Raw genomic sequence first — 57671 nt, forward strand, 5'->3', positions numbered from 1 at the left:
AAGAGTCTTAATCAGTATTTTGATTTATTCAAATCAAAACCTGAAAAACATAATCTAAAATTCATTTTGTGGGGAGAGCAGGATTCGAACCTGCGAAGTTCACACAGCAGATTTACAGTCTGCCCTCGTTGGCCGCTTGAGTATCTCCCCGGACAATATTAGATTTTTTGATGTAAGTTTTTAGAAGAATCTAAAACCAAATCAGAAAATCCAAATTTGTTTATTCCATAATTTTAAAGAACCTGTTTCAAATCGCATTTGAAACCTTTTTCTGAGCCGGCGGAGGGACTCGAACCCACGACCTGCTGATTACAAATCAGCTGCTCTAGCCAACTGAGCTACGCTGGCAATAACATTAAAAAAGTCCGCTATTTCTAACGGACTGCAAATGTAGCTATTTTATCTTTGAATCAAAACATTTTTTGAAAAAAATTTTAATTATATGTGTGTTCTTATTTTTTCTTTCCTTTTTACCAGTAAACGTTCTAAAGATTCTGCCGAAAGTTCTACCGCTTCTTCAAAAGTTTTACACTGCTTTTTTACCAAAAAATCATCCCCAGGAACATTAATCTTTATCTCCACTGCTTTATTCTCCTTATCACTAGTTCTTTCCACTTTTAAAAAAACATCTGCCGAAACCACACGATCGTAGTATTTTTCCAATTTATCCATTCTTTCCTGAATAAAATCTACCAACTTTCTGTCAACAGTAAAGTTAACTGCATGAACATCTACCTTCATAATATAAATTTTAGGGTTAAACATTAAGAATTACTACTTATTCCTTGGATGGGCCTTAACGTATACTTTTTTAAGTTCTGCCAAACTATTATGAGTATAAACCTGTGTTGAAGCCAGGCTGGAATGTCCTAATAATTCTTTAACTGAATTTAAATCTGCTCCGTTATTCAGTAAATGAGTCGCAAAAGTATGCCTGAGGACATGGGGACTTTTTTTTACCTTTTCAGAGACTTTACTAAAGTAAGAATTAATTAATCGATACACAAAAGATTCACTTAATTTTAATCCTTTTTTCGAAATAAAAAAATAATCTTCATCGACGATTTTCGCAACAGAAACTCTTTCACTTAGATACAATTTAAACTGCGCCACAATAACCGGAAGAATCGGAATTATACGCTCCTTATTCCTCTTCCCTAAAACCTTAATTACATTCGACGATAAATCAACATTATACATCATTAAATGTATCAGCTCCGCTCTTCGCATTCCTGTTGTGTAAAACAAATCAACAATCAGCTTATCGCGTATTTCTTCAAAACCTACCGGATCACTTACCTCCTCTATCAAATCCGTAAGTTCTTTTTCAGAAAACGGAATCTGAATAATCTTAGGCGTTTTTAAAGCCTTATGCTTTAGCATTGGATTTATTTCGATTTGCCTGATTTTTAAAAGAAATTTGTAATACGCTTTCAAAGAAGCCATTTTCCTGTTTACGGAAACATTAGAAATATCCTGATCCACTAAAGAGACAATCCAGCTCCTAATCTGACTGTAATTAACCTGATCTATATTTTCCTGTTCAAAATGAGTTTTATTGAACAATTCAAAAAACAAAATATCATTTAAGTAAGCATTAACCGTATGAGGAGAATATTTTTTCTCCAACTGAAGATAATCCCGAAACGCTTCTTTATTTGTCTTCATAAGAATTTTATACTTATATATAATGCAAACACCTATTTACCAAATACGGCCTTCAAAACACTAAAATCACAAAAACGTAAAAAATTGAGCGCAAAAAAAACCGTTAGCATCAAAGTTAAAACTTTTTGATGACTAACGGTAATTATTTTTAAAAGGCTAATACTAACTTTCTAAACCATCTCTCATGTTTTGAATGTAAGCCGCTTTTTGAATTTGAGCTCTTTTGATAACAGAAGGCTTAATAAAAGCAGTACGTGCTCTTAGTTGACGAACAGTTCCTGTTTTATCAAATTTTCTTTTATAGCGCTTTAATGCTCTATCGATATTTTCTCCGTCTTTAATTGGTATAATTAACATAATATAGACACCTCCTCTCGTTAAGGGTGCAAAAGTATATATTAATTTTGAATTATGAGTTATGAATTATGAATTATTTTTAAGAAAAAAGAATATCGAATAAAGAGTATAGATTTCATCCTAAATTTTTTACTCTATATTCTATATTATACTCTTGATTCTCTACTCTTTATTCTATCTTCTTTTTTCTATATTCCATATTCTTTACTCTTTACTCTTTCAGTAAATTCCTGGATATAACTAATTTCTGAATTTCTGTCGTTCCCTCCCCTATGGTACATAATTTGGAATCACGGTAAAATTTCTCCACAGGAAAGTCTTTTGTATATCCGTAGCCGCCATGAATCTGTACTGCCTCGTTGGCTACTTTTACACAAACTTCTGATGCGTACATTTTAGCCATAGCCCCTAACGTAGTAACAGGTCTATGTTCTTGTTTCAGGAAGGCCGCTTTATGCAATAACAATTCCGAAGCCTCAATTTCTGTTGCCATGTCTGCCAGTTTAAAAGATATCCCCTGAAAACTGCTAATAGGCTGCCCAAACTGATACCTTTCCTTTGAATATTTTAATGCGGCTTCATAAGCTCCTTTTGCAATCCCTAATGACAAGGCACCAATAGAAATTCGCCCTCCATCTAATATCTTCATAGCCTGAACAAAGCCCTGCCCTACTTCTCCTAACCTGTTGGCATCGGGAACACGACAATTGTCAAAAACCAATTCGGCTGTTTCACTGGCCCGCATTCCTAATTTATTTTCTTTTTTGCCTGATGTAAATCCGGGCATTCCTTTTTCAAAAACGAAGGCTGTCATTCCTTTCGAGTCTCCTTTTTCTCCCGTTCGTACAATGACAACTGCAACATCACCTGAAATAGCATGTGTGATAAAATTCTTAGCTCCATTTACTACCCAAAAATCACCATCCTTTACAGCAGTTGTATTCATTCCGCCGGCATCAGAACCTGTATTATGTTCTGTCAAACCCCAGGCACCAATAAATTCTGCAGTTGCCAGTTTTGGCAACCATTTTTTCTTTTGTTCTGCATTTCCAAAAGTCAGGATATGATTTGTACATAATGAATTATGTGCTGCAACTGATAACCCGATAGAAGGATCCACTTTCGAAATTTCTTCAACCACTGTTATGTATTCGTGATATCCTAGGCCACTTCCTCCATATTCTTCCGGTACCAACACTCCCATATATCCCATTTCTCCTAATTTTTTAAATAAGGGAACCGGAAAGGTCTGCGCTTCGTCCCATTCCATTATATTGGGTCTGATATTTTTTTCTGCAAATTCCTTTATCGATTGTGCAATCATCGACTGTGTTTCGTTATAATCAAAATTCATTGTAGTCAGTTTTTTTTAGAACTCCAAATATAAACTAATTATTTTTGCTTTATCAACAGGAAAACCTTTAATTTTTGCTAAATCCTCAATATTTTTAAAATCTCCGTTCATACTTCGATATGTAATGATTTGTTTTGCCAGTCCGTATTTAAAATAACTAAACTGGGATAATTCTTTTAAAGACGCCTCGTTTATTGGTATTTTTTTAAAATCAGGAAGGGAGTAAATCCTGAAATTGGCATTTAATTCATACAGGACTTCCGGAGAAAGTCCCCAAACGTCATTCAGCTGTTCCATTGAGACAAAACCTCCTAAAATTTCTTTTTGTTTTAAAATCCGTAATGACAGGGCTTCACCAACGCCAAATATTTTAACTAAATCCTCCTGAGTGGCCAGATTTATATCTTTTAAAACTTTTTTCTCCTTTCTGGCGAAAGGTTCGCTTTTGTGCTTTTCATATCCTTTATAATCCTTTTTATCGTATACTATCGCTTTTTTATTGTTTACCCATTCCGGAAATTTAAAAAGAGGTGAAATAGCTTTTAATAATGAATCTGAAATTTTTGTAACCTGCTGAAATTCTTCTGCCGAACTTATATATTTGTTTTCTTTTCGAAAGGCAATCAACCTGTCAATTTCTGCAACCGACATTCCGAGTTTATACCCTTTATAATCTGATATAAAATTCGGATTGAATAGATAGACTTGCGGTTTGTTTTTATATTTTTCTTTTTTCAGAGAATCGATTTCGCTCTGAACCGCCATCCATTTTTCTTTTTCAGGAGAATATTTTTCGGCTGCCTTAAAATTGCAAAAAAAATAGATCGCCTGCAACACTATAATTATTGCAAAAAGCATAAAAATTCCAATTCGTTGTTGTTTTGTAAACTTAAAATATAGCTGTATCGATTTAAAACTCATTTCTAAATATTTTTGACCGTTCGAAATTCTAAATTAAGTCAAAAAAATACAAATTTATTAAGAAAAATAACATAAATTTATTTTTAACACTTTTTGAGCTTTGCTGTTATTTCAAAAAGTGATTCCCGAATTCTAGTAATAGCTGTTAGTTTTTCCTTATTAAATATAAATCTTAAACATTTTATAACTTAAAATTATATAATTGTTTTTATTTTTTATAAAAAACAATACATTTGGAACTTAATAACAATAAACCACTATTATAGTATGTCAATTATGCGAGTTAAACCAATATCTGCTTTTGAAGCGGATATGAAAAAAAGTGATTTAAAAAGGGTTCTGGGAAAATGGAGCCTAACTGCCATTGGAGTTGGTGCCATTATTGGTGGAGGAATTTTTGTTCTTACAGGTACCGGAGCTTATTATCATGCTGGTCCTGCGTTAGCACTTTCTTTCATTATTGCAGGTATTGCCTGTGTTTTTGCAGCTCTTTGTTATTCTGAGTTTGCCTCTATTTTACCTGTTGAAGGCTCTGCGTATGCATATGCTTATGGTACAATTGGAGAAATTTTTGCATGGATTATTGGTTGGGGACTTATTCTTGAGTACGCAATGGGATCCATGACAGTAGCGGTCTCCTGGTCCGGATACTTTAATAAGCTGCTCAAAATGTTTCATATTCATCTCCCTGAATGGCTGACAACTGACCCTGCAAGTTACTCCGGAGAAGGTTTTTCTATGAACCTGCCGGCTTTTTGTATCGTTATTTTAGTTATTTCATTACTTATCAGAGGAACAAAAAGTGCAGCGAAAGCAAACAACATGATTGTTATTCTTAAAGTTTCTGCCGTAATATTTGTAATTATTGCAGGTCTTTTCTTTATTGATACTGCTAACTGGCACCCATTTATTCCGGCTGCTACTCAGATTATTGAAAAAGAAACTACACACAATGCTTACGGAATAGGCGGAGTTGTATCAGGAGCTGCAGCAATTTTCTTTGCTTATGTAGGTTTTGATGCTGTTTCTACACAAGCCGGAGAAGCTATTAATCCTAAAAAGGATGTTCCTTTTGCTATTATTGCTTCTTTATTAATTTGTACTACACTATACATTCTTGTTTCATTAGTATTAACAGGAATGATGAACTATAAAGATTTTAACCCACTGGGGCAATACCCTGAAGCGATTAAAGCTCCTGTTGCATATGCTTTTGATATTGCCGGACAAGGCTGGGCAGGTTTTATAATCACAATTGCTGCAACTATTGGTCTTGTATCGGTATTGATGGTAATGATTATGGGACAGTCAAGAATTTTTCTTGGAATGTCTAAAGACGGATTAATTCCTGCTGTATTCTCAAAGGTAAATCCACTTTCAGGAACTCCAAAAACGAACCTAATGATTTTAGGTGGTATTATCGCTGTAGTTGCTGCTTTTACACCAATTAATAAATTAGCCGATATGACTAGTTTCGGTACTTTATTTGCCTTTACAATGGTTTGTATTGCGGTTTGGATCCTAAGAGTAAAACAACCTCAATTAACCCGAACTTTTAAAGTTCCTGCTTTACCTATAATTGCTGTTTGTGGTATTTCGATCAATACTTATCTAATGATTAACTTAAGCTTAGATGCTCAGTTACTTTCACTTGGATGGCTCGCGATTGGTATCCTTGTTTATTTTGGATACAGCAAAAAAAGATCAAAACTGAATCTTAAAGATACTGAGTAATCATTTTTTATTACCGCATAAAAAACTCCAAATTTTCATATTTGGAGTTTTTTTTTTTATAAATCAAAAACAGAAGTTCGCTTGGCCCTGATTAAATCCTTTAACCGAATCCAAAAAGCTAAGGTTAAATAAACTCCAAACCCTAAACCTACGGTTACAAATGAAATATAAATAAAAAACAATCTTACACTTGTTACACGCATACCCAGTTTATCTGCTAACCTGGAGGATACATGAAAACCGTATTTTTCAAAAAAGAATTTTAGTTTTATAATTGCAGACATAATGGAAGTTAGATGTTGGATGTTGGATATTAAATACCTGTTTTGAATCTCAGATTTAAAGCAAAAGTACTAAATTATCTAATTTTCTAATGATCAAATTTCCTAATTAACTATTTGTTCTTTAACAATTCTATTCCAACGGCGCATTTCAGACAGGCTTTTTGATTGCAATATTCGTTTTTGAGCTGTAATAAAACTTGTGTGTCAAAAGCGCTTTTCGAAGTCAATCCGAAAGAGGCAAATTTATCGATGATTGAGTTTTTCTCCGGGGCTGCTTCTTTCATAAAATCAATTAAATTTTCAAAAATAAGTTCTCCTCTTTTTTGAGCATAAGCAAACTGAAGCGGAATAACAGTGTTGAGAATTATTAAATCTATAAATGCCTTTGATAATACTTTTGGCTTTTTACGGCTTTCCTTGTCAAACTGATAATGGTTCTGCCAGTATGGCCCAGCTGAAACCGTCAGCAATTCATAGACTTTTCCAACCGATTTTAATTCGATTATCTTAGAAAATAAATTTTGGTGTTTATGGTATAAAGCTGCTAATTGAGCAAGTCTGATCGTTGGAAAATTATCCGGCCGGTGTTTAAAAAACTCCAGCGGATCTGTGTAAGTTTTTATTAACTGATATTTATTTGAAAGATAAAAATACCTGATTTTCAAATCCATAAAATAAACATCTTCTTTTTCCGGATCTAATAAACCGGAACTGCCAAAAAGTAAAGCTTCCAGATTTTCTTTTTCAAAACTTTCTTTTCTGATGATTGAAAATGGGATTGATCGGGCTATTTGTAAAAAGGTATTTCCATTTGTATTTAAACCAAAATTCTTCGCCAATAAACAAAACAAAACAGCTTCCCAATCCTGACTTGTTTCCTGCAGTACATCTAAAATAAATTTGGATTTGCGTTCTAATCGTTCAAAAAATAATCGTTCCTGCCAGTTTTTAAAAACAAATTCATCTATACCAGCTATCTGCTTTTCACAAGATATCCATGATTTTGGTGCGACTAACGAATTATAGTTATTTATTATTTCGGCCGAAATGTAATCCCTCAAAACCAAAACCGGGATTTCAGTATTATTTCCTCTAAAAATCTCCGTATCATGTTCCCACACTACATGCAAAATCACATTTTCATATGCCACATCCCTTTCATGGCCATGAATGTACCAATCGGATGATTTTAAATGAATTTCGACATTTCCTGCCCACTTCTGATTTCCGATTATAATTTGAGCATTAAAAAAATCAGGTCCTGAAGATTCTAAATAGTCCCCCGTTCTGATAATGGTGACCGGCTCGTTTTGCGTCGTCTTCAGGTGCAGCGTCTCAAACTTTTTAAACTTCCACAGATAATGGAGAAAGTCTTCTTTCATCTTTAAACTTTTATATTAATTTCTAAAAGTTTAAAAATAAATAAAATAATATTAATCCTACAAATTTATTTGTTTAAATTATTGCAGCAGATATAATTTGGCACAGGCGCGGGCATCAGAAAGCGCTTCGTGGTGGTTCAGCACAATGTTCATTTCACGACAGCAATCACTCAGCTTGGTAGGTTTTAATCCCTTTGCTTTGTAAATTTTGACTGTACATTCCCATTTTGAGGCAATATTCAAATCTTCATATTGCAGCCCATGAAGCGCCATTGATTTGATTAAGACATTACGATCAAAGCTTTCATTATGCGCTACAACAACTTTGTTTCTTAATCTTTTTTCTATCTCCGGATAAACCTGTAAAAATGACTTTGCATTTACCGTATCACGCGGATAGATTCCATGCACGCGAATCGTGAAGGGATTGTATTCGTTATTGGGTGGTTTTATTAAGGTAACAAATTCATCTGTAATGATTCCGTTTTCTACGGTAACAATTCCGACAGAACAGGGATGGTAGGCTGTTGCCGTTTCAAAATCTATGGCTGTAAAATTCATGTCTTTTTTATCTTTAAGCTAAAAAATCCATAAATCTAATTTGCAGGATTAGATTTATGGATTACTCCTTTATTAATTGTATCTTATTTTATCGATCCAATGATATCATATTTAGTTATAATATGGTGATTGCCGTTTTCCAATTCGATCAGGACAGCATCATTTTCTTTGGTGAATAATTTGGAAACCTCCTCAATTGGTGTTCCCATCTTCACAATAGGAAAAGGTTTGCCCATTACTTCCTTAATCGGTTTTTCGGCTACATTTTTATCCGCCACATAACTTCTGAACAAATCTGTCTCATCAACAGAACCTACAAATCCGGTAATATCTACCACAGGAATTTGCGAGATTTTATACTTACGCATACGCTCAATGGCATGCGAAACCAATTCTTCGGTACGTACGACAATTAATTCCTTATCGATATGGTCTTTGATGACGTCTTCTGCTTTTGTTATGTTTTCTTCCAAAAAGCCACGTTCACGCATCCAGTCATCATTGAACATTTTACCTACATAGCGGCTTCCTGAATCGTGGAAAAGAACCACAACCACATCCTCAGGCTTAAAGTGTTCTTTAAGCTGTAACAATCCTTTTATGCAGGCTCCGGCAGAATTCCCCACAAAAATAGCTTCTTCCAGTGCAATTTTTCTGGTATAAACTGCTGCATCCTTATCGGTTACTTTTGTAAATCCGTCGATTAAAGAAAAGTCAACATTTTTAGGTAAAATATCTTCCCCGATTCCTTCGGTGATATACGAGTAGATTTCGTTTTCATCAAAAATTCCGGTTTCGTGGTATTTTTTAAAAACGGAACCATACGTATCTATTCCCCATATTTTAATGTTTGGGTTTTTCTCTTTTAAGTATTTTCCAACTCCCGAAATTGTTCCTCCTGTTCCGACACCTACTACGAAATGAGTGATTTTTCCGTCTGTCTGTTTCCAGATTTCAGGTCCTGTCTGCTCATAATGCGCCAAAGAATTGGACATATTATCGTATTGGTTTACATACCATGAATTTGGTGTTTCCAAAGCCAGGCGCTTTGAAACCGAGTAATAAGAACGCGGATCAGTTGGCTCAACATCTGTAGGGCAAACTACCACTTTTGCGCCAACAGCACGAAGAATATCCATTTTTTCTTTCGACTGCTTATCTGATATTACACAAATCAATTTATATCCTTTGATGATGGCTACAAGCGCCAATCCCATTCCTGTATTTCCGGAAGTACCTTCAATAATAGTTCCTCCCGGCTGTAAACGGCCATCTGCTTCAGCATCTTCAATCATCTTTACGGCCATTCTGTCTTTTACAGAATTTCCGGGATTAAAAGTTTCGACTTTTGCCAATACCAACGCATCAATTTCAGCAACAATCTTGTTGAGTTTTACTAATGGCGTATTACCAATTGTTTCTAAAATATTTTTTGAAAAGTCCATTTTATTTGAATTTAAAATTTGGTTTAAAATTGAAACAGGTCCTGTTTTTTATTGGAAGAAATTCCAAACTAAACCAAATCGGATCGTAAAATCGCGATATGGATTATCAGGAGCTGAGTAATAATTATTTTGTGCAAAAGCAGCATTAAAGTGTTCTGCTTTTAAATAAAATCTGGTCTGGCGAATTCTGGCGTTAACAAAGAAATCAAAGTTGGCATAATTCCCTATTTTCTTGTCATCCTGAACAAAAAATTCCCCAACAACCGGATTATAGGAGTTACCATAATATTCAGTGAAATAATTGAATGTAATTCCGGTCTGAATGTATAGTGCTTTCTTGAAAAAATAACTGGAGTAATAAAATGTATTTCTGGTTACAAAATCAGGAACATTTAAAATTAAATCCGACTGATCTACTTTTTGATACAATAGCGTGTTATCTAATGCAAAAGGCCCAAATTTGAACTCACGGCTGGCTTTTAAAGACAAATAATTGATGGCATTACCATACTGGGCGGGATTTACAATTTGTGTCTGAGCCGCAATTTCTGCGGGATTGGAAACATCTTCAAAATACAAATGATCTTTTAAAACCGAATATTGAACTTCAGCATTTAACCAGGGAGTAAAAACATTGGCACTAATTGAATTTATTTTTTCATTTTTGAAGTTATTCGACCAGTTGTATTTTATAAAACTACTTTGGTATAAATTGTAATTATTATTAGGCAGTTTATTAATGTTCTGGTATCTGAAGTCAAATTTGATTTTATCATTCAAAGTATACCTTAATTTCGCATCTAAATCAGACAGTGACTGATTGGTGATGGATCTGGAATATAAAAATCGGCCATTCCATTTGTTTTTCTGGTATTCATACTGTCCTCCAACATTATTGATCTGCCTGTAAAGATTATTCGGGATGGCAACAAGTCCGTTTGCATCAAGTATGACCCTGTTGTATTCGTAGTTCGATCTGTAATCGTCAATAAAGAAATTGAATTTCCCTAAAAGTGAATTCCCATAGGCAAGACCGGCTTTGTTGTACAATTTTTCGAAATGCGTCTGATCGTTTATTCCATTAGTTACATACGAATTTCCGAATCGGTTTACAGACTGGTTATCCACAGTAGAAGTTACAGTGGCCTGATTGTATTCATAAAATTTGTTTTCATAATTGAACTGATGTGTCACGTACAAATTATTGTTTCCTTCTTTTGGGTTAATCCTGAAAGCATGGTCAAAGAACAAACGTCTTCCTTTTAAAAAGGATTTAGCATCTGTTAAATAAACCTGTAATCGCTGGCGATTGTTAAAATCCTTATTGCCGCTTTCGAAATCTTCGGGTGTTGTAATCCCGCCATTTTCTTCATTTAAAATATCCTGATAGGTATAATGTGCTTTTAAAACATATCTCATATCAGTCGTAAAATAGCTTGTGGTAAATCTGAAATTCCCTGTACTTGCCAACTGATTGATGTAATCTCCCTCTGAACGCAACCCTCTGTAGGCCATCGAGAAATTAAGGTTTTTGGAAGTATTTAGCGTAATAAACGAATCTACGTTTTGCCCTTTATTGATTGTTGTATTAAAAAACAGTTCTGTAAAAGGAGTTGCCGCAGAATAATATGGAATCTGATTTGCTTCCAGAAAATTGAAATGTTTCCCTTTAAAACCTAATTCGGGATAAGGTGAAAAATCGGTTAAACTGTATTGTAACGTATTATAGGTCTGCCCGATATTCGAAAAAGGCAAAAGTCCGAAATTATCCTTTCTGAGGTAATTTTGCTTGTAAGCACTTTTTAAGGTTAATGAGGTATCGGCATAAGTGGTATCATGCTCCAGGGTAATAGTCTGATATTGGTCGATGGTCGCAATTTTGGCTTTTTTCTTTTTAAGGGTATCGGTAATACTTGAATATTTTGTATTCATATCCAAATTGCTTTTAGGAGTATTTTTTTCCTGAGAAAACAATACGGCAGGCACTACTAATAGATATAAAAAAAAGAATATTCTCATGTGATCACTTTATATATAATTATTTCGGCAAAAATTTACTGAGCAAAGGTAAAAGATAAAAACGTATAAAAAAACATATTATACCTTTGCAGCGTAAAGAAAGCAGAGAAAAACAGACACTTATAAAGCAAACGACAGACACTGTTGAAATATTTTAAAATATTCCCAAACAATTTTTCAAAAAACAATCTGAATGAGCTGGGGTAACTCCAAAAAAAAACCGGGCTTGAAGTACATCAAGCCCGGCTTTTAAAAAAAATTATGTTATTATTTATCTGTTTGCATTTACAGCATCCTCAATAAATGGGTTAGAATCAATTTCAGCCTGAGGAATTTTTAAGAAAAATTTCTTGTCATCTGCTGTTAAATTAGCAGCAGCTCCAACTCTGTGATTACCTGTTCTGGTAATCCCTCTTCTTAGACGTTTTGCATCAAACCACTCTACACCATTTTCAGCATAAAGTTCTTTTCTTCTTTCTACTAAGATTTCTTCTATAAGTGCAGCTCCTGTATTTGTAGATCTAACAGCATTTACATCTCTGTCTTGTTGTAAAGCAAAAAGTAAATCATGCGCTCCGGTAAAATCATTTAATCTTGCTTTTGCTTCCGCTTCAATCAAGATCATTTCAGGAGTTCTGAAAATAGCATTATCTCCTTCAAAGGTAAAAGTAAATTTACGAGTAATCCAATATCTGTAATCGTTAAGATTTGTGATAGAGGCACTTTTTTTCTGGAAATAAGCTCTAACATCAGTTGCAGAAAACAAAGCAACAAAATCTCTGTTGATATAAGTAGCAGAATATGACGTAGTCAGGTGATCTGTCATAGAAGCCGGTGCATTATAGTAGTAGTTAGACTGATCTGATCTTTGTGCACTACCCCAAATCCATTCCACATTCTCAACATCATCAAATCCGGAACGGTAGCTTGCTGCATCTAATACTGCTTCAGGATCACCTCCATAAGCCGCGTTAGCTGCTGCTTGTGCACCAGTCCAGTTGCCCATTACCTGATACACCTGAGCTAACATTGCGTTTGCAACTGCTTTATTGATGTACGATTTACCCAAACGGTCTTCTGTTAACCCGGCCACAGCTTTTGTCAAATCATCTACAATTAATTTATAAACTTCTCCAACCGTAGACATTGGCTGTCCTTCTTTAGAACTAACTGTATAAATAGGCGGTGCAGAGAAATTTACATCTGCAGAATATGTTGGAGCAAATTCCATCACTAACTGGTGGTAGAAAAAAGCTCTTAACGCGTAACCGTTAGCAGCTAATTCTATTTTATCGGCTGGAGCCAGCGCAGTACTTTTCTCAACACCAGCAATTAAAACATTTGCCTGATTGATCATATAGAAACAATAGTTCCAGGTGAACGTTGTTCTTCTATAGGTTGGCTCACGGTTATCATTGGCATAGTCAAAGTTAAACCAGGTATTCTCCTGAATTAAATCATTTCCTTTCACACTACGTGCAAAAAAGATAGAGTTAAGACCAGCAGCATCTGTGCTTGTAAACTGACCTCTAAATTGTCTGGTAATTCCCGAGATAAAAGACTCAACACCTTCTCTTGAGCCAAAAACCACTTCCTCACTAACACCCGATGTTGGTTTGGGTTCCTCAAGAAATTCCTGACTACAACCTACCATTATAAACAATGCCATGATGGCAATGAAAATTTTTGAAATTAAATTTTTCATATATATATCTTTTAAAATTCTAAATTAAGACCGAAAGAAATTACTCTCAAATTATAAGATCTGCTATCTGTAGCTCCATTAAAATCTTGCTCAGGATCGATTCCTTTATGAGATTGGAAGGTCACCAAATTATCTCCCTGAAAATATAATCTTAATTTAGTAAGTTTTACTTTTTCAATTAATGTTGTTGGAAAATTATATCCAAAGTTTAATGCTTTAAGCCTAACATAATCATTTTTATACAAGAAACGAGTTGATTGCGTATTAAAATCATTGTTAGAAGCCAGTAATAAAGGAACATCTGTAACATCCCCAGGTTTTTGCCAACGGTTTTCAATATCTGTAGATACTGCTCTACCGGAAGATTTATATCCTTCCATTAACCCTGCATATGTACTATCATATACATACGCTCCAAAACTAAAGTTGAACAAAATGTTCATATCAATATTTTTGTATCTGAAATAGTTGGTAAAACCACCTGTTACATCCGGTAAAGATGATTTATCTGCATAATATCTTGTAGCCTGAGCATATGTTTTGGTAGTCTCTCTTGCTCCTGTTGGCTTCCCATCAGCTCCTAAGACATCTTTATACCACATTCCATAACCTGTAGCCGGATCTACACCTGCCCATTCCTGCATATAGAAATCAAATAAAGATTTACCCACTTCCCATCTTTTATTTCCACTAGTAAAACTTGACTGCGTCAATTCAGCAATTTCGTTTTTAGCAAAAGTAAAATTCAAACTGGTTGTCCAAACAAAGTTTGGTGTATTGAAGTTTTTAGAACTTAACGCAAATTCCCATCCGTAATTTCTAAGAGCTCCAACGTTGGTTATTACACCATTAAAAAAACCTGTTGAATTTGTCAAAGGTCTTCTGTAAAGTAAATCAACTGATTTTTTGTTGTAATAATCAACGGTTCCTGTTATTCTATTGTTAAACAAACCGAAATCTACCCCTATGTCAGTAGAAGCGGTTTTCTCCCAGGAAAGAATTAAATCTACAGCATCACCCAGAACAACTCCGGAATTGTCCCCTTCGTTATATCCTGTCAAAAATAATTGTTTCGTCGGGAAATAAGTATCTCCATTAACGTCTCGGGTTTTATTATTACCTAATTCTCCATAAGACGCTCTTAGTTTTAATTCGCTCAGTATTGCATTATCTTTTAAGAAATTTTCTTCAGAGACTAACCACGATCCTCCTACTGAATAAAAACCTCCCCATCTCTCGCCTTGCTCAAATCTTGACGAACCGTCACTTCTGTAAGATCCTTCAACAAAATATTTTTCTTTGTAGTTATAAGCCAAACGTGCTAAATAACTTGAGATTCTCTCTTCGTCTATAGTTCCTGTTACATCTGTAGGGTTTGTTCTTCCGCTTAGCCATGTAACACCCGGTAAAAATTTCTCTCCCTGTGCTCCGAATGCATCAATTTTATATTGATAAGCTTCCTGAAGTACATCTGCAGAGAAGTTATGATCTCCAAAAGATTTCTTATAATTCAAACTATTAGTTATAGTACTAGCAGTTGTAACATCTCTGTCCTGACTAATTCTACCTCCAACACTTGATGCATAACCCACTTCATTACTGGCATAATTATAATAATCATATAAATATTTATCATAAGCAAAGTTTGTTTTAAAAGTCAAATCTTTAGCCAGTGTAATTTCCGCGTAAGCATTTGCAGTATAATTATCACGCTTGTAAGATGTTTTGTATTTATACAATGACCCGTAAGCATTCTCATTATTCAATTGTGGTCTTGTTCCATTTACAGCCTGACCCGGTACTCCTCCTCCGTAATCAAAAATAGGTTGTCCCTTACCATCAGCAACTAAATCACCATTACCATCTCTTCTGTATACAGGATAAATGGATGGAATTGTGTAAATAAACTGAATAGCACTTTGAAAACTTGAACCACTTTGTGAAGGGAAATTTTGATTAGAAGTCGAGTAAAACATCGTTCCTCCAACTCTAAACCAATCATTTACCTTTGAATCAAGACTTAAACGTGTAGTAATACGTTCGAATTTTGAAGTCTTAACATTTCCTTCCTGACCCAAATAATTAGAAGTAAAGAAATACTTCGTATTATCACTACCTCCGGAAACAGACATTGTATGTTCTTTTCTAACGGCAGCATCATTTAAGATTTCTTTTTCCCAATTCGTCTCCCACTTTTTGTTCGTAGTAACTAAATTTCCGTTCGCATCCACAGGCTGAGCTACTGTGTATGGATTATATCCTAATCTGGAAACTAATGCGTTTGACGCATTTGTACCTGCAAGTGCAGGAGCCTGATTGTTAACATACTGATTTGTATTTCTTAAGGCCTCCCAATTCAGTTTCACGTACTCATCTGAACCTACCATCTCATGCAATTTAACCGCATTGTCAGCAAAACCAACTTGTGTGGTAAAACTAACTCTTGGTGCAGAATTCAATTTTCCTCTTTTTGTTGTAATCAAAATTACACCATTTGATGCTCTTGAACCGTATAACGCTGTTGAAGAGGCATCTTTTAAAACAGTAATTGTTTCAATTTGGTCAGAACTGATTGTATTTAAGTTACCGCCAAAAGGAGCTCCGTCTAATACAATTAACGGGTCATTAGAACCATTAATAGAACCTACCCCTCTAATACGAATCACCGGGTTTTCTCCTGGCATACCTCCTGCAGAAATAATGTTAACACCCGCTACACTACCTTGCAAAGCAGTCAAAACACTTGAAGTTTGTTGCGTTTGTAGTACCTCTGAACCTATTGTAGAGATCGAACCAACAATTGCTTTTGCTTTTTGTTTACCGTAAGCAACAACTACTACTTCATCTAATGTTTTTTGAGATTCATTTAATGTAACATTTAATGTAGATGCCGTTCCAACTGTAGCAGTCAAATCCAACATACCTACGTAAGAGAACACAAGAACGTCTCCTGTTTTTGCTTTAATAGAATAACTTCCGTCAAAATCTGTTTGAGCACTGGTTTTTGCTCCCTTGACAACAACGTTTACTCCTGGAATAACTCCTGCATCACCAGAAACAACTCCGGTAATAACTCGTTCTTGTGCAAAAGAAAACTGCACAGACAACACTACTAAGAGTGTATAGATCCATTGTAATTTTAATTTCATTTGAATTTATTTTGAATTAGTATCTAGCAAACTTCTTAATTATTTCTTAAAATAACAAACATTTTCTACTGTTAAAGTTATTTTTTTTTAATGTAAGCTTAACACTTGATTGATATTTGTATTTTTTCAGCCCTAAACATGTGTTATTCTTAAAAAAACTACCAAAAAAATATTATATCCTTACAACAAAATTTTAACAGAATTTAACAGGTTCATTGCATAATTATCTATGTTTTAAAAAAATTAAGCTCAATTTATATAAAACTCAAAATAAACCCCTCAATTTAAAATATTGGTAAAAGCAATACTCATTTTAAAAACTATTCTGATATTTGTAACTTTAATTACTTATTATAAATATGCTTGAAAGAAATTTCTCAGGATTCGTTTTTGAAACCGGGACTGATGAAGCCGGAAGAGGCTGTTTAGCTGGTCCGGTTACTGCTGCGGCTGTCATTTTACCAGCTGATTTTGACAATGAATTTCTAAACGACAGCAAACAATTGTCCGAAAAAATCAGGGAACAATTAAAACCAATTATTGAACAACATGCAATTTGTTTCGCCGTTACACATTTGCACCCGGATGAAATTGATGAAATAAATATCCTAAACGCTTCCATGAAGGGAATGCACGAATGTATCCTGAAATTAAATCAGAAACCTGAATTTATTATTGTGGATGGTAATCGTGCGATAAATGCAAAACTAGGTTTGAAAAATACTTTTGGAAAACAATTTTCTGCAATCGAAATAGAATTATTAAAATCAATTCCGAGCCAGAGTATCATCAAAGGGGATTCTAAATTCCTCAGTATTGCCGCGGCTTCTGTTTTAGCAAAAACGTATCGGGACTCCTACATGAACCAGATTCACGAAGAATTCCCGATGTATAACTGGAAAAGAAACAAAGGGTATCCGACCAAAGAACATCGTGAAGCCATTAAAAAATACGGCCCGACCAAATACCATCGCATGAGCTTCAGGCTTCTTCCCGAACAACTGAGCTTAGACTTATAAAAACAAAAAGACTTATCGAGTGGATAAGTCTTTTTTGTTTTCTACTGATTTATTATTTTTTACTTTTCAGGAATTCGGCAAATTGTTTTGTATCATAATAAAAGGGCCGTATTGCGGTAATTTTTCCGTCTTTCAAATCAACATGCTCCGAAATTGGCAGTAAAAGTGTTTTACCTGACTTTTTCGCTTTGGCCTTTATGGTAAAATAAATAATTATTTCGTTTTTGGAAGCATCACTAAAATAAACAGGCTCCTTTTCTATCTGCAATTCAAAAAATTCAGCTGATTTGGCATACATTTTAGTCCATTCCTCAAAACCTGTAAAAGTTCCTCCGTATGGTAATCCCTCTGCCTGGTAATAAATAGCACCCGGCTCAATTAAGGTGGCGATTGTCGTGAAATCCCTGGTCTTAAAGAGACTTTCATAATATTTCGCAACCACTTTCAAATTTTCAGTTTCAAGATTTTTTAAAATATCAGCTTCCGACAGTGTCGCTTCAGGGTTCCAAAAGCCGATAATTTTACTCACCTGACCTTTTCCGTTTAACCTGGCAAAATCACGACCGGACATTATCAGTTTACTTTTTGAATCCAGAATTTTCCAGTCCCAGCTTACATAATTGTCTTTGACAACTTTTGCACCAGATGTTAATACTGCATCGGGATACTTTTTATAAAATTCATTTATCACATTATTGAATGCGGCTGTTCCCTTTACAGAAGCCGAAGGATCTTCGAAAGTACTGTCGTCCAGCCAGATTGTCCTGATTAATTTTAACCTTGCATCACTATTGTGCTCTTGCCATGCTTTTTCATAAACCGCAATCGGATTTAATTTATCTTTCTTTTGAGCAAAAAGACTATTAAGCATTAAAAGGAAATAAAGGAAGTAGATTTTTCTCATAAGTCGTTAGTTTATATTCAGTTAAAACTGCCATTAAAAGCATACAACCAAATTTAACATAAAAACATTACATAACAGCAACACTTCCTGAATTTGTCCATGACTTTAAAACTCCGGCTTATAAAAAATTATTTTTATCTTTCTAAACTCTTTTTTATACAACAGATGCTTCATCGCTGAAATTAAAAGCCATCTCTATTTGATCTTTCCAGTCTTCGATAGATTCAGCAGAAGCGCTGTCGGCTTTATCGAAATAAAAGTGCTGTTCAATTTCGAAACCGCAATACTTAAAAATACCGGTATCTGAGGTCAAAGCCAAAGCTTTATCCATGCCCATTGCTTCATATTCTGCATTGGATTTTCCGTGGGAATTTACAATAATCGCTTTTTTTCCTGTCAACAAACCTTTCTGAATACCCTGATCGTATCGATATGCAAATCCGTAACTAAAAACACGATCGATATACCCTTTCATGATAGCCGGCATGCCGGTCCACCAAATTGGGTACACAAAAATAATCCGGTCTGCCCAGGTAATAAAATCCTGTTCTGTTTTTACTTCATCAGCCACTTTTCCCATTCGTTGTCCGCTCATGTCATTTAAAGAAAGAACCGGATTAAAATTGATCTCATACAAATCACGAACCTCAATTTCCTGATTCGATTCCTGAAGATTTTCTAAAATAGTTTGTTTAAAGAAATGATTTAAACTGCCTGAATTGGGATGTGCATAAATGATTAAATTTTTCATGTTCTTATGTTTTAAAGATTAACAGGACAAATGTAAAACGCAGCTTTCCGGCACAATTGTAAGAAAACGAAATCCGATTCATCGCAAACAAAAAAATCCCTGTCGAAGTGATCAGGGATTATTTTGAAATAATAATGTATTAAAAATTTGTTGCAATTGTCATCGCTTTCCAGGCTTCTAAGTCAGCTTCAACTTCTTCAATTTTGGCATTTGCCATATTGTAGGCATCCTCCCCTAAGAACAAATGCAGTGGCGCATTTTGTTCTTTACTGATCTGAATTAAAGCTTCCACCGCTTTCTCAGGATCTCCGGGCTGGTTTCCATTGATTTCATTTTGATGTGCTAATACAGACTGACGCGCTTCTTCATAATCTGCAATCGGATTTTTAGGCAATCCCATAGAATCTGCAGACAAAAAACTGGTCCTGAAATAACCCGGATAAACCAAAGTTACCTTTACTCCGAAAGCTTTTGCTTCTGCTCTTAAACCTTCCGTCAGACCCGAAACGGCAAATTTAGTAGAACAATAAATTCCCCAGCCCGGAAAACCTCCGTGATAACCTCCAATGGAAGAAATATTGAAAAAATGTCCCGATCTGTTTGCCCTGAAATGAGGCATTGTGTTGCGGATCACATTAAGCAAACCGAAAACATTTACATCAAAATTTCGTCTTGATTCTTCGTCCGAAAGTTCTTCCAGCGTACCAATTTGCCCATAACCTGCATTGTTTACCACAACATCTATGGTTTTAAAATGACTGACTGTTTTGGCAACTGCATCCTGAACACTGCTTTCTGTTACAAGATCCATTTCTAAAGGCAAAAACTGATCTGACGCGGCACTAACTTCTTTAATTAATGAATTTACATCTCTTGAAGTTGCAGCCACGTGATACCCTTGTGCCAATAGTTTCTGAACTAAGATTAAGCCCAAACCTTTTGAGGCTCCTGTTACAAACCATACTTTTTTAGTTTCCATAATTTATATTGTTTTAATGACAAGGCAAAATTAGGCTGAAAGTACAGGTCAGGGATAACGAAATTCAAACCATTACTTACGAAATTCAAACAGTCCGAAATTGTCGGGGTGTAAGGTTAATGTTCTTTTTGAAAAAATTATTAAAATGCGTCGGCTCTTCAAATCCGAGGCTATAGGCAATTTCAGCAATATTCCAATCGGTGTGTTTCAGAAGGATTTTGGCTTCCTGTAAAAGGCGTTCCGCTATAACTTCTGAAGTTGTTTTTTGAGTGGTTTCTTTTAAAGCCCTGTTTAAATGATTTACATGAATGGTTAACTGATTGGCAAAATCGGCAGCAGAACGCAGTGTAAAACGCTGTCTTGAATTTTCAATAGGAAACTGTCTTTCCAACAATTCCAGAAACAAGGATGAAATTCGATTTGAAGCATTAGAATGCTGGTTGACGGAAAGATTAGCAGGCTGCATTTTCATTGCACTGTGAATCAATTCAAAAACCAGATTTCGCAGCACATCATATTTATACGCATAGTCAGAATTAATTTCTTCCATCATCTGCCTGTAAATCAATTTGATTTTCTCCGTCTGTTCCTTGTCAATCGAATAGATAAAACTGCCGTTCGGCTTAAAAACCGGATATTCTTTTAAATTCCCGAACTGATGAAAAAAGGCTTCCGTAAACACACAGAAAAAACCAGTCTGGTGTTCTTCTAACTGTTCCCAGTTATAAGGAATCTGCGGATTGGCAAAGAACAAAGCCTGCTCTTCGATCTCCACAATCTTATCGGCATAATGAACCCTGTTTTTACCAATAATCAAACTGATTTTAAAATAATCCTTGCGGCTGTACGGAATTGGTTTTGCACTGCACCCCATAAAATCATCCAGCTCAAATACATTAAAATGTCCGATTTCCTTTTTAAGGTTATCGGGCATGAAATTGAGTTTGGTACGATAAAAATCTTCTATAGTTTCTGTCTTGTCCATTTCGCAAAGTTACGAAATTCAAACAAACTAAAAATCTTTAGAACCACAGATGTCTTCTTGAAATTTTAGAAATTTTGTCGGAGACAAATTCATGTAGTGCTTAAAATCATGTATCAGCTGACTCTGGTCGTAATAACCACAATCTTCCACAATAGTCAGCCAATCTGTTTTTGCGTCGGTCTGCGTAGTTTTCTGGATTTGCTCCACCGCTTTTAAAAAGCGCTCATAACGACTGATTTCTTTAACGGTATACCCAAAAAATTTCTTCTGGTTCAGCTGAATATTCCGTTCTGTCTGATTGGTTCTGGAAGCAATTGCTTTGATCGGATTTAGACTGTCATCCTTAAAATCGGCCAAAAGTGCCGTGATAGTATTTTGCTCTTTTAAATACGGTTTACAAAAATCCAGAATGTAATTTACCCGATCCCGGGTGTCGGGAATTACCAGCAGTTCTTCCCATAAGGCACTGAAACAATTTTCAGCAATTAAAGCATCAGGATGAATCGGCAAAGAATGTGTTAAAAGTGCAGTTCCAAAAAACCTGTAAAAAGCATCTTCCTTAAAATTAGCCACGAGGATTTCAGAATTGGGTTCCAAAGTATAGTCGAAAGCCTGTTTTATCGGACCTACAACCAGACATTTTTCAGTTTTAAGTGTAGTGTTGCGTTGTGATTTTAGAGATACGTTTGCACCAAAACTAAAAACCAGTATTGTCTGAAAATTAGGCAGAAGCGTTTTGGTGACAGGCAAATCTGTTTTATTTTCAGCAAAATAGAAATGAGAAAAAACAGCTTTAAATTCTGAAGGAACAGCAATTCTGTAATTGGTATTTTCGTCAGAATCTGTCATTCTTTTTCTTTTAAATATATTATTCCTGAATAAACTCAGCTTCAAATAAATGGGTCAGCTGTTTCAGGATTTTAGCTTTCACTTCTTCCTCATCTACTTTTTCCACGCCTAATTCTACCTGTAAAGAAGTCACTCCTTTTCCTCGAATGCCGCACGGAATGATATTATCAAAATAACCTAAATCTACATTGACATTTAAGGCAAATCCATGCATGGTTACCCAGCGTGAAGCGCGTACACCAAGGGCACAAATTTTTCTCGCAAACGGAGTTCCGGCACCGAGCCAAACTCCGGTTTCGCCTTCGCTTCGGCCACATTCCAAACCATATTCGTTCAATGTCAGAATGATAGCTTCCTCCAGAAAGCGCAAATACTTATGGATATCGGTAAAAAAGTTTTCCAGGTCTAAAATCGGATACCCCACAATCTGTCCGGGTCCGTGATACGTAATATCACCTCCGCGATTGATTTTATAAAAAGTCGCCCCTTTGGCTTCGAGTTGTTTTTCGTTTAAAAGCAAGTTCTCGAAATCACCGCTTTTTCCCAAAGTATACACATGCGGATGCTCTACAAACAGCAAATAATTGGGTGTTGGCAAATCGAGTTCTTCTCTTCTGTTTTTTATTTTTAGGTCGACAATATCCTTAAAAAGTTCTTCCTGATATTCCCATGTCGCTTTATAATCTTTATTTCCTAAATCCTGAAGTTGAATTTTTTTATTCATTTTTATTATTTTTCAAACTCTACTTCAAAGTTAAGTTTGTCGGGATTCTCCATATAATCCGTAAAAGGGTATTGAATTGTAATTGTTTTTCGGTCTTCACTAAACAAAGCGTCCGGATTAGATACCTTTTTGATCTTTTTCGGGAAATGATATTTCAGGATATAACTGGACGACGAAAAAATCATTTTGGACATATCCGCAGTACTATCTTTTGCTTTTTCAGCCACTTTTTGCTGGTCAATTACTGCTGTACGGGTAAATTTCTTTCCGTTGTAGGTATAACTTAGCTTACTGTTATTATTTCCGAAATTACCACCAAAAGGACTTGCCGCAGCAGCACTTCCGCCCTGCTCTAATTTCTGAAAAGTACTTAGTGTCTGCAGGATATCCTGCAGTTCATTTACGTTTTTAAAATCTGTTGAAAGCGTCATTAAAAACTCCTTCTTTTCGCTGCTCATTTTGGTATGAACGACAAAGTTTTCTATTTTTTTAAGTTCTTTTTGGGATTCCGGGGAAAGCTTGGCGATACTGTCTTTTTTTGCTGCAAACAATTGCTTGAATGTAAATGTCGAATCAATATCTTTTTTCGCTTCAGCGCCCATTTGATTTCCAATCTGGTCACCGGCCATCGCCATTAGAGAGGAACCATCCAAATCTACCGAAAACTTTCCGGCTCCGTTATCGTTTACATAAATATTTTCTGTGAAAGTACAGCTTGTAAGCGCTGCGAATAAAAAAGAAAACGTAAGTAATTTATATAATTTCATCGTGGTTTATTTTCCCCAAAGATACGAAGAGTATTTTTAATTGTTTCGCTACTTTATTCCAAAACTACTTCAAGACTTGTACTTTCGGGATTTTGCAGACAGTCCGAAAGTTGAAATTCTACCACAACTGATTTTTTATCCGGACTTAGTATTCCTTTTGGATTTGAAACTGATTTTATTTTTCCGGGAAAATGATATTTTAGAAAATATAGCTGGGTGAGTTTTAACGAAGCATATTTGGGATCAATCTTTTTGAATTCCTCTTTTGCTTTTTGGAATTCAGTTTCATTTGTAATAGCAACCATGCGTTTAAAAACTTTCCCATCAAAAGCATAAGCGATTTTATAATAATGGTTTTCTGCGGTTAAAGCATAGTTATAACGGATATCATCGGCGTAATTTTCGGTTTTATACAAATCCGGAACTTCTGAGATTTTATTGAAGTCAAGTGAAAACACATCGCGAAATTCTTTTTCGAAAGAACTTTTCTTCAGATGCACTTTTACATTGGCATATTGCTGAAACAACTTTTGTTCTTCTGGCGTATATTTTAAAAATGTTTCGTTGTATTTTTTGATATACTCACTAAAAACGTAAGTGGTATCCTGAAATTTTTCTTCTCTGGAATAATTTTCACCTGCCAGCTGCATATAACTGTTTTCGTCCCGAAAAGTAACGACTTCAATGCTTCCGCTTCCGTCTGCATTGAAGTGAATCGTTTCGGTAATCCGGCAACTCGTGAACAGAATTACCACTATTAGTATTGAAATGTATTTCATTTTTTTATGAAAGGTTCTAGTTTCTGAGTGGCTAAGATAACGAGGTTTTTGCTTAATTCCTTACCGCTAATTTTTAAACGCAATACTGATAACCGTACCGGACAAAACGTCTTTTAAAAAATAAATTTTCTACCCTAGCCCCGATAGAAGCGGTATCCTTTTTTGCTTTTTCTGCAAAAAAGATTTAGCGGATAGCGGGACAAAAGGCAGTTGAAATACGATAAAATACTGCTTCAAAAAATCTAAAAACAGCATTCTGAAATCTACATTCTTTTGTTTATCTTTGCACACTTAAAAAACAGTATATAATGGCCTTATCTGAACAAGAAATCATCCGAAGAGAGAAACTTCAAAACTTACGCAACTTAGGAATCAATCCTTATCCTGCTAATCTTTTTCCTGTAAATCATACTTCTAAGCAAATTAAGGAGTCTTTTGAAGAAGGTAAGAAGGTGATCGTTGCCGGACGTTTGATGAGTGTGAGAGATCAGGGAAAAGCCTGTTTTGCTGAATTGCAGGATAGCGAAGGCCGTATTCAGCTGTACGTAAATCGCGATGTTTTGTGTGAAGGTGATGATAAAACATTGTACAACACGGTATTTAAAAAACTAACCGATTTAGGTGACTTTATTGGTATTGAAGGGGAGTTGTTTACTACGAAAGTGGGAGCACAATGTATTCGTGTTGACGGATTTACTTTTTTAAGCAAAACGTTACGCCCGCTTCCTTTACCAAAAGTAGACGAAGAAGGAAATGTACACGATGCCTTTAACGATCCTGAGTTACGTTACAGAATGCGTTATGTTGATTTAACCGTGAATCCGCAAGTTAAGGAAAACTTCATCAAACGTACGAAGTTGTATACTGCTATGCGTGGCTATTTTAATGATGCAGGTTATCTTGAAGTGGAAACTCCGGTTTTACAGTCAATTCCTGGTGGGGCTGCGGCGAGACCTTTTACCACGCATCATAATTCGCTTGATATTCCGCTTTACATGCGTATTGCCAACGAATTGTATTTGAAAAGATTAATTGTTGGTGGATTTGAAGGGGTTTATGAGTTCTCTAAAAACTTTAGAAATGAAGGAATGGACAGAACGCATAATCCTGAATTTACCGCCATGGAAATATATGTAGCTTATAAAGACTACAACTGGATGATGGAATTTGCTGAAGGTTTACTGGAGCATTGTGCTATTGCCGTAAACGGAACCAGCGAAGCTACTTTTGGTGAACACAAAATTAACTTTAAAGCGCCTTACGCCCGTGTGACGATGACGGATTCTATCAAGCATTTTACCGGATTTGATATTTCAGGTAAAACGGAAGAGGAATTGTTTGAGGCAGCAAGAGGAATGGGAATTGACGTTGACCAGACAATGGGGAAAGGAAAATTGATTGATGAAATTTTTGGAGCAAAATGCGAAGGAAACTATATTCAGCCTACTTTTATTACCGATTATCCTAAAGAAATGTCGCCTTTGTGTAAAGAACACCGTGACAACCCGGAGCTTACAGAGCGTTTTGAACTAATGGTTTGTGGTAAAGAAATTGCAAATGCATATTCTGAACTGAACGACCCGATTGATCAGCGTGAGCGTTTTGAAGACCAAATGCGTCTGGCTGAAAAAGGTGATGATGAAGCGAATGGTATCATCGACGAAGATTTTTTAAGAGCTCTTGAATATGGTATGCCGCCAACTTCCGGAATGGGAATTGGAATGGACCGTCTGATTATGTATTTAACCAATAACGCTTCTATCCAGGAAGTTTTATTGTTCCCTCAAATGCGTCCGGAGAAAAAACAGGCGTCGATAGAACTTTCCGATGAAGAAAAATTTATCGTGGATTTATTGAAAGGAAATGAAAATAAAATGGATCTTCAGCAATTAAAAATTACTGCTAATTTAAGCGGTAAAAAATGGGATGCATCGATGAAAAATTTATCCAAGCACGGTTTGACTAAGGTTGCTGTTGAAGGTGAGTTTAAATTTGTGGAACTTGTAGAGTAAATTTTAAAATTCCAAATTTAGAAATTCCAAATTCCAAAATTGGGATTTATGATATTCAAACCCGACAGGTTTTAAAAACCTGTCGGGTTTATTTTTAAAACGAATACTTCTCTAATTTCTTTCCCTGAATATCCAAAACCTTAGTAGTTTCTTTTGGAACATCCCCTTTAACTTTTTCCTGAACAGATGGATTGGAAGGATATTTACCGTTTTTCATTTTTAAAAGATGAAATTTTCCTCCGGTCTCAAATATAAGATCATAGAATTTCTCTGTTACTGAAGTAGTGACACTAATAGGAAAATCGGTTACGGTAAAAGAATTAATGACACTTCCGTCATTGTTTAGAATATAGCCGGAACAGCCTCCGCTTCCGCAGAAATAAGGATTCGAGAAACCAACGAAATATTCGTTTTTTTTATCATTATTCAGATCGAAAGCATCATAATAAAAAAAACGGTCTTCTTTTGTCATTGCCGGCAAATCTTTCTTTAATAAAACATTCAATTGTTTTCGAATCACCTCGACTGCTTTATCTTCTTTTGGAGGAGCATCACTGACATCAGCAGTTCCCGCAGCTGTTTTGGACAAGGTGTCTTCGGCAATTGTTTTTATTATGCTTTGTTCGTCTTTTTTATCTTTGTTTTGGCATGAAATCATTCCCAGAATCACAAATGCCATTAAAATTGTATTTTTCATAATTTCCTGTTTTAAATTCCCAACATTATGTTTGTTAAATCCGACAGGTTTTAAAAACTATCGGGTTTGTAATCGTTACAGATTTTTAGACCAGTAACGCCGCTTTATTCTCGATGTCATTTTGAGTCAATAATGATTTTATATTATTGAAAGTAACCAGGGCAATCTGTGTTAAAGCTTCATTGGTAAAAAAAGCCTGATGGGCCGTAACCAAAACATTCGGAAAACTCATCAGACGCTGAATCGCATCATCCTGAATTATATCTGCCGAAAGATCCCTGAAGAAGAGTTTTTCTTCCTGTTCGTAAACATCAATTCCGAGATAACCAATCTTACCTTCTTTCAATCCTTCAATAACACAGGCCGTTTCTATTAATCCTCCCCTGCTTGTATTGATAATCATAACGTGATCTTTCATTAAGGCGATTGACTTTTCATTAATTACATGTTTAGTTTGCTCGTTTAATGGGCAGTGCAGTGAAATGATATCGCTTTCCCTGAAAACATCATTTAAATCGGTAAAAATAACCCCGTCTTTTTCCATTTCCACATTCGTTACAATATCATAAGCCAATACTTTACATCCGAATCCCAAAGCAATTTTAGCAAAAGTTTTACCGATATTTCCTGTTCCGATGATTCCGATTGTTTTTCCGTATAAATCAAAACCCAGCAATCCGTTGAGCGAGAAATTCTGTTCGCGGACTCTGTTGTATGCTTTATGCGTTTTTCTGTTTAAGGTTAAAATCATGGCCATTGCATGTTCTGCAACTGCCTGAGGCGAATAGGCAGGAACGCGGCAAACTTTAAGATTGTATTTTTTCGCAGCTTCTAAATCAACATTATTAAATCCGGCACAACGTAAAGCTATAATCTTAACGCCCTTTTCTGCCAATTGTTTAATAACAGCTTCGTTGACAATATCATTTACAAAAACGCAGACAATACTGCAATCCTGAATTAAAGTGACGGTCTGCGGATTGAGCTGCGTTTCGAAAAAATCCAGTTCGAAACCAAATTCATTGTATTGATTAAAAAAAATTTTATCGTAAGGCTGTGTCGAAAAAAAAGCAATTTTACTTCTGTCTACCGCTGCTGATGAATTCATATTGTCAGTTTTTATTTGCATTTATAATTTATTAAATTTAAGGATTAAATCTGAATTTTTCCGAAAGAAAAGTCATTTAATAGCTGAATCAATGATTTTCAGTTTGTTAAAAATTTTATAAATCCGACAAACCCATTAAACCTAACGAATTTTACAAAGTCTAACTGACATAAACTTAAAAACAAAATCATGAAAAAATTATTTATCGCAGCCATGCTATTCGTTGGACTAGCCAGTTTTGCACAAGACACGGAACAAAAACCTGCACGTGATCACAAAGAGAGAATGACTCCGGAGCAGCGTAATGAAAAGCATTTAAAAAAAATGACCTCTGAATTAAATCTGGATGCCAGTCAACAGGCCCAGATCAAACAATTGTTAGCAGAAAGAAGTGCCAAGGCTGAAAGTTTTAAAGAAGCCCGTAAAGCAAAAAAAGAGAGTAATGTAAAAGTTACGGCAGAGGAAAGAGCGGCTTTCAAAAAACAAATGGACGAAGAAGTGGCTTCCAATGATGCCAAAATGAAAGTGATCCTGAATGCAGACCAATATAAAAAATGGACGGCTCTTCAGGAAGAAAGAAAAGATAAGATGAGAGAAAAAATCAGAGAGCGCAAAGACGACAATAACTAATTGTAGTGTACTAAAAGAGGCTTTGATAGCCTCTTTTTTATTTCAAATTCTATTTATGTTTTCATTAATACTTTCTGTTAATTAAAAGATAAATCTCTCATTCTGATTAAACTTAGCAAACTTATTGAAGTCTAACAGATATAAATCTTTAAAAAACGAATTATGAAAAAATTATTTATTGCAGCTTTATTATTCGTTGGAATAGTAAGTTTTGCACAAGACATCAATCAGAAACCTGCACGTGATCAAAGAGAAAAATTAACTCCGGAACAACGTAGTGAGAAACACTTACAAAAATTAACTTCTGAATTGACTTTAGATAAAAAACAACAGGAGCAGGTAAAACAATTACTCGCAGAAAGAAGCGCTAAAGCAGAAAAGTTCAGGGATGCTAAAAAAGACAGCAAAGTAAAACCTACTGCCGAGGAAAGAGAAGCATTCAAAAAACAAATGAAAGCTGAAAAAGAAGCAAACGATACCAAAATGAAAGCCATCTTAAATGCCGATCAGTATACAAAATGGACGGCTCTTAAAAAAGAGCACAAAGGCGATCATAAACACAATGGCAAAAGAGACATGAAATCTCCACAGGAACGCGATCAGGCACATTTGCAAAAATTAACGACGGAGCTAAACCTGAATGCCGATCAGCAAAAACAAGTGGGTGAACTTTTATCTGACAGAAGTACCAAGATGGCAATGCTGAAAAAGAGCCGAAAAGAGGCTGGTACAGCACCAACTGCTGCGGAAAAAGACGCCATGAAAAAACAAATGAAAGAAGATCGCAAAGCTGCAGATGCTAAAATGAAAACTATCCTGACTTCCGATCAATATAAAAGATGGGGAGTGATTCAAAAAGATCATCAGGATAAAATGAAAGATCACGGAAAAGATAAAATGTAATTGAGATCAAAAAAAAGAGGCTTTTAAAGCCTCTTTTTTGTTTTTATACATTTCTTATTTCGGATTTAAAATCAAATCTATTCGCTTGATGCAATCTTCGTAATGGTATTTTGTTTCTGTGTTTACAGGTCTTGCTTTTGCTGCTGTAAGCGTACCTCTTAAAGCAACTAACTCCCCACGAACCAAAGCCCTGACATCTGATTGTGCTACATTGTAATACGTTACAGACCGGTCTGTTGGTTTGATTTCTTCTGTCATCAAAGAACCCATTCTGTCGATATAACCGCGTTGCAGATTTCTTCGGTAAATTGTTACATTCACAGGCGTTGCGGCTTCTTTCCAGATTCCTTTTCGGGTATCTTTTAACAAATCCAAAGCTTTGTAAGTATCGGCTCCCAGAATTTCGTTATCCATTAAGCGGCCAATACGACCAATACTCAGCAGACTATTCAAATGTCGCACCTGCAAGCTCCTGAACTTTTCCGAATACCCTGCAAAATCAGTATTCTTTAAAGTATTGACATTTACAATCCAGGTTGGCGAAGCAAAGGCATTTGCCTGCAGCCAGTTCATCGCTTCGATTTGTTTGGCTTTTGGCACCACTTCGTAAACATTTCCGGCCTGATTTGGTTTTTTGGTATTTTCATAAACACCGCCAACATTGGTCACAACATGACCTACATATCTGCTCCAGACTTCCAGCATTTCTTTGTATAGCTCATCTAAATCTTCATAATTATTGGTTACACTACTCGTCCATTCATTCAAATGGCCGGCTACATATTCCAGGTTTTTCATTCCGTATGTGCTTGCTTTCATTGAATTATTTCCAATATCTTCCGTTTGGGAAGCAGGATCAAAAGCACTGCTTTGTTTTCCGAATTTATACAACGGGTTTCCGGCTTTCTCCAGAATCCATTTGTCTAAAGTTGCGGCTTCTTCCTGAGGTGATTTGGCAGTCGGAATTACTCTGTATCCCCAATTTACTGCGTATTGGTCGTAAGCCCCCATTTTACGAACAAAACGAATGTTTTTATCTCCGGGCTGTGCGATATAATTAAATCGGGCATAATCCATGATACTTGCCGAGATTCCGTTCTGTTGTGTAAAATCACCATTTCTGTAACTTTCCACCTCATAAGCACAACTCGCTCCCATATTGTGTGGAAATCCTAAAGCATGTCCGACTTCATGTGCAATTACCATTCGCATCATTTCGCCCATTTCTGCATCGCTGGTTTGTAATGTTCTCGCTGAAGGATTTGCTGCTCCGGTTTCTAATAGATATCGGTTTCTGTACGAACGCAAATGGTTGTGGTACCAGATTACATCGCTTTCGATAATTTCTCCCGTTCTGGGATCAGAAACACTTGGCCCAACCGCATTTCGCGTGGTACTTGCTACATATCGAATGACCGAATAGCGTATATCTTCCGGACTAAAATCCGGATCTTCTTCTTTGGTCGGGGCATCTTTGGCGATAATGGCATTTTTAAATCCGGCAGCTTCAAAAGGTTTTTGCCAGTCTTCAATTCCCTGCTTGATGTATTTTCTCAGCTTTTCAGGCGTTGCAGGATCTAAATAATATACAATCGGTTTAATGGGTTCAACCAATTCTCCTCTGTTATACGCTTCAGGATCTTTAGGTTCTAATCGCCAGCGACGGATATAGGTTTTAAGATCTGATTTTAACTCGTTACTTCCGTAATCGTATTGGCTTACAGTAAACCAGCCTACTCTCGGATCGGCTAATCTTGGTTTCATGGGCGCTTCAGGCAGCAAAACCATAGACTGATTCATCTGAATGCTTATGGATTCTGTTTCTTCTAACATGGATGGTTTAGAAGCATTATACGTCATATCCTGAATCACTTCGATATTCATCGGAAAACTTTTAATCGTATTGATAAAACTTCTCGAATCATCCAGTCCTTTTACCTTATACATTTCGCGCATTTCTGCTGATATTCCGCTGATTGCTTTTACGTCCGTACTGTAAAACTTCGTTACATCAATCACAGTATTTGCCGAATCTTTGCTAAAAGCTACAATGTCAAACGCAAATAAAGTTGGTTCGTAATTATTGGATTTTACCGAAATGCTAATAGGCAACGTATCGTTCGCCACGGCATTGTATGATTTTGATTTGATTAGGATTTTGTCCTGAAAACGCTGCCAGACTATTAATTGTTCGTTGGTTTCAGAACCTGCGTTTACGTATCCGCCCCCGAGGTTAGAAGGCAGTTTGGAAAGCCGGCTTACTAAAAGCATATCCTTGTTTAAATACGTATTCGGAATCTCGAAATAATATTTTTTTTCGACTTTATGCACCGTGAAAAGTCCCGGATCAGAAACAGCATCTTTCGTAATTACTTTGCTGTATTCCTTAATTGAAGATTCTGATTTTTTCTCGGGTGGCGCAACCACAGGCTCCTCTTTTTTGGATTTTTTTTGGGTCGACTGAGCAAATTGATTGTTAGAAAACAGCATAAAAACTGTCATGGTAATAAAAATGAAAAATTTCTTCATTTATTGTTGATTTAATGGTTATTTGATAAACAAAAATAATTTTTATTCTAAATATATAACAAAAAACCTACTTATTAACTTTTCATTAACTAAAAACAATTCGAAATTTAATTCCATAAAAAAAGGCTCAATTTTAATAAAACTGAGCCTTTTTTTGGAAATATAGATATTAGATTTTATCCTTTAAAACGTCTTTGAAACTTTATCAATCACCTTAATCGTAAAATCTAAATCTTCATAGGTTAATGCATCTGTAATAAACCAGGTTTCATAGGCAGATGGAGCGATATAAATCCCTTCCTGCAATAATCCGTGGAAGAATTTTTTAAATGTTTCGTTATCTCCTTTTGCCGCACTTTGAAAATCCGTAACCGGACTGGCATCAAAATGTACAGAGATCATCGAACCTACCCTGTTGATGGTAAAAACGACTTTATTTGCTTTTAAAACCTTATCGATTCCTGCTTCCAAATACGCTGTTTTTTCTTCTAAACGCGTAAAAACAGCGCGATCATTATCAAGGGATTGTAACATCGCTAATCCCGCAGCCATTGCCAAAGGATTTCCGGATAATGTTCCGGCCTGATAAACCGGGCCCAGCGGCGCTAAATAATTCATGATTTCTTCGCGTGCTGCAAAGGCGCCAACCGGCAGACCACCGCCAATTACTTTTCCGAAAGTTACGATGTCAGCCTTGATATTATACAATTCCTGAACACCTCCGCGAGCCAGACGGAAACCCGTCATCACCTCATCGAAAATTAACAAAATTCCGTTTGCTGTACACAGATCTCTCAGTCCCTGCAAGAATCCTTTTTGAGGCGGAATACATCCCATATTTCCGGCAACCGGCTCAATAATAATAGCTGCTATTTCATTTTTGTTGGCTTCGATTAAAGTCTTTACATTCTCTAAATCATTGTATTTTGCCAGCAAAGTGTCTTTTGCAGTTCCTTCTGTAACGCCGGGACTATTTGGAGATCCGAAAGTTACGGCACCACTTCCTGCCTGAATCAAAAAGGAATCCGAATGTCCGTGGTAGCAGCCTGCAAACTTGATTATTTTATCTCTTTTTGTAAATCCGCGGGCCAGACGAATCGCACTCATACAAGCTTCAGTTCCTGAATTCACAAAACGGATTTTATCGATATTCGGAACCATAGCAACTGCCAGAGCTGCGATTTGAGTTTCTAATTCTGTTGGCATTCCAAATGAAGTCCCCAGTTTGGCTTTTTCAATTACAACATCAACGACCGGCTGATACGCATGACCCAAAACCATTGGCCCCCACGAATTGATATAATCAATTAATTTATTTCCGTCTTCATCATACAAATAAGCACCTTTGGCACTTTTGACAAAAATAGGAGTTCCACCAACCGCCTTAAAGGCTCTTACCGGCGAATTTACGCCTCCCGGGATCACTTTTTCTGCTTCAGCAAAAAGCTGACTACTTCTTTTATATATCATTTTTGACTTTATATTATTAGCGTTATGATTTTACAGTAAGAACCGATTTCAACTGAGACTGAGACTGAAAACTAAAAAAACTACTTCACTTTCAATTTCTGTCCGACAGAAAGAGCGTTGTCTGAAAGATTATTTTTTCGTTTTAAATCATCGACCAGTACGTTGAATTTTTTTGAAATCGAATATAAGGTATCTCCTTTTTGAACTTCGTACAAAGAAGGATCATTTGAATTTGAGGCTGGATTGGAAGATGAATTTCGAACCGGAGCTCCTTTATTAATTGCAGTATATGTTTTCCCTGTAACCTGGCAATCGTACTGATGCAGATTGTAACGTTCTATATAACTGATTAACTTATCGGGATAATTAGGATCTGTGGCATAACCCGCAGCACGTAAACCTTTTGCCCAGGCTTTGTAATCATCCTTCTGGTAAGTAAATAATGTCGCATACCTGTTCTTGCCTACCAAAAACAAAGCATGATCCCGATAGGATTCAGAAGCTTCGGTATATTTTCTGAAACATTCCTGAGCCGAATCGTCATCATGGCGAACGCTTTCACCCAGCCAGTCTTTGTGACATTTTATTCCGAAATGATTATTGGCTTCCAAAGCCAGGTCCCCTTTTCCTGCACCGGATTCTAAAATTCCCTGCGCCAGAATAATACTTGCAGGAATACCATATTTTTGCATATTTGCCATGGCGATATCCTTAAACTGCAAAACATAATTATTGATCAGATCACTTGTAACAACAGTTTTTGAAGTAGACTGAATGACCTCAGTCGTATTATTTGTGGTGGGATATTTGCCTATAGGTTTAGAATAAGTCCCTTTTTTAGTCGAAGCTGTTCTGGGTTTCTGAACCGAGGCCTGTTTCTTTGTTGTCGCAATAGCGGGTTTACTGGAAGAACAGCCCGCTAATGCTGCGATTAAGAAAAGTAATATTGTTTTTTTAAACATTCTTTTTTAGTATTGGTAATTTCTTCTGCATCAACTTCAAATTCATTCCGTCAATTCCCTGCAATCCGCCGGTATGAATGAGTAAAATTTTTGAATGCGCCGGAAAATAGTCTTTCTGGATTAAATCTATAACGCCAAAAACCATCTTTCCTGTATAAATTGGATCCAAAGGCACTTGATTTGCATCAAAAAAAGCGTTGATAAATTCAATTAATTCCAAATTTATCTTTCCGTATCCTCCAAAATGATAGTCAGAAATTAAATCCCAGTTATCTTTTTTTGCAAAAATACGAATTTCATCCTTTAGAAAGTCACCTTTTAACGCCGGAAATCCTAAAATCTTCTGATCTGCATAAGCACTATTTATCAATCCTGAAATAGTGCCGCCTGTTCCGACAGCACAGCAAACATAATTAAAAACAGCATCTTCCGCAGTCAGAATCTCTTCGCAGCCTTTTACTGCGAGGGCATTTGTTCCGCCTTCGGGCACTAAATAAAAGCCGCCAAATTTCTGCTTTAAATTTTCTAAAAAAGAAATTTCATTTTTAAGCCGATAGTCTTCCCGGGAAACAAATTCAAATTGCATACCGTTTTCCTGAGCGAATTTCAACGTTGGATTTTCTTCTATTTTATCAAAAAGTTCTTCTCCGCGAATCACGCCGATAGTTTTAAATCCGTATTCCTTGCCCGCAAAAGCAACCGCTGCGATATGGTTCGAAAAAGCACCGCCAAAAGTCAATACCGTTTTGTGATTTTCAGCTTTTGCCTGAAGCAGATTGTATTTGAGTTTTCGGAATTTATTCCCCGAAATAAAGGGATGAATTAAATCTTCGCGTTTTATGGTCAAAGAAATATCTTTGGGAAAATTGATATGAATTTCCTGGTTCAAAATCTATTTTTGTTTAAGGTTAAGTAGTTCCTGAATTTAAAAAACGGACGGTTTTTCAAATAATCATAATTGGTTTCGTGGGCATAGGCTTCTCTTTCAAAACTAATATTCTGATACGCTATTGCTGCATTTTTATATTGAATCAACCGGAACAGGTATTCTAAAAAATACCAGACAAAAAAAGGAAGGATCAGCATTTCCAGTTGTTGCCGCAAATGAATCTTTTCGTGATTGACAAAAGTCCTGTTGGTTTTGTCGCTGCCATATTTCATCAGAACAAACGGAAACACGGCCATTCCGCGATATCCATTCGGAATTAAATATTTAGCAACAATTAGAAACATTGACTGTAAAATTTATAAATTTGTAGAAGCAAAATTGTTTGTTTTCATTAAAATAATAATCAAAATTATCGATTTGATTTTAAAGCCAGACAAACTATTGCACTTAAACAGGATTATGAAAGAGCAAAGTAATGAAAATAAATTAACCGAGGGCGAAGATTTTTATTATACACCCGAAGGTTACAAATGCTTTACCGAAAAGCACCATTTAAAACGCGGTTATTGCTGTAAAAGCGGCTGTCGTCACTGTCCGTACGGATTTGACAAACGAACCGGGGAAATTAAGAAGAAAGCGAATTAGAGAATGGGGCAATTTGATAATTTGATAATTTTTCACTTTTGTCATCCTGAGCGAAGCCGAAGGACAACTCTAAAATCTAAAATCAACAATCTAAAATCACATATGGATATTCTCTTGCGAAAATTTAGGATTAAAATCCACAAATCCTATCACAGGTCGGATATTCGTTATCCCTAGTTTTTAATTAGAAAATGTGTCAATTTGAAAATGAGATAATTTCTTTTCAAACAAATATAATTTACTTAACTAACTTTTAATTACCACGGCTATTGGATTATTTACACTTGGAGGAAATCTAAGAAGTCTAACAATCCAATCCTCTAACAATCTAATAAAAATGACTTTTCAAGAAGAAATACAACAAGGAATACCAAGTATATTACCTCCGAAAAAACAATATGATTTAGCGATTAACCATGCGCCAAAACGAAAAGAAATACTATCTGCGGAAGAAAAAAAACTGGCTTTAAAAAATGCATTGCGTTATTTTGACTCCAAACACCATGCTGAATTAATTACTGAATTTTCAGAAGAATTAGAAAAATACGGCCGTATTTACATGTACCGCTTTCGTCCGGATTACAGGATGTACGCCAGACCTATTGATGAATATCCGGGAAAATCAGTACAGGCAAAAGCCATTATGCACATGATTCAGAACAACCTGGATTATGCCGTGGCGCAACATCCGCATGAGTTAATTACCTATGGCGGTAACGGGGCTGTTTTCCAGAACTGGGCGCAATATTTACTGACTATGCAGTATTTGTCTGAAATGACAGATGAGCAAACGCTGACGATGTATTCGGGACATCCGATGGGATTATTTCCTTCGCATACAGAAGCACCAAGAGTTGTGGTTACGAACGGAATGGTGATTCCGAATTATTCAAAACCGGACGACTGGGAAAAAATGAATGCTTTGGGAGTCTCACAATACGGCCAAATGACGGCCGGAAGTTATATGTATATCGGCCCGCAGGGAATTGTACACGGGACAACAATTACGGTTTTGAATGGTTTCAGAAAAATAAAACAAAATCCGGAAGGCAGTTTGTTCGTCACTTCAGGACTAGGCGGAATGAGCGGCGCCCAGCCAAAAGCAGGAAATATTGCCGGCTGCGTTACCGTTTGTGCCGAGGTAAATCCTAAAATTACCAAAATTCGTCACGAACAAGGCTGGATTAACGAGATTGTCACTTCGACGGAAGAACTGGTGAAGAGAGTGACTTCGGCGAAAGCCAATAAAGAAGTAGTTTCGATCGCCTACTTAGGAAATGTTGTGGATGTATGGGAATGTTTCGATAAAGAAAATATCAAAATCGATTTAGGTTCTGACCAGACTTCGCTTCATAATCCGTGGGCGGGCGGTTATTATCCGGTTGGAATTTCTTTTGATGAAGCCAATGAAATGATGGCCAATAATCCTGAATTATTCAAAGAAAAAGTACAGGAAACTTTGCGCCGACATGCCGCTGCCATTAACAAACATACCGCAAAAGGGACTTACTTTTTCGATTACGGAAATGCCTTTTTACTGGAAGCTTCCCGCGCCGGTGCAGCGGTAATGGCCGAAAATAATATCGACTTTAAATATCCGAGTTACGTTCAGGATATTATGGGACCGATGTGTTTTGATTACGGATTCGGGCCTTTCAGATGGGTTTGTACCTCAGGAAAACCGGAAGATTTACAAAAAACAGATACTATCGCTTCTGAGGTTTTAGAAGAAATGGCGAAGACGGCACCAGATGAAATTCAGCAGCAAATGCAGGATAACATCAAATGGATCAAAGGTGCTCAGGAAAATAAACTGGTCGTAGGCTCTCAGGCCCGAATATTGTATGCAGATGCCGAAGGGCGTATTAAAATCGCAGAAGCTTTCAACCAGGCGATTGCCAGGGGTGAAATCGGAACTGTTGTTTTAGGCCGTGATCATCACGACGTTTCCGGAACAGATTCACCTTACAGAGAGACATCCAACATTTATGATGGTTCGCGTTTTACGGCCGATATGGCGATTCAGAATGTGATTGGAGACAGCTTCAGAGGGGCTACCTGGGTTTCTATTCACAATGGCGGCGGAGTTGGCTGGGGTGAGGTTATAAACGGTGGCTTTGGTATGGTTCTTGATGGTTCTAAAGAGGCTTCAAAACGTTTAGCATCAATGCTTTTCTGGGATGTGAACAACGGAATTTCAAGACGAAGCTGGGCCCGAAATGACGAAGCTATTTTTGCCATAAAAAGAGCAATGGAAGTTCAGCCTTTATTAAAAGTAACTTTACCGAATATTGTGGATGAAAGTTTATTTTAGGGCATAATCGTCACCCTGTTAGTCCACAATTGGCATTCTGTTATACACGAATGTCACCCTGAGCGAAGTCGAAGGCTAATAAAAAGAGAGGCTTCAACTTCGCTCAGCCTGACAAAGAAACAAGAACATTAAATTTTTATAAATATGAAAACATTCAAATTAATACCGGTTTTTCTGCTTTTACTACTGGCTTCCTGCAGTACAGTCAGTGTTTATTCTGATTACGACAAAAGTGTCGACTTTACGCCTTATAAAACGTATGCTTTCTTTAAGCCCGGTATTGATAAGGTAGAGATTTCTGATTTGGATAAAAGACGTATTCTGCATGCTATTGACACACAAATGCAGGCAAAAGGCTTCACAAAAAGCGATAACCCTGATATGCTGATCAACATTTTTACCAAATCAAGAGAGCAGGTTGATGTCAACCAATTTAGCGCCGGATGGGGTTATGGTTGGGGATGGGGATGGAATCCTTATATGATGTACGGAGGTCAAACTACCGTTTCTACTTCTACGCAAGGAACTTTATTTATCGACTTTATTGATGCCAAAAAGAAAGAAATGATCTGGCAGGGCGAAGGAATCGGAACACTTACGAAAAACGCTGACAAAAAAGACGAAAAGGTAAATGAGTTTGTAACTAAAATTTTAGCACAATATCCGCCGGTTAAAAAGTAGTTTTCAGTCTCTCCCGATAGCTATCGGGATCCGTTTTGTAAAACCTGAAACAGTTCTTTGATTACTTTACAAAATAATTAATACATTTGTTTTTCAAACAACCAGAAATGTCAAACTTAAATAACATTAGTATCGTGATTAACATTATTGCAATTCAGCAGTAATGGCGAGGTGTTATATAAAGAAGTAAACAAATACAATTTATCAAACCTCCCAATTCGGGAGGTTTTTTTTATTTAAACATAGTGCATTAATTTTTGCCACAGATTTCACAGATTCTCACAGATTAAAATCTTTTTAAATCAATTAATCTGTGGCAAAAAAAAACAAAAATTATGAATTTATTTAACGAAGTCCTTACTGCTAAAAAGCAGCTCGAAAATGTAGTGGCCGCTACTCCACTGACACAAAACCTGAACCTTTCAGACGAATTTAAATCGACTATTTTATTGAAAAGAGAAGATTTACAAATTGTGCGGTCGTATAAAATCAGAGGAGCTTACAATAAGATTTCTTCGTTAGACGAAAGTGAAAAAGCAACCGGAATTGTTTGTGCCAGTGCTGGAAATCACGCCCAGGGAGTTGCATATTCTTGTAATTTACTACACATACAAGGTAAAATCTACATGCCTAAGACCACTCCAAAGCAAAAAGTAAAACAAGTGCAGCTCTTCGGAAAATCATTTGTAGAGATAGTTCTTACCGGAGATACTTTTGATGATGCCTATGCCTCAGCAACAGCAGATGCCATCAAAAACCATAAAATATTTATTCATCCTTTCGATGACATAAAAGTAATGGCCGGTCAGGGAACTGTTGGATTAGAAATCCTTGACGCCTTTAAAGAACCTATAGATTATGTTTTCGTTCCCATTGGCGGCGGCGGACTGGCTTCCGGTTTGTCGGAAGTTTTCAAACAACTGAGCCCGGAAACCAAAATTATCGGTGTAGAACCAAAAGGAGCCCCTTCGATGAAAAATTCTATTCAGGAAAACAAAAACACAGCCCTTACTACCATTGATAAATTTGTTGACGGAGCCGCCGTAAAACAAGTGGGCGATATGACTTTTGAAATTTGCCGCGAAAACCTGGACGACATTATTCTGGTTCCCGAAGGAAAAGTCTGCACTACAATTTTAAGATTGTACAACGAAGAGGCCATGGTTGTCGAGCCGGCAGGAGCTTTGACGATTGCAGCATTAGATTTTTATAAGGATAAAATTAAAGGCAAAAACGTCGTCTGCGTAGTAAGCGGGAGTAATAATGACATCGAAAGAACCGCTGAAATAAAAGAACGTTCTCTGCTTTACGAGGGACTGATGCATTATTTTATGATTCAGTTTCCACAGCGTCCAGGTGCGTTAAAGGAATTAGTAAACAATATTTTAGGGCCCGATGATGATATCACTTACTTTCAGTTTGCGAAAAAAAACAGCCGTGAAGTTGGGTCTGTAGTTGTTGGTCTGGAACTGAAAAACAAAAAGGATATTTTCGACATTAAAATGAATATGACCAAAAATGGTTTTGAATTCCAGTACCTGAATGACAATCAGGATTTGTTTACGCAGTTAATCGGTTAATTCAAGGAAAATAAAAAGGCTGCCTGATACCAGACAGCCTTTCAAATCAAATAAAAACTACTAACTAATTATAGATTTGAATTTATTGTTTTAGGACTTTTTTGGAATAAGTCCCTTTGTCATCACTAATTTTAACAATGTAAAGTCCTACCGGTAATTTTGAAATTTCGATTTCAGATGGATTTCCTTTCACAAAACTTAGCGGTTTTTTCAATACACTCTGTCCCGAAATAGTAAAGACTTCTACGGATCCGTCGCCTTGATGATTGGTACCGATTTTTAAATAATCATTCGTTTCATTGATAAAAATGGTCCTGTCACTGCTCTCCGTTTCTGCAGCAACATCTTTTGTTATAGCATTTTTGGCCGTGGATTCGACCTGCACCAACTGCCATTGCTGATTTAAACCTCCGGTATACGCCCAAACCTGAATGTTGGCGCCATTGGCAGTTGAAACATTTTCAACATCAAGTGATTTCCCGCTGTTGACATTGATGATTTTATAGTAACCTCCTCCAAGACTGGTCACCGTCCATTTGAATTCATTTGTAGCAGCGAAAGTTTTTTGCACCACTTTTACGCCATCACCGGTACCGTTATTTTCGGTAGTCAGGTACATTTGAGTTGATTTCACAATAATATAATAATTGCCACTTCCGGCCGACACAAATTTCCAACGCTGATTGTTTCCTCCGCCGTTTGTAATATCATATTGCTGAATTCTGCTGCCGCTTGTGGTAGCATTATCTGCTACATCCAATCCTTTGTTACTGTTTCTGGAAATGATATTGTAATAGCCCGGAAAACCAGTTGGCGGCGGTGTTCCTGCACCCCAAGTAAATGTCACTGCCGAGGATCCGGGAACTGTGTAATCAAAAGCAGATGATCCTGAAACGATTCTTATATTATTGGATCCGCCGGAGTTATATACGACAAGTGCAATCGATCCGTCAGGATTTTTGAACCCTGCAGAAACTATATTGCCGTTTGTACTGGAGGAGTTAATTCTTAGAGCACCCGGCTTAACAAATTTCGAAATCTGCCCAATAATATAATAGGCTACATTTTTAGTATAACTGGTACTATTATTTACGGTAATAGCTCCGAGACAAGTGTTGCATCCGCCCGGAGTGCGTGGTCCTAAACCTGAATTATTTGCTGCGTTCCATTCCAGGACCGTTTTTGCCCAGTTATTGGTACTTCCGATCACCACATTTTGCATGTGCCAGCCGAAATCTCCACTAAAACTCCCACCCGATCCGGTGTATTGTTCGGTAAAATAAACATTTTTATTGGTCGCATTCCGTACTGTAGACATAGCCGAAATATTTCCTAAATACAAGTGAAAAGCTGCGCCATCCACATAGCTGCTATTGTTTAAAACATCAATAGGATAAGCTGTATTGTCGCAATTATGATCAAAAGCTATGATTTTTATATTTCCGTAACCAGCTGATGCCATTTGTGGGCCCAATTGAGTATTAATAAAATTCTTTTGTTCGGTTGAATTCATTAACATACTTGGTTCGTTATTTGGATTTTCAGGTTCGTTTTGAGGCGTAATCCCCCAAATCGAAATCCCCTGCGCCTGCATGGCTGCAAAATATTTTACAAAATATCTCGCGTAAGCAGCATAATATTGTGTCTGCAAACTTCCGCCAACCCAAGAGTTATTAGTCTTCATCCAGCGTGGCGCTGACCATGGAGTGGCTAATATTTTTATATTTGGATTAATGAGCAGAATCTTTTTTATAATCGGAATCAAATATGTCAAATCTGGTCCGTTCAGGCTAAAATTATTCATATTGACATCACCCGATGTTTCATTATAACTATAAGACGAGCTGCTTAAATCAGATGCTGCGATACTAATTCTCACCACACTGGCATTTAGACCCGTTGTCGGATTGTACAGATCATTTAGTAATTGATTTTGCTGAGTCGCAGCCATTCCGCTGATCACTTCACAACTTCCTTCTGTAAGGGTATACCCAAATCCGTCCATGGTCTGGTAAGTCGTTGAAGGATTAATGGTTACCGTTGAGGGATTGCTTCCTGAATTGGCACCAAAATTTACATTGGTTTGCTGTTGTAATAATTTGGACTGGTCTCCTGTAGTCACCCACGGTGTGACTGTCTGTGCATTTGTCTTAGCAGTGAAGAGAAATAAAATAATGATTGGTATCATTATACCAGACTTTATTCGGCTTTTGGTTTTTGGGGTAGTTTTGTTCATTTTTTTAAGGTTTTGATAATTTAATTTTTCTTTATTTTTAAGATTAATTTTATTAATTAACCTCAAATTTATGTTAATTTTTATTAAAACAATAATTTACAAACTTAACAAAAACACATCAAAACAGCCATAAAACCTTACAAAAGCATATCTGTTTAAATATTATAACATTGAATAACAGTATTTTAAACATAAATAACTATTGTGACGAAAAGTAGATTATACATCAAAATCAGTTTTACTGAAAAAGAATAACAAAAAGCTTTATTTTAAAAAAATATAAAATCAAAAAGTGCTGTTAAATGATAAATATCACAAAATAAACCCTCTCTTATATTGTATTTTTGCAATTGAATTTTACCTTTTTACACATGGCAACTCAGGATATTTCAAGCTTAGGCGATATTAAACTTTTAGTGAATACTTTTTATGCAAAAGTGCAGGAAGATGATTTAATCGGTCCGATTTTTAATGAGAGGATGCTGGGCAGATGGCCGGAGCATCTGGAAAAGATGTATCGTTTTTGGCAGACCATTTTGTTAGAAGAACATACATATTCCGGAAGTCCTTTCCCTCCACATAAACAGTTACCGGTCAATCAGACTCATTTTGATCGCTGGATGGAAATCTTTACAGCAACTGTCGACTTTTTGTTTGTCGGTAAATTAGCCGATGAAGCTAAAGTCCGTGCAGCAAATATGGCCTACATGTTCAATTATAAAATTGAGTATTTCAGGAATGCCGAAAATATCTAGTCTGATAGGCGGGCCAAAAAAGCTATTCGCGATCTGCCTGCTGAACTCACGAAAAACGCAATAAAAAATCATTTCGGACAAAAAAAATCTAACGAATAGCAAAAAATAGCTGTGTAAATTCGTAATTTTACATTCTAATCTACAACGTTTTCGAAATGAATGCCAATATTGAATCAAACCCGTTATTAGACCGATTGCCTAAACATTTAAAGCAATTCATTAAACCTCAGGATTATAGCGATTACACACCTATAAATCAAGCAGTTTGGCGCTATGTGATGCGTAAAAATGTGGATTATTTATCAAAAGTGGCCCATCATTCTTACCTGGATGGTCTGCGAAAAACGGGAATTGAAATAGATTCTATTCCTAGTATGTATGGCATGAACCGGATTCTGACCGAAATTGGCTGGGCTGCGGTTGCGGTTGACGGATTTATTCCGCCTAATGCTTTTATGGAATTTCAGGCGTACAACGTTTTGGTTATCGCATCAGATATCAGACAATTGGAACATATCGAATACACACCTGCACCGGACATTATCCACGAAGGTGCCGGCCACGCTCCTATTATTGCCAATCCGGAATATGCGGAATACCTGCGACGTTTTGGAGAAATTGGCTGCAAAGCTATTTCATCGCATAAAGATTATCAGATGTACGAAGCGATTCGCCTGCTTTCTATTTTGAAGGAAGCCGAAGATACGCCACAGGAAAAAATCGACGAAGCCGAAAAAGCAGTTGCTGATTTACAAAACAACATGGGCGAGTTATCTGAAATGGCCCAGATTAGGAATCTGCATTGGTGGACGGTTGAATACGGACTGATCGGAACGGTTGAGGATCCGAAGATATACGGTGCCGGATTGCTTTCGTCTATTGGCGAAAGTGCCTGGTGTATGACCGACAATGTGAAGAAAATCCCTTACGATATTTCAGCAGCGAATCAGAATTTTGATATTACACAATTACAGCCCCAATTATATGTAACTCCCAATTTCTCTTACCTGAGTTTGATATTGGAAGAATTTGCCAATAAAATGGCTTTGCGCACCGGAGGAATTTCCGGGATAAACAAACTGATTCATTCGAATGCTTTAGGCACAATTGAACTAAGTACAGGCTTACAGGTTTCTGGTGTTTTTACCAATGTGATTGAAGACGAAGGAAAACCTGTCTATATTCAGACCACCGGAAAAACAGCTTTGGCGTACCGTGAAAAAGAATTAGTAGGCCACGGGACTTTGACACATCCGGAAGGATTCGGAAGTCCGATTGGGAAACTGAAAGGTTTTAATCTCGCGATTGAAGATATGAGTCCAAAGGATTTACAGGCCTATAACATTGTTGAAAATGAAGCTGTAAAACTAGAGTTTGAAGGCAATATTATTGTGGAAGGTGAAATTATTACCGGCTCCAGAAACCTGCACGGAGAAATCATCCTGATCAGTTTCAGGAATTGTACGGTAACACATGGCGAGACCGTATTGTTTCAGCCTGAATGGGGAAATTACGATATGGCCATTGGCAAAAAAGTCGTTTCGGCATTTTCAGGACCAGCTGATGTTAATAGTTTTGACCTCATTAATAGTGTTCCCACAACAACAACCATAAAAGCAAAACATACTGACGAACGTGATGAATTAGAAACGCTATATCAGACTATTCGCCTGATCAGAGAAAATAAAAATTCAATAACAGAAGTGAAATCTGTCTTTGAAAAACTTAAAAATAATCATGCTAACGATTGGCTGCTTTCGGTAGAAATCGCGGAGCTTCTGAAAAATTCGGATGATACTGCGTTACTGGAAGAAGTTTTAATTTACCTGGATCAATTGAAGGCAAAACGTCCTGAAGTCGCGCACTTGATTTCGGGTGGTCTGGATTTGATTTTTGATAAGAAAGCGGTTTAGTTTTTTTTGTTAAATACTAAAGTTTTTGTACTGCTCGATTTTGACGCTGATTTTAGGGATTTAAACTGGTTTGCACAAGATTTTTTTTGCAGATTTGGACAGATGGAGCAGATTATCTTTTTAGGAAAATGGGTTTGTTCGCGGATTTCACGGATTTAAACTGGTTTCCGCAGATTTTTTCCCGCAGATGGGGGCAGATGGGCCTGATTTGATTTCACGCAAAGTCGCGAAGGCGCAAAGTTTTCTATGTGTTTTGTGATTCGAAGGAGGACAACCTAGTGATAGCGAACAGACGAAGTAAAAGATCAAGGATTGATCTGTAGCAAAAAAACCTTAGAACCTTTGTAACTCTGAACCTTTGAACCTTTCCTTTACAATTTCAAATCCTGGTTAAAATCTGTATCCGATTCAATGGTTTTTCCGTTGTACTGTAACTTCCAGCCCATTGAATTGGTTAAGATCAGAATCTTAGACAGCTCACTGATCAGGCGGTTTTGGGCATTTGATTTAAGGGAAGATTTTTCGATTTTCTTTGCCAGATTGGCTTTAACTGATTTATTAATTTTATTGTAGTCGTCTCCTGTAAACGGATTTAGTTTACTTTGTTCGACATCATAAAACTGAATATCGGGATTGATTGTTATTTCTTCTTTTGGAATATTCAGAATGGTAATCGTTTTATTTTTTTCGTCGATATCGTATTTCATTTTATGCAAATCATACGCTACCGTAACATTTGCGTTCACGACAACAAGGGCTTTCTTCTCAAAAGAAACCATATTCATCAAGTATTTCTGTTGATTTTTATAGGTGATCACTTCTGAAAAATGTCCTTCGGTCACCACTAATTTTCCAACATTTACGATTTGCTGCTGAATCAGATTGGTGTTATAGTCAATTGTAGAATCATCTTCTTTTTTGAATTGGCAATATTTGAAAGCCAAAATCACAAGAACTACAATTACTGCTACGGATAAAATTCTTTTCAGTAAGTTTTGCATTATAATTTAATTAGTAGACCAATTTACTTCTTTTTTTCAAAAGGATTCTGGTTGGGGTGAAGTTTTTTTTGCCACGAATGGCACGAATTTTCACTAATCTGTGCTTTGTGTTTATTGATAAATTCCACCCGCGCTAATTCGTGTTAATTCGCGTAATTCGCAGCAAAAACATTCTGGAATCTTTCTTTGGCCACGAATGGCACGAATTTCCACTAATCTATGCTTTGTATTGATTGATAAATTTCAACAGTTGAAATTCGTGTTAATTTGTGTAATTCGTGGCTAAAAAAATTCCTAGCGGAAAAAAAACTTTAAAAAGGATATCCTATCGCAATATTCAGAATCAGATTTTCTTTTCTCCAGGGGCCGCTTTCGAAGTTGATATCGTCAATCACCCATCTTTGTCCTTCAGGAAGGTACGGAACACGTAACGGAAATGCTAAATCGGTTCTTAAAACCAAAAAAGACAGGTCAAAACGCAATCCCACTCCTGCTCCCACCGCAAGCTGTTTCATGAAATCTTTAGTGATTTCTGCACCCTGGCGGTTTGGATCATTATGTAGTAGCCAGATATTACCGGCATCTACAAAGACAGCTCCTCTTACGATACTAAAAAGTTTTGCGCGGTATTCGGTATTAAACTCCAGTTTTAAATCGGCAGACTGATCCGGCACATAATCATTAGCAGTGACTTCGGCCTTATAACTTCCCGGACCCAGCGATCTTGCCCTGAAAGCACGAATACTGTTGGTTCCTCCCACTACAAACTGTTTGGATGTCGGAAGTGCATTGGAATTTCCATAAGCGTATCCAATGCCGAGAATCACCCTGCTGGCCAATTCGCTTTCCTTTCCTAATTTTAAATAATGTCTTAAATCTGTTTTTACTTTCACATATTGGCTAAACGGAACATCGAATATATTTTTGACATTGTCTTTTTTGATGCTGGCGCCTGTTACCAATCCGGTAATATTTCCGGCCAGATCTAATTCCCCATTAAAATAAAACGTATTTTTTTTACGCTTTTGCATCGTATTGGTGTAAGTAAACGAATAGGTAGGCCCGAAAATCAATTGTTTTTCGATTACTTTGCCCAATGCTTGATCTTCTGCTATAGCAGCCAGATATTCATCCGTTACATGATTCGGGCTTACGTAGGTCACATCAATAACATTCAGCTGATGTTCTTTACGAATGTTTTCTTTCCACAGGTATCCAAAGGAAGAATTAAACGAATTCAAGGCATACAGCTGCGTTCTGTTTTGATATTCGTATCGAAGGGTGGCCTTGGTCCTTGGCACAAATTCGCTGTTTCCCTGAATATGAAAGGGCGTAATAAACCTTGGCCACGTCAGACTGGTTTCTGCACCGAGTTTAAAAATATTCTTCCCGCTGTTCTTTCCTGAAAGCTGAAAATCAGCGCCTCCAAAAACAGATACGGTAAACAATTCAGCACCGCGAAAGAAGTTTCTGTTGTTCCAGTTGACATTAATTTCGGTTCCGGTATAACTCGCCGAATTGGTTTTTCCCAAAACCTCCACACGAATAAACTTCTTTGGCAAAAGCGTTAGGTAGTAATACGAATCCAAAGTCTTTGGTATACTGTCCGACTCCCGAAATTCGTTTTTAACGAAATTAAAAGTTCCGAGATTTACAAAACGGTTTAAGGTAAGATTGTGGTCTTTCCTGTTATACAAATCGCCTTTTTTAAAATAGATCGTTCTGTCAAAAACCCTTGGTTTAAAAGTATCTGCGGTATCTATAATCGTAAAATCGTTGTATTGTTTGATATCTCTTTTGCGGTAAACGACACTGTCATTGGACAAAGAATAATTCGGATAAACAAATATGTTACCAATCTTATACGCTGTCAGTGCTTTTGCCGGTGCTTCGTCTTTGATGACCAGTCTGATTTTAACTTCATGATCGCCTTTGCTGCTGTCTACTTTGGCCAGAATATAATCGGGATTAAAATAGTAATATCCCTTTTCTTTTAGCCTGGCATCGATTCGTTCTCTTTCGGCTTTAATAAGGTCCAGATCGTATGGTTTGCCTACTTTCAGCAGACTTCTTCTGGCTGATCTGGCAATAATTTTGGACATTTTCAGCGAATCATCGGGAAAAGTAACACTTTTTATAATGTATTGTTTTTTAGGCGTCACGGTATATTCGGCTGTCACCCTTTTGTTTCTTACGGTAGAATCTGCACTTACCCTGGTTTTGAAATAACCTCGATTTTCGGTAAAATTTCGCAAAACGGATGCATTATAATCCAGATCGACTTTACTGAAAAGTACCGGTGGTTCCCCTACCGTATTTCGCAGCCAGTATCGGATTCCTTTTTGCTTTTTAGGTTCTCCTGCAATATTGTAGATCCAGAGTTTAGGTTTTAACCCAAAGATCTGTTTATTTGGTTTAGGACGAAGTAAGCCTTCCAGTTCCTTTTCCAGTGCTTTTCTTTCTTTCTTTTTTATAATGGAATCTTTTACAGTCACAGAACCTCCTGTATACAGCAACTCACCTTCCGGCAGGTATTTCGTATTACTGCATCCAAAAACAAAAAATAAGGACAGCACTATAAAATACCTTATACAATGTGTTTCTATATTGCTATGTTTTTTGCTCATTTCCTTCAATTTGATTTTCCGGTTGATTTTCCTTTTTTTCTTTTTCTTCTTTCTCTTTCTGTTTTCTTTTCTCCTTACGGACTTTTTCTTCTTTAATCAATTGTCTTTCGGCTTCTGTACGGTGAAAAAGTTCACGGAATTTATTGTAACTCATCGTGATAATAAAAGCTACTCCTGTTTCTACTACCTGCCCTTCAACGGCCACCTGATATTGATTTTTTCGATATGCCCGAACCATATAGCGTCCGTCTTTTGTAAGCTGATAATCTAAAGCGACATCACCCGCAATATTGGTACTTTCTTCGTTGGCGCGTTCCTGGCCTTCTACTCCAAAACTGCTTCCTACGGTCACCTTCAATCGGTCGTCGAGTAATTTTTTAGAAACCGCAACATTCAGGTCGGTTCTGTTTTCCATCGTTCCGGTCGTATAATCCTCTGTCGATTCCAGGTCAAATTCTAACTGAACTCCTGTAATCAATTCTCCCGCAAGGTCATTTAACTGCTGGGATAAAATTTTACTTACACTTTGTCTGGCCAGTGTTGCTGCACTTGTACCGCCACTTTCGCTCTCAAACGGATTTTCACCTACAAATCGGTTCAGTAATAAAAGTGCAAAGACCTGTTTGTTTAATTCGTTCGGATCTTGCTCCAGCTGTTTTAGTTTGGTCTGCGTAAGTTCTACCACATTCGATGCCACATCATAACTGCCGTCCGGCAAAGTAATTCCAAATGAAATTTCCGGTTTCAGTAATTCGCCTTTCATCTTTAATAAAGTCTGAAAAGGCAGTTTTTGCTTAAAGGTATTTTTTACCGCCGGATCCATCCCTGACAATTGGTTTCCAAGCAAATCAATCGGCGCGGTGTTGACTTTATAAATGGCCGTAATGTTTAACGTCGCCATTGTTGGTTCTCCGTTCCAGACGATTGAACTTCCTTTCTGGATATCAAATTTTCTTCGGATGGCATTGAAATTCATTTCGTAAGCTCCATCCGTGAATTCGTATTTCCCTGTTAATGTAGTTTTTCCCGATTTGTCAATACCTCCAACGAGCTGCGCTTCTCCTTTTAGATTTAGATAATCCCCATTTCCTTTATCAATGACCAAAGTAAGTTCTGCTTCTTTATCGATCGTAATGGCCACGTTGACATCCATACCTTTTAACTCGGCCTGATCGAGTTTGTTTTTCATGTCAATCGTTTGTTTCAGATACATATTATCTTCATTAACAAACTCAACAATCCCTTCTCTGTCCGCAATGGAAGGATCTGACTGTGGCAAAACAACGCTGAATTTTGTTTCTTTATTTATTTTGATTGTCCCGTTAATAACCGGACTTTCAAGGTTTCCTTTGATGTTTAATTTCGTATCTAAAAATAAATCACCGTAAAACAAATCATTATCCGCAGCTTTCGAATGAATCGCCCTGAAATCTTCTGCCTGAACCACTAAGGCAAAATTAAAGTTTCTGAAATCTGCTGACTGAATGGTTCCGTCGACGAATAATTCATTGTCATTTTCATCCAGAAGCGAGAATTTATCAAATGAAATGGTTTCGTTATTGAAAGTGATTTTCTCGTTATTGGTTTTGAAATAAGAATTCAGCTGTGTGATTCTGAAACCGGTATCATTAAAGTTTAATTCACCGGCAATTTTCGGCACCGATGTATTTCCTGTAATTTTGAAATTCCCCGATAAAAATCCGGTTCCTTCGGTAACATTACCCATTGTGAAACCCTGAATACTTTTGATATTCAATTTATTAATCGCAACATTAAAATCTAAATTGCCACCGTTGATTTTGTAATTTCCGGTAAGGTTTACATCGTTTCCTTCCCCACTCAAAACTACATTGGCTGCTAATGTATTGGCTGATTTGTTATCTACTTTTATCGCAATATCCCCTACAGGTTCTCCTTTAAAAGCAAAATCAGCTATTTTTATGTCTGAAGTAAAAATGGGCGATGTCATTACGTTTTCGACCACTGCATTTCCGTTAATTAACCCCTGCATAAGCAGTTTGTCTTTTTTGACGATATTCAGAATGGTTTCAATTTTGAAATTCACGAAATCAACTTCAATCGGTGCATTATCCTGATTGTTTTTAGACTGTATTTTAAGTTCGTTTCCGGAATTCGCGAGAAAAAATTTATTGATATAAAGCCTTTTATCGCCCATCTCAATTGCATTTTCAGGATCGATACTCCATTTGTCGTAATTCAGTACAAAATTTTCCGGGCTGATTTTTAAAATGTTTTTACCATCCTGACGCAGAAATTCTCCGGCAATAACATACTGTTCTTTCTCTTTGGTATCTTTTACCTGCAAAGCATAGGTAAGAATATTATTTTCAACTTTACCGGACAAACTGGTAAACGGAACTTTCAATTCACCGCTTTCTATGGTTGCCACGGAAATCTGATATTCCAGCGCGTTTTCTTTGCCTTCGATATTTATTTTTCCGTCGGAGATGGTATTATTGGCGTACACAATTCGCGGAATCGTTCCTTTTATTTCCAAAGAATCGGTTACGTTATTGTATTTCCCTGTAATTTTAATTGGCTCCAGTCCTGTCAGTTTCGGAACGAGTTTAAATAATATCGGATCATTGTCTACAGTTAGCGTAAAAGCCAGACGCTGTTCGTCTGATTCCCCGTTTACTTTCGGATTTTTCAGATCCATATATTTGGAAAGCGATTTTTTTATAGCTGCTGTTAAGGTCGTCAGTTTGTACTTTCCGTCTACTTCGGCTTTTAAAAACTGCGAGCTTAGCTTGATATTGTTTCTGGTATTATCTGAAAAAGCAATGACACGAACCGAATCTAAAACGATTGGTTCTGCAGCCTGTAAGATCTGTATATTGGAAAGAAATACTTTTCCGTTTAAAAAATCCGGATTACTATTGGCAATATCTGCATCAACATTTCCGCGCAATTTCATTGGGCCGGCATGAAGGTTCAGTTTTTCGAGATCGGCAATATCCAGGTTTAGTTTTAATTTTACGGATGGATATTTGTCTTTCGTATCACCACTGGCTACAAGATCAAAATTCAGGTTCGGGTCTTTCATGCCGGATTTTACGGCAAAAGATCCGTTTTCGATATGGCCTTTCAAAGCCAGATTTCTGTAGGTATATCTGTTGAATACCGCCTTCTGAATAATCCCGTCCAGTTCTGCCTGAGCCGTTTTAGGATCCAGTCCCTTTCCTTTTACTTTTGCTTTCAGCGTGATTTTCCCAATGGAATCGTTTTTGATTAATCGTCCCAAATTAAAATCAAGCAAATAAACCGTTGCGTCGTATTTCTCTCTTTTTTTGACGCGCTGATCAAACAAGGCATCTACTTTTGCATTTCCGAAACTACTGTTCAAAGCCAAATTGGTTTTGAAATTCTGCACGGAACCTTTAAATTTTCCAATTAAATTAAATTGTGAAGGCAACTGAATGTTTTTCGGAATGGTTCCTGCCGGCACAAAAGAATATACGTCTTTAGCAGTGCTGGACAGTTTTTTAATATCCAGGTCGTAATAGGCTTTTTGGGCATCCGGCAAGCCTTTGATTTTCCCCGAAAGGGAAACTCTTGTGGTTCCGATTCCGCTCATTTCAAATAACGGAATATTCAGGTCTTTGATTTTTCCGTTTAAACGGGTATTCAGGTATAAAACTGCATTAGGATTACTTTTAAACGGATTTGACTTTCTTAAATCCGGAGCGAAAAGCAAAATATCTTTGAAACCCACTTTAGATTGATTTAAATTGGCATCTAAAGTCAGGTTTCCTAAATCCTTTTTTAATGCGTCAAGTGATGCATATTTCAACGTGATTTTATTCTGTAAAAGCGTTTGTGGCGTTCTTACATACAAATTCTCCAGAGAAGCATTTTTTGGCCCGTAAAAGAAATTGGTTTTTAAAGACTGAATTTGCAATCCGCTTTTTTCATTGGCGGCAAGTGCTTTTATATTTCCGGAAATGGTATCGTTTCCGTAATATAATTGGTCTGCAATAAGATTGAATTTGCTCAGATCAAGGTGACTGTAATCGATGCCTTTTGGATTTGGTGTAGACTGCATATCATCAAACCTGAAGGCTATATTCTGAATATTTACCGTCTTTAGTTTTACTTTCCAGCCGGTTTGTTTTATTGCAGTCGAATCTAAACTCGGTGCTTTAATTTGTTTGTCTTTTGTGCCTAAGCGTAAGTTTCCTTTCAGGTTTTTCAATTCGAAAGAATCAAAATCCAAAAGCTGTTTGTTCAGGTCAATTTCATTGACTGTTAAATCTAAATTGCCCAGTTTTATTCCCGAATCCAGTTTTGAATCTTTATTATCGTAAGCAATATCAATTTTTGACAAACTGATTTTATCTAATTTTAATTTGAAGTCTTTTCTTTTAGAAATAGTATCAACGGTTTCAACAGAGACTTCTGCAATTTTCTCTACAGCAGCCTGATCTAAACCTAATTTCAATCCGTTTAAGTTAATATTCGGAATATCGAAATCCATTTTGTCCAAATCGAATTTATTGAATTTGGTATCAAAATGCGTCAGTTTTACTTTGACATCATTTTTGGCAAAATCATCCTTAAAATTAAAATTAATATGATCCAGCCTGACGTCGACCACTGATATTTTAAAAGGTTTACTATCGGGATCTTTGGGTTTATCGTCTTTTGATTCGAATGCTTTAATGATATAATCGAAATTAAAAACACCTTCCTTATTTCGCGAGATATTGGCATTGACATTCTCAAGTGCAACGGAATTAATTTCGAGTTCACTGCTAACCAGTTTAAACAAATCCACATCGACCTCTAAACGTTTACCAGCCAGCAAGGTATCTTTATTCTGATCTTCAAAATAGAAACCTTCCAGCACTACATCTTTCGGGAATTTTATAGAAATATGATCTAATGAAACTTTGGTTTTTATTTTGTTATGAAGGTAGGTTACGGCTTTGTCTTTGACATAGTTCTGAACCGACGGTACCTGAATTAAAATAATGAGAAGTAATAAAAGTGCAATAATAGAACCTACGCACCAAAGCAGAATGCGTAATGTTTTTTTAAGAAAATGAACTGATTTCTTATTCATATGTTAATAAAACACTTTTAGATTAGAATTGCGTTAGTGTATGGACTGTTTTATACAGCCTACAAAATTGTAAAATTTTAACTTTAACAATTTACATAATTACCGTCAATTATTCTAAAATTTCACTGCCAAATAGTTAATTTCTTACTTTTTATTTTTCATAGAATAGCTAAAAACTCAGACATTTTTTTCTTTAAAGGCTGATTTTAGTTGATTTTTAAAATCTGATGTGTGGTAATTTTTCGCCCAGAAGATTCATTTTTTGTTGCAGTTTGGCTAAGAATTTCCTATGTTGTTCCGATTCCGGATTGAAACTTCTGTGACGCAGGCTTTTTTGTATTTCTTCTACTTCCTGCATTGTCGAAATACTGTTTTCTGAAATATAATTTTCAGAAAATCTTTTCCAGATATAATCAATTGCTACCGGGTTGGGATGCAGCATATCGTCGGCATAAAAACGATAATCGCGAAGTTCGTCCATCATGATTTCGTAAGAAGGAAAATAGTTATGCGTTATGGGTTGTGCATTATGCGTTTTTAAAACCTGATGAAGTGCCGTAAATAAATGTGATTTACTAAGTTGATTTTCTGTGAAACCATCTTTTATATGACGAACCGGGGAAATGGTAAAAATGAAATTGATATCGGGATTCACGGCCTGAATTAAATCGATGGTATTCTGAATGCTTTTCTGAATGCTGTCAACGGATAATAATTCTTTTACAAACTGTTTTTGCGGGACTTTATGGCAATTGGCAACGATGGCATTGCTTTCTATATTTTTGTAAATCCACGATGTTCCGTACGTGATAATGATATGTGTAGCTTGTTTTAACTGTTTGTTGGTTATTTCTATCGCCTTATTCAGTGTTTCGAGTAATTCCTGTCGGTCTGAATTGCTTAAATCGGAATGTGTTTCGAAAGAATGCCAGCGTTCGTTATGAAAGAAAACATCTTTCTCTGTAAATAATTCTTCCCGAACTGTTCTTTCTATTACTTTTTCAATAGAAACCGGATTGAATAGTATTCCGAACGGATTTGTTTGATTCTGAAACTTAAAATAGTCGAACTTATCAGCCATGTTTTCAGCAAAACAGGAACCCATAGAAATTATTTTCGAATTATAATCGATTGGATTATTGGTTTTTGAAATTGGAATTAAGGTTCTGAATTGCATGGCTTATTATTTAATCACGAATTTCACGAATTTCCACCAATAAAAAAACCAAATATTGAAGTATTTGGTTTTTATGAGACATAGATTCTAATAAGTGTACTCAATTTCATATTCTACTGATCCTCCTCCACTCAATGAGGTGTTTCTGATTGGATAGCCTCTTTCATTATAAGTATAACTTGTTAAATAAACGGTCGGATTAGTATTTTCAGATGATATTTTGGTGTTTTTTATAATATTATTTTTTCCAAATCCATAGATTTCATCTAGTAGTAAATTAAAACCTAAAATATTTTTAAGAGGATTCTGTTTTGTATCATAATCATAAACTGATGTTGTTGTTATTGAATTTACCTTTTGTTGAAGTTTTACAAGATTGCCATTTTGATAAGTCAAAGTTCCTTCATTAATTAAATTCTCAATTTTAGTTGTTGCATCAACAGAATAACTTAAATAAGAAATCAGATCATTAGTATTCTGAGTATAGACTGTTTTTTGTATATAATCACTGCTACCACTTTGTCCGTTAATAATTACTCTATAGATTCTGGTCTTTAATTTTCCATTTTCATATGTATATGCAACCTCTTTAACTATGGTTTGGTTTCCTTGTTTATCCAACTTAAACACCGCTTGCTTTGTAATAAAATCTCCATCGTAGGTAAATACTGTTTTATATCCCTCTTCACTGCTACTTAAAATTTTGTTTCCGCTGTACATCGCACTACTTTTACTATCAACACCTAGTAAAAGGGAAGGATATATATAAGAAATAGTTTTGGGTAGTACAGAATTATCTTGTTGAGAAGAATTTTCAGGGGAAGAATTTTCATCATTAGAGCAAGATGTCAATACAAATGTTACAGTGCAAAAAAGAAGTAAAAGTTTTTTCATGTGATTAGATTTTTTCTGGGATAAATATAAATTAATCAAAAACAAAAGCTTAAAATAATTAACACTTTTAATAACAATAAATCAACTTCACAGAGCCAAACAATTCACTACTTTTGCATCTTCTATAAATTTAACTTCACTTATGAAATTACTATATTCTTATATAATCAGACACAAACTGCTGCTGCTTTTTGCGTTGATTATGGCTACTATTAATATCTGCTTCAGTTTATCAGATTCGATCATTACCGGTAAATTAATGCAGGACTGCGGGGTTGGACTCGCCAAATACAAAGGAAACGAAATGGGTTTTATCAGGTCTTTAGCTTTCTGGCTGGGACTTTCCCTTGGTGCTGCCATGATTTCAAGAATCACCAAAAATTTCCAGGATTACTTTACCAATATTGTCATTCAGAGAACCGGGGCGCAGATGTATACGGACGGAATTAAAAAATCTTTGGATTTACCGTACGCTGAATTCGAAGACCAGAGAAGTGGTGAAACACTGAGCAAACTGACCAAAGTACGTTCTGATTCCGAAAAATTAATTACACTTTCGATCTCACTAATCTTTCAGACGATTATTGGATTCGTCTTTGTCATTCTTTACGTTTCCCGAATTGATTACCGTATTTCGATAATCTTTTTAATTACGGCACCCATTATTGCTTTAGTAAGTTCTTATCTGGGTAAAAAGATTAAGATTGTTTCCAAAAAAATTGTAAACCAGACCAATGCTTTGGCCGGTTCAACTACAGAAAGCTTAAGAAACATCGAACTGGTAAAAAGTCTTGGATTAACCTATCAGGAGGAAAAACGTCTGAATCTGAATACCTTTAAAATTCTACAGCTGGAACTGGAAAAAATCCGTTTCATCAGGAGTTTAAGTTTTATTCAGGGAACCACCGTTCACTTTTTAAGAACCTGTGTTGTTTTTACTTTGTATTACTTTTTATTTGGAGGCAAAATTATTGTGGGAGATTTACTAACCATGGTATTTTTCACCTTCTTTATTTTTGGTCCGCTTCAGGAATTAGGGAATTTTATTATTGCGCTGAACGAGACCAAAGTTTCCATGGAGAACTTCAGGATACTGCTGAATGCTCCGAAAGAATTTCGCCCGAAAAATCCAAAACATGTAGGGGCAATTCAGTCTTTACTTTTTTCCAATGTAAGCTTCAAGCATAAAACAGCGAAATTCAAAGCGGTAGAAAATATTAATTTCG

Annotated in this window: 45 protein-coding genes and 2 tRNA genes (1 of these 47 only partly in view); 12 read left to right on the top strand and 35 right to left on the bottom strand. The window is 36.3% G+C overall.

Annotated features, from left to right (window positions below; all coding sequences use genetic code 11):
* Nucleotides 1–69: 69 nt before the first annotated feature.
* From D0817_RS20860 to D0817_RS20890, 7 genes are all read right to left on the bottom strand, one after another.
* Nucleotides 70–150: transfer RNA gene (locus D0817_RS20860), tRNA-Tyr, on the bottom strand.
* A gap of 124 nt (nucleotides 151–274) precedes the next feature.
* Nucleotides 275–348 (bottom strand) — tRNA-Thr (locus D0817_RS20865).
* A gap of 90 nt (nucleotides 349–438) precedes the next feature.
* Nucleotides 439–741: a ribosome hibernation-promoting factor, HPF/YfiA family gene (gene hpf / locus D0817_RS20870; RefSeq protein WP_127340290.1), complete on the bottom strand. Its 303-nt coding sequence runs from the start codon at nucleotides 739–741 to the stop codon at nucleotides 439–441.
* A 33-nt stretch (nucleotides 742–774) separates the two neighbouring features.
* Entirely contained in the window at nucleotides 775–1668 is an 894-nt protein-coding gene (locus tag D0817_RS20875) for a tyrosine-type recombinase/integrase (RefSeq protein ID WP_127340291.1), read from the bottom strand.
* 162 nt (nucleotides 1669–1830) lie between these two features.
* Nucleotides 1831–2025, bottom strand: a complete 195-nt coding sequence (rpsU, locus tag D0817_RS20880; RefSeq protein ID WP_026985791.1) for a 30S ribosomal protein S21 — start codon at nucleotides 2023–2025, stop codon at nucleotides 1831–1833.
* A 211-nt stretch (nucleotides 2026–2236) separates the two neighbouring features.
* The gene (locus D0817_RS20885) at nucleotides 2237–3379 is read right to left on the bottom strand and encodes an acyl-CoA dehydrogenase family protein (RefSeq protein WP_127340292.1); all 1143 of its coding nucleotides are present in this window, start codon (nucleotides 3377–3379) and stop codon (nucleotides 2237–2239) included.
* A 15-nt stretch (nucleotides 3380–3394) separates the two neighbouring features.
* A complete protein-coding gene (locus D0817_RS20890; RefSeq protein ID WP_127340293.1) occupies nucleotides 3395–4300 on the bottom strand; it encodes a ComEA family DNA-binding protein in 906 nt (301 codons plus the stop codon).
* Between the two features lie 267 nt (nucleotides 4301–4567).
* Between D0817_RS20890 and D0817_RS20895 the strand changes: the two genes are divergently transcribed.
* A complete protein-coding gene (locus D0817_RS20895) occupies nucleotides 4568–6034 on the top strand; it encodes an APC family permease (RefSeq protein ID WP_127340294.1) in 1467 nt (488 codons plus the stop codon).
* Between the two features lie 56 nt (nucleotides 6035–6090).
* Here D0817_RS20895 and D0817_RS20900 read toward each other — a convergent pair whose 3' ends face one another.
* The 7 genes from D0817_RS20900 to D0817_RS20930 all read right to left on the bottom strand — a co-directional run bounded on the left by D0817_RS20900 (nucleotide 6091) and on the right by D0817_RS20930 (nucleotide 16579).
* Complete coding sequence (locus D0817_RS20900; RefSeq protein WP_035659873.1) at nucleotides 6091–6318, bottom strand: PspC family transcriptional regulator; 228 nt, start codon at nucleotides 6316–6318, stop codon at nucleotides 6091–6093.
* 110 nt (nucleotides 6319–6428) lie between these two features.
* The gene (locus D0817_RS20905; protein ID WP_127340295.1) at nucleotides 6429–7700 is read right to left on the bottom strand and encodes a DUF2851 family protein; all 1272 of its coding nucleotides are present in this window, start codon (nucleotides 7698–7700) and stop codon (nucleotides 6429–6431) included.
* Between the two features lie 78 nt (nucleotides 7701–7778).
* Nucleotides 7779–8261 (bottom strand): 3'-5' exonuclease, encoded by a 483-nt coding sequence (locus D0817_RS20910; protein ID WP_127340296.1) that lies wholly within the window; start codon nucleotides 8259–8261, stop codon nucleotides 7779–7781.
* Between the two features lie 83 nt (nucleotides 8262–8344).
* Nucleotides 8345–9706, bottom strand: a complete 1362-nt coding sequence (locus D0817_RS20915) for a pyridoxal-phosphate dependent enzyme (RefSeq protein WP_127340297.1) — start codon at nucleotides 9704–9706, stop codon at nucleotides 8345–8347.
* Between the two features lie 48 nt (nucleotides 9707–9754).
* Nucleotides 9755–11725 carry a putative porin gene (locus tag D0817_RS20920; RefSeq protein ID WP_127340298.1) on the bottom strand — a complete coding sequence of 657 codons (1971 nt, stop codon included), beginning with the start codon at nucleotides 11723–11725 and terminating at the stop codon, nucleotides 9755–9757.
* A 271-nt stretch (nucleotides 11726–11996) separates the two neighbouring features.
* Nucleotides 11997–13430, bottom strand: coding sequence for a RagB/SusD family nutrient uptake outer membrane protein (locus tag D0817_RS20925; protein ID WP_127340299.1), 1434 nt, complete (start codon nucleotides 13428–13430; stop codon nucleotides 11997–11999).
* Nucleotides 13431–13441: 11 nt separating this feature from the next.
* Nucleotides 13442–16579: a SusC/RagA family TonB-linked outer membrane protein gene (locus D0817_RS20930; RefSeq protein WP_127340300.1), complete on the bottom strand. Its 3138-nt coding sequence runs from the start codon at nucleotides 16577–16579 to the stop codon at nucleotides 13442–13444.
* A gap of 359 nt (nucleotides 16580–16938) precedes the next feature.
* On the opposite strand from D0817_RS20930, the gene rnhB reads away from it, so the two are divergent.
* The gene (gene rnhB, locus D0817_RS20935) at nucleotides 16939–17598 is read left to right on the top strand and encodes a ribonuclease HII (RefSeq protein WP_127340301.1); all 660 of its coding nucleotides are present in this window, start codon (nucleotides 16939–16941) and stop codon (nucleotides 17596–17598) included.
* 52 nt (nucleotides 17599–17650) lie between these two features.
* Here the strand turns inward: rnhB and D0817_RS20940 are convergent, their stop codons facing one another.
* From D0817_RS20940 to D0817_RS20975, 8 genes are all read right to left on the bottom strand, one after another.
* On the bottom strand, nucleotides 17651–18502 hold the full coding sequence (locus tag D0817_RS20940; RefSeq protein WP_127340302.1) for a nuclear transport factor 2 family protein: 852 nt from the start codon (nucleotides 18500–18502) through the stop codon (nucleotides 17651–17653).
* Nucleotides 18503–18656: 154 nt separating this feature from the next.
* On the bottom strand, nucleotides 18657–19253 hold the full coding sequence (locus D0817_RS20945; protein WP_127340303.1) for an NAD(P)H-dependent oxidoreductase: 597 nt from the start codon (nucleotides 19251–19253) through the stop codon (nucleotides 18657–18659).
* A 139-nt stretch (nucleotides 19254–19392) separates the two neighbouring features.
* Entirely contained in the window at nucleotides 19393–20232 is an 840-nt protein-coding gene (locus D0817_RS20950) for an SDR family NAD(P)-dependent oxidoreductase (protein ID WP_127340304.1), read from the bottom strand.
* A gap of 85 nt (nucleotides 20233–20317) precedes the next feature.
* Entirely contained in the window at nucleotides 20318–21217 is a 900-nt protein-coding gene (locus D0817_RS20955) for a helix-turn-helix domain-containing protein (RefSeq protein WP_127340305.1), read from the bottom strand.
* 27 nt (nucleotides 21218–21244) lie between these two features.
* On the bottom strand, nucleotides 21245–22066 hold the full coding sequence (locus D0817_RS20960) for a helix-turn-helix domain-containing protein (protein ID WP_127340306.1): 822 nt from the start codon (nucleotides 22064–22066) through the stop codon (nucleotides 21245–21247).
* A 19-nt stretch (nucleotides 22067–22085) separates the two neighbouring features.
* A complete protein-coding gene (gene lipB / locus D0817_RS20965; protein ID WP_127340307.1) occupies nucleotides 22086–22790 on the bottom strand; it encodes a lipoyl(octanoyl) transferase LipB in 705 nt (234 codons plus the stop codon).
* A gap of 5 nt (nucleotides 22791–22795) precedes the next feature.
* Nucleotides 22796–23557: a hypothetical protein gene (locus tag D0817_RS20970; protein WP_127340308.1), complete on the bottom strand. Its 762-nt coding sequence runs from the start codon at nucleotides 23555–23557 to the stop codon at nucleotides 22796–22798.
* A gap of 53 nt (nucleotides 23558–23610) precedes the next feature.
* Entirely contained in the window at nucleotides 23611–24336 is a 726-nt protein-coding gene (locus D0817_RS20975; RefSeq protein ID WP_127340309.1) for a hypothetical protein, read from the bottom strand.
* A gap of 308 nt (nucleotides 24337–24644) precedes the next feature.
* Here D0817_RS20975 and lysS point away from each other — a divergent pair, with 308 nt between their 5' ends.
* Nucleotides 24645–26348, top strand: a complete 1704-nt coding sequence (gene lysS, locus D0817_RS20980; RefSeq protein ID WP_127340310.1) for a lysine--tRNA ligase — start codon at nucleotides 24645–24647, stop codon at nucleotides 26346–26348.
* 94 nt (nucleotides 26349–26442) lie between these two features.
* Here lysS and D0817_RS20985 read toward each other — a convergent pair whose 3' ends face one another.
* Together D0817_RS20985 and D0817_RS20990 are read right to left on the bottom strand one after the other, a co-directional pair.
* Nucleotides 26443–27045: a hypothetical protein gene (locus D0817_RS20985; RefSeq protein WP_127340311.1), complete on the bottom strand. Its 603-nt coding sequence runs from the start codon at nucleotides 27043–27045 to the stop codon at nucleotides 26443–26445.
* 85 nt (nucleotides 27046–27130) lie between these two features.
* Entirely contained in the window at nucleotides 27131–28153 is a 1023-nt protein-coding gene (locus D0817_RS20990; protein ID WP_127340312.1) for a 2-hydroxyacid dehydrogenase, read from the bottom strand.
* Nucleotides 28154–28342: 189 nt separating this feature from the next.
* Here D0817_RS20990 and D0817_RS20995 point away from each other — a divergent pair, with 189 nt between their 5' ends.
* Together D0817_RS20995 and D0817_RS26285 are read left to right on the top strand one after the other, a co-directional pair.
* Nucleotides 28343–28783 carry a DUF4890 domain-containing protein gene (locus tag D0817_RS20995; protein ID WP_127340313.1) on the top strand — a complete coding sequence of 147 codons (441 nt, stop codon included), beginning with the start codon at nucleotides 28343–28345 and terminating at the stop codon, nucleotides 28781–28783.
* Between the two features lie 162 nt (nucleotides 28784–28945).
* A complete protein-coding gene (locus D0817_RS26285) occupies nucleotides 28946–29686 on the top strand; it encodes a DUF4890 domain-containing protein (RefSeq protein ID WP_238160922.1) in 741 nt (246 codons plus the stop codon).
* 54 nt (nucleotides 29687–29740) lie between these two features.
* Here D0817_RS26285 and D0817_RS21005 read toward each other — a convergent pair whose 3' ends face one another.
* The 5 genes from D0817_RS21005 to D0817_RS21025 form a co-directional block, all read right to left on the bottom strand.
* A complete protein-coding gene (locus D0817_RS21005) occupies nucleotides 29741–32215 on the bottom strand; it encodes a zinc-dependent metalloprotease (RefSeq protein WP_127340314.1) in 2475 nt (824 codons plus the stop codon).
* 183 nt (nucleotides 32216–32398) lie between these two features.
* Nucleotides 32399–33685, bottom strand: a complete 1287-nt coding sequence (hemL, locus tag D0817_RS21010; protein WP_127340315.1) for a glutamate-1-semialdehyde 2,1-aminomutase — start codon at nucleotides 33683–33685, stop codon at nucleotides 32399–32401.
* 80 nt (nucleotides 33686–33765) lie between these two features.
* Complete coding sequence (locus D0817_RS21015) at nucleotides 33766–34647, bottom strand: glucosaminidase domain-containing protein (RefSeq protein ID WP_127340316.1); 882 nt, start codon at nucleotides 34645–34647, stop codon at nucleotides 33766–33768.
* On the bottom strand, nucleotides 34640–35536 hold the full coding sequence (locus tag D0817_RS21020; RefSeq protein ID WP_167470962.1) for a 1-aminocyclopropane-1-carboxylate deaminase/D-cysteine desulfhydrase: 897 nt from the start codon (nucleotides 35534–35536) through the stop codon (nucleotides 34640–34642). The genes D0817_RS21015 and D0817_RS21020 overlap by 8 nt, the downstream gene beginning before the upstream one ends.
* A complete protein-coding gene (locus D0817_RS21025; protein WP_127340318.1) occupies nucleotides 35533–35880 on the bottom strand; it encodes a hypothetical protein in 348 nt (115 codons plus the stop codon). The genes D0817_RS21020 and D0817_RS21025 overlap by 4 nt, the downstream gene beginning before the upstream one ends.
* Nucleotides 35881–35995: 115 nt before the next feature.
* On the opposite strand from D0817_RS21025, the gene D0817_RS21030 reads away from it, so the two are divergent.
* From D0817_RS21030 to ilvA, 4 genes are all read left to right on the top strand, one after another.
* Nucleotides 35996–36181 (top strand): C1orf53 family protein, encoded by a 186-nt coding sequence (locus D0817_RS21030; protein WP_127340319.1) that lies wholly within the window; start codon nucleotides 35996–35998, stop codon nucleotides 36179–36181.
* Nucleotides 36182–36518: 337 nt separating this feature from the next.
* Nucleotides 36519–38495, top strand: coding sequence for a urocanate hydratase (gene hutU, locus D0817_RS21035; RefSeq protein ID WP_127340320.1), 1977 nt, complete (start codon nucleotides 36519–36521; stop codon nucleotides 38493–38495).
* Nucleotides 38496–38639: 144 nt separating this feature from the next.
* A complete protein-coding gene (locus tag D0817_RS21040; RefSeq protein ID WP_127340321.1) occupies nucleotides 38640–39176 on the top strand; it encodes a DUF4136 domain-containing protein in 537 nt (178 codons plus the stop codon).
* Nucleotides 39177–39511: 335 nt separating this feature from the next.
* Nucleotides 39512–40756 (top strand): threonine ammonia-lyase IlvA, encoded by a 1245-nt coding sequence (ilvA, locus tag D0817_RS21045; RefSeq protein WP_127340322.1) that lies wholly within the window; start codon nucleotides 39512–39514, stop codon nucleotides 40754–40756.
* An 82-nt stretch (nucleotides 40757–40838) separates the two neighbouring features.
* On the opposite strand, the gene D0817_RS21050 is transcribed toward ilvA, so the two are convergent.
* Nucleotides 40839–42992, bottom strand: coding sequence for an RICIN domain-containing protein (locus D0817_RS21050; RefSeq protein WP_127340323.1), 2154 nt, complete (start codon nucleotides 42990–42992; stop codon nucleotides 40839–40841).
* A 371-nt stretch (nucleotides 42993–43363) separates the two neighbouring features.
* On the opposite strand from D0817_RS21050, the gene D0817_RS21055 reads away from it, so the two are divergent.
* Both D0817_RS21055 and D0817_RS21060 read left to right on the top strand, forming a co-directional pair.
* A complete protein-coding gene (locus tag D0817_RS21055; RefSeq protein ID WP_127340324.1) occupies nucleotides 43364–43747 on the top strand; it encodes a group III truncated hemoglobin in 384 nt (127 codons plus the stop codon).
* Nucleotides 43748–43902: 155 nt separating this feature from the next.
* On the top strand, nucleotides 43903–45660 hold the full coding sequence (locus tag D0817_RS21060; RefSeq protein WP_127340325.1) for an aromatic amino acid hydroxylase: 1758 nt from the start codon (nucleotides 43903–43905) through the stop codon (nucleotides 45658–45660).
* Between the two features lie 371 nt (nucleotides 45661–46031).
* On the opposite strand, the gene D0817_RS21065 is transcribed toward D0817_RS21060, so the two are convergent.
* The 5 genes from D0817_RS21065 to D0817_RS21085 form a co-directional block, all read right to left on the bottom strand.
* Nucleotides 46032–46661: a DUF4230 domain-containing protein gene (locus D0817_RS21065; RefSeq protein WP_127340326.1), complete on the bottom strand. Its 630-nt coding sequence runs from the start codon at nucleotides 46659–46661 to the stop codon at nucleotides 46032–46034.
* Nucleotides 46662–46972: 311 nt separating this feature from the next.
* A complete protein-coding gene (gene tamL / locus D0817_RS21070; protein ID WP_127340327.1) occupies nucleotides 46973–49288 on the bottom strand; it encodes a translocation and assembly module lipoprotein TamL in 2316 nt (771 codons plus the stop codon).
* Nucleotides 49272–54374, bottom strand: coding sequence for a translocation/assembly module TamB domain-containing protein (locus D0817_RS21075; protein ID WP_127340328.1), 5103 nt, complete (start codon nucleotides 54372–54374; stop codon nucleotides 49272–49274). Before D0817_RS21075 ends, tamL begins: the two co-directional genes overlap by 17 nt.
* A gap of 217 nt (nucleotides 54375–54591) precedes the next feature.
* Nucleotides 54592–55551, bottom strand: coding sequence for a GSCFA domain-containing protein (locus tag D0817_RS21080; protein WP_127340329.1), 960 nt, complete (start codon nucleotides 55549–55551; stop codon nucleotides 54592–54594).
* A gap of 87 nt (nucleotides 55552–55638) precedes the next feature.
* Entirely contained in the window at nucleotides 55639–56445 is an 807-nt protein-coding gene (locus tag D0817_RS21085) for a hypothetical protein (RefSeq protein WP_127340330.1), read from the bottom strand.
* Between the two features lie 142 nt (nucleotides 56446–56587).
* On the opposite strand from D0817_RS21085, the gene D0817_RS21090 reads away from it, so the two are divergent.
* Nucleotides 56588–57671, top strand: the 5' portion of a protein-coding gene (locus D0817_RS21090) for an ABC transporter ATP-binding protein (RefSeq protein ID WP_127340331.1). Its footprint extends 662 nt past the window's final position; only the first 1084 of its 1746 coding nucleotides appear in the window; its start codon is at nucleotides 56588–56590; its stop codon lies off the right edge, out of view.

Source organism: Flavobacterium cupreum, from assembly GCF_003996965.1.
Taxonomy (GTDB): Bacteria; Bacteroidota; Bacteroidia; order Flavobacteriales; family Flavobacteriaceae; genus Flavobacterium; species Flavobacterium cupreum.

Excerpts from the sequence above, each read along its gene's own strand:
- rnhB (WP_127340301.1), top strand. The coding sequence starts at position 16,939 with ATGCTTGAAAGAAATTTCTCAGGATTCGTTTTTGAAACCGGGACTGAT.
- D0817_RS20930 (WP_127340300.1), bottom strand. The coding sequence starts at position 16,579 with ATGAAATTAAAATTACAATGGATCTATACACTCTTAGTAGTGTTGTCT.
- D0817_RS20915 (WP_127340297.1), bottom strand. The coding sequence starts at position 9,706 with ATGGACTTTTCAAAAAATATTTTAGAAACAATTGGTAATACGCCATTA.
- hpf (WP_127340290.1), bottom strand. The coding sequence starts at position 741 with ATGAAGGTAGATGTTCATGCAGTTAACTTTACTGTTGACAGAAAGTTG.
- hutU (WP_127340320.1), top strand. The coding sequence starts at position 36,519 with ATGACTTTTCAAGAAGAAATACAACAAGGAATACCAAGTATATTACCT.
- D0817_RS21075 (WP_127340328.1), bottom strand. The coding sequence starts at position 54,374 with ATGAATAAGAAATCAGTTCATTTTCTTAAAAAAACATTACGCATTCTG.
- tamL (WP_127340327.1), bottom strand. The coding sequence starts at position 49,288 with ATGAGCAAAAAACATAGCAATATAGAAACACATTGTATAAGGTATTTT.
- D0817_RS21085 (WP_127340330.1), bottom strand. The coding sequence starts at position 56,445 with ATGAAAAAACTTTTACTTCTTTTTTGCACTGTAACATTTGTATTGACA.
- D0817_RS20890 (WP_127340293.1), bottom strand. The coding sequence starts at position 4,300 with ATGAGTTTTAAATCGATACAGCTATATTTTAAGTTTACAAAACAACAA.
- rpsU (WP_026985791.1), bottom strand. The coding sequence starts at position 2,025 with ATGTTAATTATACCAATTAAAGACGGAGAAAATATCGATAGAGCATTA.
- ilvA (WP_127340322.1), top strand. The coding sequence starts at position 39,512 with ATGAATTTATTTAACGAAGTCCTTACTGCTAAAAAGCAGCTCGAAAAT.
- D0817_RS21055 (WP_127340324.1), top strand. The coding sequence starts at position 43,364 with ATGGCAACTCAGGATATTTCAAGCTTAGGCGATATTAAACTTTTAGTG.
- D0817_RS20900 (WP_035659873.1), bottom strand. The coding sequence starts at position 6,318 with ATGTCTGCAATTATAAAACTAAAATTCTTTTTTGAAAAATACGGTTTT.
- D0817_RS20950 (WP_127340304.1), bottom strand. The coding sequence starts at position 20,232 with ATGGAAACTAAAAAAGTATGGTTTGTAACAGGAGCCTCAAAAGGTTTG.
- D0817_RS26285 (WP_238160922.1), top strand. The coding sequence starts at position 28,946 with ATGAAAAAATTATTTATTGCAGCTTTATTATTCGTTGGAATAGTAAGT.
- D0817_RS20905 (WP_127340295.1), bottom strand. The coding sequence starts at position 7,700 with ATGAAAGAAGACTTTCTCCATTATCTGTGGAAGTTTAAAAAGTTTGAG.
- D0817_RS21065 (WP_127340326.1), bottom strand. The coding sequence starts at position 46,661 with ATGCAAAACTTACTGAAAAGAATTTTATCCGTAGCAGTAATTGTAGTT.
- D0817_RS21060 (WP_127340325.1), top strand. The coding sequence starts at position 43,903 with ATGAATGCCAATATTGAATCAAACCCGTTATTAGACCGATTGCCTAAA.
- D0817_RS20910 (WP_127340296.1), bottom strand. The coding sequence starts at position 8,261 with ATGAATTTTACAGCCATAGATTTTGAAACGGCAACAGCCTACCATCCC.
- D0817_RS20985 (WP_127340311.1), bottom strand. The coding sequence starts at position 27,045 with ATGAAAAATACAATTTTAATGGCATTTGTGATTCTGGGAATGATTTCA.
- D0817_RS20995 (WP_127340313.1), top strand. The coding sequence starts at position 28,343 with ATGAAAAAATTATTTATCGCAGCCATGCTATTCGTTGGACTAGCCAGT.
- D0817_RS20920 (WP_127340298.1), bottom strand. The coding sequence starts at position 11,725 with ATGAGAATATTCTTTTTTTTATATCTATTAGTAGTGCCTGCCGTATTG.
- D0817_RS21040 (WP_127340321.1), top strand. The coding sequence starts at position 38,640 with ATGAAAACATTCAAATTAATACCGGTTTTTCTGCTTTTACTACTGGCT.
- lipB (WP_127340307.1), bottom strand. The coding sequence starts at position 22,790 with ATGAATAAAAAAATTCAACTTCAGGATTTAGGAAATAAAGATTATAAA.
- D0817_RS21015 (WP_127340316.1), bottom strand. The coding sequence starts at position 34,647 with ATGTTTAAAAAAACAATATTACTTTTCTTAATCGCAGCATTAGCGGGC.
- D0817_RS21080 (WP_127340329.1), bottom strand. The coding sequence starts at position 55,551 with ATGCAATTCAGAACCTTAATTCCAATTTCAAAAACCAATAATCCAATC.
- D0817_RS20945 (WP_127340303.1), bottom strand. The coding sequence starts at position 19,253 with ATGAAAAATTTAATCATTTATGCACATCCCAATTCAGGCAGTTTAAAT.
- D0817_RS20875 (WP_127340291.1), bottom strand. The coding sequence starts at position 1,668 with ATGAAGACAAATAAAGAAGCGTTTCGGGATTATCTTCAGTTGGAGAAA.
- D0817_RS20940 (WP_127340302.1), bottom strand. The coding sequence starts at position 18,502 with ATGAGAAAAATCTACTTCCTTTATTTCCTTTTAATGCTTAATAGTCTT.
- D0817_RS20990 (WP_127340312.1), bottom strand. The coding sequence starts at position 28,153 with ATGAATTCATCAGCAGCGGTAGACAGAAGTAAAATTGCTTTTTTTTCG.
- D0817_RS21050 (WP_127340323.1), bottom strand. The coding sequence starts at position 42,992 with ATGAACAAAACTACCCCAAAAACCAAAAGCCGAATAAAGTCTGGTATA.
- D0817_RS20955 (WP_127340305.1), bottom strand. The coding sequence starts at position 21,217 with ATGGACAAGACAGAAACTATAGAAGATTTTTATCGTACCAAACTCAAT.
- D0817_RS21005 (WP_127340314.1), bottom strand. The coding sequence starts at position 32,215 with ATGAAGAAATTTTTCATTTTTATTACCATGACAGTTTTTATGCTGTTT.
- D0817_RS20970 (WP_127340308.1), bottom strand. The coding sequence starts at position 23,557 with ATGAAATTATATAAATTACTTACGTTTTCTTTTTTATTCGCAGCGCTT.
- hemL (WP_127340315.1), bottom strand. The coding sequence starts at position 33,685 with ATGATATATAAAAGAAGTAGTCAGCTTTTTGCTGAAGCAGAAAAAGTG.
- D0817_RS20960 (WP_127340306.1), bottom strand. The coding sequence starts at position 22,066 with ATGACAGATTCTGACGAAAATACCAATTACAGAATTGCTGTTCCTTCA.
- D0817_RS21025 (WP_127340318.1), bottom strand. The coding sequence starts at position 35,880 with ATGTTTCTAATTGTTGCTAAATATTTAATTCCGAATGGATATCGCGGA.
- D0817_RS21030 (WP_127340319.1), top strand. The coding sequence starts at position 35,996 with ATGAAAGAGCAAAGTAATGAAAATAAATTAACCGAGGGCGAAGATTTT.
- D0817_RS20885 (WP_127340292.1), bottom strand. The coding sequence starts at position 3,379 with ATGAATTTTGATTATAACGAAACACAGTCGATGATTGCACAATCGATA.
- D0817_RS20925 (WP_127340299.1), bottom strand. The coding sequence starts at position 13,430 with ATGAAAAATTTAATTTCAAAAATTTTCATTGCCATCATGGCATTGTTT.
- lysS (WP_127340310.1), top strand. The coding sequence starts at position 24,645 with ATGGCCTTATCTGAACAAGAAATCATCCGAAGAGAGAAACTTCAAAAC.
- D0817_RS20975 (WP_127340309.1), bottom strand. The coding sequence starts at position 24,336 with ATGAAATACATTTCAATACTAATAGTGGTAATTCTGTTCACGAGTTGC.
- D0817_RS20895 (WP_127340294.1), top strand. The coding sequence starts at position 4,568 with ATGTCAATTATGCGAGTTAAACCAATATCTGCTTTTGAAGCGGATATG.